Source organism: Pseudomonas sp. EA_65y_Pfl2_P78 (genome assembly GCF_963970495.1).
GTDB lineage: Bacteria > Pseudomonadota > Gammaproteobacteria > Pseudomonadales > Pseudomonadaceae > Aquipseudomonas > Aquipseudomonas baetica_A.
Genome location: NZ_CAXAON010000007.1, coordinates 114841 through 172511 on the forward strand (window position 1 = coordinate 114841; position 57671 = coordinate 172511).

Genomic DNA, 57671 nt, shown 5'->3' on the forward strand with positions numbered 1-57671 from the left:
ATGGTGTCGGCGGCGTTGTCGCCTTCGTTGTAGCAAGGGATCAGGATCGAGATCAGCGGCTCGCCGGCCAGTGGTGGCGGCAGCGTGTCGTCCTTCCAGGGCCAGTGGCGTTCCCAGTGCAGCCAGAAATACAGGCCACCGGCAATCCACAGCCCCGACATGAACAACGGGTAGAAGAACACGAAGTCCATCAGGAACTGCCCGGTGACGAGGAAAATCAGTCCCAGCGGCACGCCGAGAACAAGTGCCAGAACAAGCAGGGCTAACAGTCTATCCAGCATGTCATGGGTTCCATTTGTTGGAGAACGCGGGCCGGACGGTTTTCAGCTCCGGCAGGTTGTCGAGGAAGTTGTCCGGGTAGTAACCGAAACTGGTCGCGCCCTGACGTTTGAGACGGCTCATCCAGTCAGCCAATTGCTGGCTGTCGATGTCGGCCTGGTCCTTTTTCGTCCAGTCCCGTGCCTGCAATTCGAACACCGTGCGATCCAGTGCGCCGGGACGGGCCTTGACCGTGTCGACCAACGCTTCGAGCCACGGCCCGGATTGCGCCTGAGTCTGTTTTTCCATGAGTGGCATGGCCATCGGGGCCGTCCAGTCGTAGGTGGCGAGGAAGTCGTCGAGGTTCTGCGCGTACCACGCTTCGCTCTCGGGATTGAGCATCGGTTCGGCAAAGATGTTGCGCGCGGTCTTCACCTGCGGGCCGCGAATGGCGCGAACCTTGGCCGTCAGCTCGTTGGTGAAATCGATCAGGTAGCGGCTCTTGAAACGCGTCCAGCGCTGCATGGCCGCCGGATCATCACGCAGCGCTGCAATCGAGCCCGGCAAGCCGTTGGCCGCGTAGACTTTGAGCGCCGCCGGGCTGGCGTCTTCGAAGTCCGAGAGCACCGCGTCATCGTGATAGAGAATGCCGTCGACCGACGTCAAGCGCGCCACGTCCTCGTAGATTTCACCGATGATCCGTCGTACTTCAGGGTCGAACGGTGACAAGCGTTGATACTGATCCGGGTCCACCGAAGTGGTGCCGGTTTTCGGGTCCCAACGGGTCACGCGCGGCAGTTTTGAGTCCAGCCCAAAACTCAGCACCGGCATCCACGCGAAGACCTTCACATTCGCGCGGGTGCGCAGTTGCCAGGCAACGCGGTCGAAAATGTCCGCACGCATGGGCAGATGGCGGTTGGGGAAGTACAGCGAGTGCACCAGACCATCGCCCTTCGGGTCGCCGAACGCCTGCAGGAACACGGTATTGGCGCCCATATCGGCCATGCGCTGGATCAGCTTGCCGAGGTTGATTTCCTGCTGCGCCGGGTCCGGGTCGTAGACGTTGTCCAGATCCACATGCACCACCCGCATCACCGCATCGGACTGCACCCCGACGACGCTGTTGGCGAAATGTTCGCCATCCGGGTCAGAGGCGACCAAAAAGCGCGGGCTGCTCATCAGGTTATCTAGGCTGTCTAGGCCGTCGTCCAGGGTCAGGGCCATCTGATAGCCCTGTTCATCGACCACCGTCAGCGACGTGCCGTCTGCCGCACCGTAAGGCCAGACCCAGACACGCGGCTTATGACCGGTGACCTTGCGGATTTTTTCCGTGATGGCCGCTACGTCGGTGCGAATTCGCGCCTGAAATTCGGCCTCGGTTTCGTAGCGTTTGGTCTGAGGGTTATAGCCCCGGGTAGCCGCCGCAGGCTGCAAATTGCCTTGCGGGTTGGCCAGGATGCCTTTGTGGCTGGCATCGGTGTGGGCGGCGATTTCCACCAGCCCGGAGCGCGAGATTTCGCGCACCTGATCCCAGGTCAGAAAGTCGGAGCGAGCACGCGGCGTGCCGGCGAAATCCACCGGTTGATCGAGCGGTGTATCGAGCCAGGTGCCGACTGGCGCCAGCAGCGCATGCCAGTTGTAGGCGCGCAGCACTGGCAACACACGGGTGTAGAAACTGGCATAACCGTCGTCGAAGCTGAGCAGGATGGCCTTGGCTGGCAACTGCGGCCCACCCTTGCGTGCGGCCATGATCTGATCGACCGTAACCGGCTGGTAATTGTTTTCCCGCAGCCACGCGAGTTGCTCGATCAGGCGCTCGGTACGCACCGCCACCACGGCCTGATCGGGGTCGACATCCTCGACGTCGTGATAGGCGATACCGAGTACGTGATTTTTCGGCCACGGCTTTTCGCTGGCCGCCACCGGGCGCTCGGACGGCGGGGCGAACGCCGGGGCTTGCTGGGCACAGGCGCTGACCAGCAGCACCCCCAGCAGAAGGATGAAACGCGAAGTCAAAGGCATCTTCAAACTCTTCTAGAAGCGGAAAGTGAGGTCGACGAGCAGACGCAAATCGGATTCCCGGTCACCGTCGTAAGGCCGGTTGATCACACTCAACATGCCTCCCACCTCGAATACGTCGTTCCAGGCATAGCGCTGGCCATAACCGAGCAACGCCATGCCTCCAGTGCCCTGGTCGCGCTGGCTGTAAGTGCCTGCCCCGACCTGGAACTGCTGACTCCACGAGGTTTCGTAGCGGTGGTAGAGCACATGATTGACGTTCAGCAGCGGCATGACGCTGAAGTCCGCCTTCGGGTTGAAGTACGGCACGTCTGCGGAGTTGGAGTTGTGGCTGGTGCCGACCTCAAGACCGGCGTCGACCTGCACGTTCGGTGCGCTGTAGAGACCTTCACGCCCGGTCAGCAAGGCTTCGACCCGGTTGTTGCCATCGCTGAAGTGCGAAGGGCTGACGGACAGGCGCCACTCGCGACTTTCATTGGCACGCCAGCGAATGAAGCCGCTGCCGCCATTGGCGGTGATGTCGCTGTTCAAGGCCCGCAGCGGGGTTTGCGCCGACAGGTATTCGAGGCTGGCGCCATACTGCCAGTGGTCGTTGATATCGCGGGCAATCGCCAGTCGTGCGCCGAGTTTGTCGCCGAAACCATAAGCGTGATTGGAGACTTCAGCCTCCAGGCTCATGTCGCGGCTGCGCCGCTCCAGACCCACACGCTGGAAACGGTGATGACCGGTGCCTTCGGCGAAGTCGCCGGTGGCATAGCCGACCCCGGCAAACACGCGCCAGTCTTCATCGATCGGCAGGCTGTACAAGGTGCTTTCGATACCGAAATCCTTGCTGCCGGCAACCGCCCCGGTATCGCCGCTGTTGCCGCCGAAAGCCTTGCCACCATAGCTTTCGACACGCAACTGGGCCATGTCATGCACGTCGCGCTGGCGGGCCAGGCGCTGTGCTTGCCGGTTATCCGGAAAGCGCTCGATCACGTCGTCGGTCAGCGCATCCATTTGCCGCCATTGCTGCAACTCCATCGCGGTTTGGGCTTGAGCGATTTCCAGGCCCATATTGCGCGGCGCCATGGCCTCGGTTTCCTTGAGCAGGTTCTCGGCGCGGCGCGGCCAGTTACGGGCCAGGTACAAATCAGCCTGGGCCAGACGCAAACCGATGTTGCCCGGCGCCTGCCCGACCAGCACCTGCAAACGTTCTTCGCCGTGGGACAAATCGGAGCCGTAAGTGCCGGCCTGCGCCGCGAGTTGCTGGGCATCCATCCATTCGTCATTGGGGTTGCCGATGGGCAGACCTTTGAGCTCGATACGCGGGCGCTGAGACTTGGCTGCATCCTCGGCCACGTTTCGGGCCTCATCGGCGCGATCACTTTCGAGCAGCGAGTAATACAGCGCGGTCGTGTCTTCCAGGCGATCACCGACATCGGCGTCCGGTGCCGAAAGCACTTGGCGGTAGAGGTCAGTGGCGATTTCCGGTTCGCGTTGATCCAGATACGACGCTGCCACCCAGCGTTGAGCATAGGTCGGCACCTTCACGCCTTCGGCTTGCAGCTTTTCGTATTCAGCAATGACGTCAGCGGTACGCGCCCGCGCCTTGAGCGCGCCCATGCGGTCGATGCGCCAGCGGATCACGTCGTCGTGAGCCGTCGCGTCCGGTGTCCAGGTGGCGAGCAGTTTGTCGTAATCGGCCAACGCCCGGTCGGCGATCACATAGCGTTCTGTTTCGCTGCGGGTGGCCAACTCCGCCAGACGCACGCGCTCGGCGGCCAGATCGCCTTCGAGGCGGCGCAGGGTCACCGGATCGATCAGACCCGGACGCTGATGGGCCAGCCGCAGCGCCGGCTCCGGCAGACGTGCCTTTTGCAGCGCAACCACGTATTCGCGGGCGACTTCAGGTTTGTTGCCGGCGCGAATGAACGCCTGATCGTATTCGAACAGGGCGTCGTAAGGTTTGTTGGCGCGGGTCAGGGCATAGCCCAGGGCGAGGCGGCGTGACGGGTCGTCGGGTTTGGCGGCCACCAGCGCTTTGGCGCGCGAGACCGACTCATCGGGCTTGCCGGCGTCAGCCTGGGTCAAGGCCAGGCCCAGTTGCAGGTCGGCATTGTCCGGCTCCAGCGCCAGTGCCTTGTTATAGACCTGAGTGGCCTGATCCCAACGCTTGAGGTTGCGATAAGCGCGGGCGGTGGCGGTCAGCGCCTGAATCGGCAGTACCCGGTCGCGGCCCTGGGTTTCATAAACCTTGACCACTTCGGCGTCGAGCCCGGCCCAACCGGCAATTTGCAGGTGATCGCTGATCTGCCCGGTGGTTGCCAGACCCGGTGGCACCTGACGCAGCACGGTCAGCGCAGGCGTGTAATGCCCCGCACGAGCATCGAGAACCCGTTGATCGTACTCAGTGTCGGCAAGCGCCAGCGCCGGCCACAGCAACTGGCTACAGAGCGCGATTCGAATCCAGGGGCGTAGACCACGATGTAATACAGGACCATCAATACGCGGCATTCGTCAGCATCCTTACATGGCCAGCCGGGTCGTCATGCCCTTTTTGCCCAATTCGTAACGGAGACTGGGTGAAAAACACTCAGCCAAGCTCAGTCGGGCAGTTTTGCACGCAAGCATGGACCAGGATTCAGAACACAATAATTGTTCAGATTCACGGTAACGGCTTAGCCGGGATGCCGAAAAGCCAAACGCCAGACAGCAAAACGCCCGGCGTCTGCGCAATGCAGAGGCCGGGCGTTGCTATTTAGAGCGCAGTATTACTGCACTTGCGTGACGCCTGCGAACTTGCTCATCAGGAAGCCAACGAACTGCTCAACGGTCATCTTCTGGCCGTTGAATTCCACCTGATTGGCGGCGTAATGCAGCTTGGTCACGACGCTGGTGCCATCGACGGTCGCCAATTGCGAACCAACGGCCATGGCGGAGAACATGTCGGCGGTGCCGCTGGCCCCATCGACGATGGCTTTGGCGTCGGTCTGACCATCAAGCTGCGCCTGTACGCTGAGCAGATCGACCAGCATCGGCTTGGACACCGTGACATTGAGGTCGAGCAGCGCGATCAACTGTCTGGCCAGTTGATCCGGCGGCAGATCCATCGACTGCGGCTTGGTCAGGTCGATCACCAGATTGGCGCGGCTCTCACCGTTGGCGGTCTTGAGCGACAGGTTTTCCAGTGCCACTTGCGGGCCAGCGGCCAGCAATTTCTGCAAGTCGGCTTTGACCTGGGCCGATTCGGCTTCGGTCAGATTCAGCTCCGGTGCCGGCAGGCCAGCAGCGGCCGCTTCGGCCGCGGCTTTTTCGTACGGCTGCAATTTGGTCTGGTAGACCTGCATCAGCGACATCGTCGACGGGATGTCGAGGTTCTTCAGGCTCATGGCCATGCTGGCCGAACCGATTTTCTTGTCGTTGAGGGTGACTTCGCCGATCTGGTAGTCCGCACGGCCGGACGCATTGCTGCCGTTTTCCTCGGTGAGGTTCTTCATTTCGAAGTTCTTCACGCCGAGCACCGATTGCTTGGCGCCGAAGGTGGTTTTGCTGTTGGACAGTTCCAGGGTGTTGCTGCCGGTGTAGTAGCCGTAGCTGCTCTTGGTGAGGTTGCTGGCCAGGGTCAAACCGTTGAGTTCGATCTGCACCGGCGCCTGATCTTCGGCCACAGTGACCAGTTTCAGGCTGTCCATGTAACCGTCAGCCTTGACCTTCTGCGCTTGGGCGCTGGCGGAGATGTCCATGGTCAGGCCAGAAAATTTCAGGCTCGACTGCTCATCCAGAGCGATTTCCAGTGGCAACAGGTCGACGGTGCTGGTGGTGGATTCGTCGTAGCCGATGTTGGTCACGCCTTTGAGCGGTGCGGCGCCCTTGGTGGCGGCGAACCATTTTTCGGTGGCCGGACTCTTTTCGAGTTCGTAATTGCTGGTGGCCATGACCGGCAACCACTTCAGCGACACCAGACGCGAGAACGGCAGCGGGCCATGCTCGAGGTGATCGACAAACAGCAATTCAACCGGCGCATCGCCGAACATTTCACCTTCGGCTTTGAGGCGATAGTGCGCGGTGCTGGTGAAGGTGTGACGTTCCAGCGACACCAGTTCCAGCGACATCGTGCCGTTGGAGCCGGCCATGGCGGTTTGCAGCTCTTTGTTGGTATTGGTGACGGCGTTGTTCAACACGCCTTCGATCTTGGTCCCGGTGTACCAGGCCCCGCCTGCACTGATCGCGCCGATGGCAACAACAATTCCGAGTAGCACGCCTGCTGATTTATTCATGAATGACCTGATCGATTTCCGTGGCTGAAAGTGGGGTCGTCTTCCCTGAACCCGTGACCGGGTTGCGGCTCGACTCCGCTGAAATGAGGAGTGGAGATTAGCACTGGGGCGCATGATGGCCCAATGTTTAAAGGTTAAAGAGTGTCTATGGGGAGTGTGGACAGCTGACAAGCCGGGAGAGTTTCAGTGCTGCTCGGCCCGCCTTCGCGAGCACGCCCGCGCCCACAGGAGCGTGGTGCTGAGCACACATCTCCTGTGGGCGCGGGCTTGCTCGCGAAGAGGCCAGATCATTCAACGAAAGATCAGGAATACTGAACCTCGATCTCATCGAGTTGATGATCAAAGCTTTTGAGGCGTGCCGTCCAGGTATACACAAGCACTTCAAAGTCCCGATCGATCACCGCCCCGCCCGGCCCATCGGCGCGCGGGTCGCAGTAGTCGAGTTGATAGCGCTCGCGGGCCATGGCGGTGGCGACGTCGGACAGTTCACGGGCATTGTTCAGCCAGTGCCAGCCCTCGCTGTCGATCTGCTTGTCGAGTTCCAGACACTGCTTCTTCAGCGCTTCGAGGCTTTTTTCCAGCGGCGTGCCGGTGAGTTCGCCCATGACTTCGGCGAAGGTGCGGCCGGGCTGCCAGTAGCTGCCCCAGAAATACCGGTCGAACACGGTTTCGACCCGGCGCAGGGCGACTTTGGTGTCCCAGATCAGCACCAGCGTCTTGCCCTGTTCAAGCTGTCTTTTTTTGACTCGCTGAACCTGGACCGACGCCCACGCCACCACGACGATTGCCATGACCGCAATCAGCGCCACGGCGCTGTCGAGGAAAACCATGGCCTTGTCGATCTGGTGGGCCAGCATGATGCCGTAGAAATAGGTGGCCGAGAGCAGCACCAACGCTGCGAGGGCGCACCAGAAGCCGAGAGCGTAAGGGTTTTTCATTATTGGTTTCCCCTAGACCAGCGCTAGCGATGTGCGCTGAAGGGGCTCTTTGCTCGGGGCGCCCTTTCAACACTTCAAAGCATAGCTATGGCCTCAGGGTTTGCTCGGGCTTGAAGCTTGCGTTCGTCCGCTTTCCCAACCGCCGCCGAGGGCGAGGAACAAATCGATCTGGCTCATGGCGACTTGCGTGTTGGCAGCGGCCAGTTGCGCGGTGACATCGGTGTAGGTTCGGGTCGCTTGCAAGTCGGCGAGAAACGACTCGCGGCCGGCCTGGAAGAAGCGGTGTGTCTGGTCGGCGGCCCGTTTCGCCGACTGCGCGGCATCGGCCAGCGCATCACGGCGTTGCAGCACAGCGCTGTACTGCGCAAGGCCCGTCTGGGTTTCGCGGATGGCGTTGAGCACCACGCCATCGAAATGCGCCAGTGCGCCTTGCGCCGCCGCTTCGGCTTCGCGGATGCGCGCGCGGGCGCCGTTGGTCGGCACCTTCCAGCTCAACGACGGGCCGAAGCCCCAGCGGTTGGTCGAGGGATCACCCAAGTCGTCGATGATGCCGACAGTGCCGAGGGTCGCGCCGATGCTGATGTCCGGGTACAACTCGCCCGTGGCGACGCCGATCCCGGCCGTCGAAGCCGCCAGACGCCGTTCCGCCTGACGAATATCCGGGCGGCGCTTGAGCAGCGCTGCGCCATCGCCGACCGGCACCCGTTGGGCGATTTTCGGCAACTCGGCGCAGGTCGCGGTGCCGGCCGGCAACTGATCGACCGGTCTGGCCAGCAGCATCGACAGGCGAAACAGCCCGGCCTGACGCGCTGCTTCATAACGCGGCATTTCAGCGCGCAAGGATTTGAATTGGGTTTGCGAGCGGGTGACCTGGGTTTCATCACCACGCCCGGCATCGCGCAAGCGCTGCGTCAGCGTGGTGCTTTGCGATTGCAAGTCGAGGGAATGCTGGGCGATTTCTCGCTCTTCATTGGCCGCGCAAACCTGGGTATAGGCGCGAACCACGTCGGCCACCAATGTGATCCGTGCGGTGTCAGCAGCGGCTTGAGTCGCATCGGCATTGGCCTTCGCGCCTTCGATCCCGCGTTGCAGGGTGCCCCACAGGTCGAACTGATACGAAGCGCTGAGGCCTATGTCGGCGACGTTGGCCACTGGCACTTTCTCTGGCAGCAAAAATGCCTGACCGGATTCCTGCAAACGCTGTGCGCCCATCTTCACCCCGGCGCTCCAGCCACCCGCGGCCTCGGCCTCGTCGACTTGAGCGCGAGACCGCGCAAGGTTCGCTGCCGCCACGCGCAGATCCGTGTTGGAGGCCATGGCTTGCTGCACCAGTTGATCCAGGCGCGGATCCTTGTACAACCGCCACCAGTGCGCTGGCACCGGCGCCGACACCACGGGTTTGCCGGCCACCGCCAATTCACCCTGAAAATCCTTGCGCTGGACCGCCGCGTCCTCGGGCACCTGATAGTCCGGCCCGACCATCTGACAGGCCGAGAGCATCACGCCCAAGCCTGCGATCATCAGGGCCCTGTTCATGGCGCGGACTCCTGTTTTTGATCGTCGATGATCGAAACAGTGGCGGTACGCCCGGCGATCATGCGGAAGTCCGCCGGCACCTCATCAAAGGCAATACGTACGGGAATCCGCTGCGCCAGGCGCACCCAACTGAACGCCGGGTTGACGTTGGGCAGCAGGTTACTGCCGCTGGTGCGGTCACGGTCTTCGATGCCGGCGACGATGCTTTCGACATGCCCGCGCAGCCTGGCGCGGTCGCCGACCACGCGGATATCCACCGACTGGCCGACATGGATGCCGTCGAGTTTGGTCTCTTCGAAATAGCCGTCGATATGAAACGAGTTGCTGTCGACCACCGACAGCACCGGACGCCCGGCGGTAACGAATTCCTGAGCACGCGGCGCCCGGTCGTTGACGTAACCGTCCACCGGGCTGCGGATTACCGAGCGGTCGAGGTTGAGCTGGGCGCTGTCCACCGTCACCCGCGCTTCGGCCAGTGCCGACTGCGCACGGGCCACGCGAGACTGGCTTGCTTCCAGTTGCTCGGCCGGCACCAGGTTGCCCAGGCCACGATTACGCTTGGCTTCGCGTTGTGCTTGCGCGAGCGTTTCCTCGCGATCGGCGGCGGCCGCTTTGGCTTGGCGCAGGGCCAGTTTGAATCGATCCTGGTCGATGCTGAACAGCACCTGACCCCGTTTGATCAACTGGTTGTCTTTCACCTCGACCTGCTGGATCAGCCCGGAGACGTCCGGGGCAATCTGCACGATGTCGGCACGGATGTGGCCGTCACGGGTCCACGGCGCGAACATGTAATACATCACCATGCGCCAGACGAGGACAACGGCAAAAGTCACGATCAGCAGGGTCAGTACCACGCGACCGATGGTCAAAAACGGTTTTTTCATGTCATCAGGTATCGACTGAGTGAGTCCACGCCGTACAGCAGCACGGCGTAGAGGGCCACGTTGAACAATGCCCGGTGCCAGACCAGACGGTAAAAGTGCAGACGTGTCAGCACGCCATGCACCAGCAAAAACAGCACATACGTGATGCCCATCAACACCAGCAAGGTCGGCAGAAAGATGCCGCTGATGTCCAGATCACCAATCATAGGGGCGCTCCATCGGGCAACGGTTCTTCGGGCTCGGCGCTGGAAACGAATTCGACGCCGGGCAACAGCGCCAGACGCAGACCGCTCAAGGCGTGCAACAGGTGGAAACGGGTTTCTTCGTCGCCGTGGCCATTGAGTGCACGGCGCGTGCGGTCCATGGTCATCAGCAACGGACTCGGCGCCGGCAGGCGTTCGCCAGCCTTGAGGCAGGCGCGGAAGTACTCGCCGACCTCGACCACCACTTGCTGCAACAGCGCCTTCGGCACGCCGGTGACCCGTGGGGTGTAGGCGAGCAAATCGAGCAGGTTCAGACCCACGCGCACTTCACGCATGGCGATGCCGGTGTCCTGGCCGGTGAGGGCAAGACGCGGCAGGTGCTGCATCAGGCGATCGAGCAACTGCACGCCCAACTTGCGGTGTTCGGCAAGGTTGGCCGGCTCGGTCATGTCGACGATGTCTTTCCAACTGAAACGGGTCAGGCGCTTGGCCGCCAGCTCGGCGCCGAACGGGCGCGCCACCAGCGTCCAGATGAACGCGAACAACAGGCCCATCGGCCCCGCCAGGTTGGAATTCACGAAGGCGAAAAAGTCCGCATCGTAAGCGCCCTGAATGCTGATGAACGATGAGGTGTTGACCAGCGTCAGGAGCATGCCGAGGTAGAAACGCGGCTGCACCGTCAGGGTACCGATGCAGATGAACGGGATGGCAAACGCCAGGACCAGCATCGGGAAGTCATGCAGGTTGGGCAGAATCAGAAACAGATACAGACTGGCGAACAGCACCGACATGCCCGTCCAGAAAAAGAACCGGTAGATCTGCGGCGCCGGGTCGTCCATCGAGGCGAAGAAGCTGCACGCCACCGCCGCCAGAATCACTGCGCTGCCGCCGTCCGGCCAGCCCAGCAGAATCCACAGCAGCGAAGCGACGATGATCGCCAGAATGGTCGAGGCCACCGAATAGAGCATCAGACCGCGATCAAGAAACGGCGTCAGGCGACCGAGGCGCCAGTGGCGATACACCGCGCGCCAGCTGTCCTGACGCTCACACACAATCGCCGCCTGCAGACTGCGGCAGTCTTGCCACAGATCGATGAATTCACCGAGGCGATAGATCGCGTTGGAGAAGAGCAATTGTCTGCGATCCTCCAGCGCCTGCGTGCTCGGTTGCAGGGCCTGGAGCTGGTCTTTCAGGGCTTGCCAGCGTTGCAGATCGGCGTCCTGGTGAGCGAGCCAGTCACGGGTCGCCGCCAACAGCGGCGCGAACTGTTCTGCCAGTTCCGGGGTGCGCCGCTCGAGGGCGTAGAGCGAATCTTCGAGGGCGTCGATGACCGGCAACAGATGGATCATGCGCCCGCGCAGTTCCTTGGTGTTTCGCACGGTTTGCGGCAGCGAACCTTCATGGGGTAACTGGCCGATCATCAATTCCAGGCTGTTGAAATTGGCCACCATGGCCATGCGCAGGGCCGTGACTGCTTCAGGCTGCACGTCGCGGCTGAGAAACTTCAGGCTGTAGCTGGTCGCATCGATGAACCATTTACCGACGGCATCGTTGAACACCGGCGCCAAGCGGCGTGGCCAGAACATCGCGCCGACCACAGCGGCGACGGCAATGCCGAGGAAAATCTCTTCGGTACGTGCTTGTGCGACATCCCACACCGCCAGCGGGTTATCCACCACCGGCAAGGCAATCAGCGGCAAGGTGTAGCCGGCAAGCATCAGCGCGTAACTGTTGGCGGTGCGCAAATGCAGGGATAGAAACAGCAAAATACCCGTCCACAGCGCGATGACGACTACCAGCACATAAGGGCTCTGCACGAACATCGGCACGAAAAAAACCGCCGCCGCTGCGCCGAGAAAGGTACCGATTGCACGGTACAACGCCTTGGAGCTGGTCGGCCCGAGGAACGGGCTGGAGACGATGTACACCGTGGCCATCGCCCAATACGGACGCGGCATTTGCATGAGCAAGGCGATGTACAACGCGATCATCGACGCGGCAAAAGTACGAACCCCGTAGAACCAGTCGCGGGTCGGCGGAATGCCTGAGAAAAAACCGTTCAAGAATTGACCACCAGCGGCGGATTCGCCGCCTCAAAAGCCCTGAGTACCCGAAGCGTAGCTTCCAGATCGCTCTGATCAATCCCGTCGAGCACTTCGTGACGCAGGCGCACCAGTTCGACTTCCACCGCGTGCACCAGCTCACGACCGGTGTCGGTCAGGCTCAGGCATTTGGCGCGGCGATCCTGCACATCCTCGGTGCGGCGCACGTACCCCGATTGGCACAACTGATCGAGCAGACGCACCAGCGACGGGCTCTCCATCCCGGCCGCCTGCGCCACCTGCACCTGACGCACACCCTCACCCAAACGCCCGATCATCAATAAAGGGACGGCGCAGGCTTCGGAGATTCCATAGTTGACCAGCGTGGTCTGGCAGATCTTGCGCCAATGCCTGGCGGCCACCACCATGGCACTGCTGATGTTCATCTGGAGAGCGTCGAGGGTATCGGGCACGGGACAAGGCACACTGTTAGTTTGCTAACTATCAATATCGCATTGCGAGGGAAATTCAGTCAAGTTTTGAAACAAAGTGATTGTCAGCCGAAGAGAAACGACGAGGTGGGGACCTGTTAGCGTTTTTGGGCCTTCTCGTAAACTCTGCTGCGCTCACGCTGACCTAAAGCGACGACAACTCGCTCATTGATTACTTGATAAACCAAACGGTAACCCGACGTTTTGAGTTTGATTTTGTAACAGTCGGGCATCCCGTGGAGTGCATCAGCCGGGACTCTCGGCAGCGCCAATCTTTCGGCGAGCTTCTTTTTTCAATTGATCTCGGAGCGAATGATTTCTGCCAGTTCCAAATCATCAAGCCGTTCCATCATTGCTTCGTAAACATCGCCTGGCATCCATCCGGCAGGAAGTGATCACCCTTCGGTCAGGCCTACCGCCCCGTACGCAACAACACATTCAATTGATCAACCACCTCCGCCCAATCGGCATCGTCCAGAATTTCGTCGCGCAAAAAATCAGCCTGACTCTTGGTCCAGAAAAACGCGTCTGCCAGGTGCAATTCGGGTTTGAGCGGAGAATGGCTCGTGATGAATTGGTCGATGCGGACGGGGTCGTTGTCCAGGCCGAGTTGTTTGAACAGGGATGGCAGGCTATGGGTGGGGCTTTCCATGGGGGAACTCCTTGGGAACATGGTGTCTGGGCGATTATTCGCGAGCGGCATCCAAGGGGTCGCGGTCACCTGTGGGAGCGGGCTTGCGCGCGAAAGCGCCAACGCGAACGCCACAAAACCTGATGACTCAACTCCCGGCCTGATGCACCTCGGCGCTGCATTGGAACGGTTGTAGCGGTGTGTTTGAGTCTAGTTCGGCGAGTTGCAGGCGCAGGAAAATCCGCTCACTGGACACATCCGCACACTGATCAACATTCAACCAGTTCAAGGCTCAACTAGACTCAAAGAAGCACACCCATGACGCGCCCGGAGGGTCACGTGAACAGTCGATGTTGTGCGTTTCTCTGGTTACTGCTGTTGAGCGGCTCGGCGATCGCCGCCGATGTTCCACTGTCGTCGGTCAACCCGATCGGTCTCTGGCTGGTCACCCTCGGTATCGTTTTTCTGATCGCCGAAGCCGCACTGCCCAATTACGGCGTGATTGGTCTGGGCGGGATCATCATGTTCGTGATCGGCGCGCTGATGCTGGGCAACGCGGACTTGCCGGTGCCGATGATGATCGGTCTGGGTCTGGTCAGCGCTTTGCTGTTGCTTGCGCTGATCATCCGCGCCCTGAAAACCCGACCGCGCCACGCCGTCAGTGGCGATGCGGGCCTGGTCGGCAGTGTGACGGCAATAACCACGGTGCAGACTGAAGATGCCCATCACGGCTGGATACACCTGCAAGGTGAGCAATGGCAGGTGCACAGCGCGACACCGCTGCACAGCGGACAATCGGTACGCGTAGTGGGACGCAAGGGCTTACTGCTGAAAGTCGCCGCGGCTGACGCGGCTCGACACGGAGAGTGATCATGGGTCTGCAAATCGGTTTTTTCGCGCTGCTGTTATTGGTGATCGCCCTCGCCGCGTCGACGTTTCGCATCCTGCGCGAATACGAACGCGGCGTGGTGTTCCAGCTCGGGCGCTTCTGGCAAGTCAAAGGTCCGGGGCTGATCCTGCTGATTCCGGTGGTTCAGCAAATGGTTCGGGTCGACTTGCGCACCATCGTTCTCGATGTACCGCCGCAGGATGTGATTACCCGCGACAACGTTTCGGTGAAGGTCAATGCAGTGCTGTACTTTCGCGTGCTCGACCCACAAAAGGCGATCATTCAGGTCGAGAACTTCCTCTCCGCCACCAGCCAGTTGGCTCAGACCACCCTGCGTGCGGTACTGGGCAAGCATGAGCTGGATGAATTGCTGGCCGAGCGCGAGCAGTTGAACATCGACATCCAGCAAGTGCTCGACGCCCAGACTGACGTGTGGGGCATCAAGGTCGCCAACGTTGAGATCAAGCACGTCGACCTCAATGAGTCGATGGTGCGCGCCATCGCCAAACAGGCCGAAGCCGAACGGGAACGACGGGCCAAGGTGATTCACGCCGAAGGCGAGTTGCAGGCCTCGGAAAAACTCATGCAGGCCGCCGAAATGCTCGGCCGTCAGCCAGGGGCCATGCAGTTGCGTTATATGCAGACCTTGAGTTCGATTGCCGGCGACAAGAGTTCGACCATCGTCTTTCCGCTGCCGATCGAGTTACTCAAGGGGATGGCGGATTTGTCGGCCAAGTCCTGAGATGACGCAAGCGTTCCAGCGCTTCATAGGGCGCGTGCGCGAAATGTTGCACATGCCTGTGCAACAACGCCGAAGCCGCGCCGCGCTTTTCGTCGCTGTCGGCGACGAACGTCCGTGAGGGCTGCTTGGCATGTTGCGCCGTCGCCGCGAACGCCTGCTGAAGCTGCTCAGCGCTCAACTGAAAAAAACTTGCCAATCGCCCTGCCATCGCCCCGGGCAACTCGCTGTAATTGACGGGCAGCCCACCTGACACTTCGCATTGCGTCCTACCCGCCTCCAGCAATCGACCCAAGCGCCGGGCAATGAAATCCTCACGCCCCTCAAACGGCAAACCGTCCTCCAGCACGCAGTCGCCGAGCATGCCCGGCACCATGTGCATGCCCGGGCGGCGCAGGTGGGAAACGGCGATTTCCAACGGGTCGCGATACAGAAACAACCATGGTGTATCAGGAAAACAGTCTTGCAGGAGCGGCCACTCACCGATGTTCCACGCATCAAGCTTGATCACCAACCGCTGCTCCACGCCTCGACGACGCTGCCCGTAAGCCGAGAGCAATCCGCTGATAGCGGCTCGACGTTCAGACGCCGGCAGATCGCTGTGCAACAAGACGTCCAGCGGTGGTGGTTCCGAGACGACGATGTGATCATCGAGCCGGGCGAGCATCTGGCTGATCAGCGTCGAACCGCAGCGCGAGGCGTGCAAAATGAATGCGCTCGGCGCCACCCCCGGACTTTGCGCCTGCCAATCGGTCAGCGCCGACAGTGGCGTCTGTCGACGAAATGCCTGATTGAACGGCAGGCGCAATGCCTCCTCGACCGCGTCGCGAAAAAAGGGCTGATGCAGTGGCGTATCGCCGAACCAGCACCAATCCACCTGCCAACGCCCTGCGACCGGCCAGACACGCACCGGTAACCAGCCGTCCAGGTTCAGCCGCTCCATTGTTCGTTCCATTGCCGCCGTCCCTGGCGCATCGCCGCGCGCAGTTCCTCGCTAGAGAACGGCAAGCCCTGTTCGGCGGCCAGTTCGAGGGTTCGCGTGATGAACTGTTCAGGGTCGTTGAGTGCCCGCAAGGTTGAGGACAGCGAGGCATCCTCAGCGACCAGTCGCTGAAAACGCTGCAGCGCCGTGTCGGCCCATTGCGCTGGAGGCGTACTCGGCAGCCCTTCATCAATCATCCGTGCAAGCCAGGCGCCAGGCCGGCAATCGAGCACCAGATGAACCCGCGTCGAGGTATCGCGGTTAACCACCCGATGCGGTCGTGCCAGATCGAGAAACCAGCATTGCCCCGCCATCATCGGCACACGTTGACCGTCGAGCCAGAAATCCACATCGGGTGGACTGAGCAACGGAATGTGCAGGCGCACATCGGCGTCTGGCTCGGCGAGATCGTAGTCGCGGTGCTCATGAATTCGCCCACCGGGGCCCAACCGCAACAATCGCGCACTGACGATGTCCAGTTGCAAATCCCGCAGACCGTGGCGCCAGCGCTCATCCAGCAGCCAAGGCGCGCGCAGTAACGGTTGACCGCGTCCGGGCGACAATTCGGTCAGCGCATCGGCCGCCGAAATCAGCGCCACGCCGCTCCAGTCTCCCGAGAAATATTGCGTGTTGAAGTGACTGCGCCAGGCGTCTTCGGCAATCGCCGCCAGCGCTTGTAACAACAGTGGCAAATCCACCGGCACCGGCAGTCGCGCATACGCCGGACGGCTCATGTCTTGGGCAGCACCGAGCAATCGCCGAGCCAGGTCAACAGACGATCAAGGCAGGCCTCAACGGTCTGCGTACCCGTATCGAGCACCAACGAGGCCTGCAACGGTGGCTCATACGGTGCCGAGACCCCGGTAAACCCGGCCAACTCACCCCGTCGCGCCCGAGCGTAATGCCCTTTCGGATCACGCTGCTCGCACACTGCCAATGAGGCGCTGCACCAGACCTCGCGATAGTCCTCGCCCAAACGCTGGGCAAAGACTTCTCGCAGTTCGGCCAATGGCGCAATCATTGCCAGAATCACGATCTGACCATTTTCCACCAGCAAAGCGGCGAGCTCGCTGGCGCGGCGAATGTTTTCCTGGCGATCCGCGTCACTGAATCCCAAATCCCGATTGAGCCCGATACGCAAGCTATCGCCATCAAGCACCACCGTTTGCCAGCCACACCCGAACATCGTGGCGTGCAGCGCTTGAGCCAGCGTCGATTTGCCCGCCGCCGGCAAACCGGTCAGCAGAATGGCCGCACCGCGATGTCCATTGCGGACCTCGCGCTGCATACGGCTGATGCTGGCGCTTGGCGCCAGCACGTCATTGCGCGGAGGCATTCGCCACCACTGGCAACGAGATATCCCCCGCCGCCCACGCCGACTCACGATTGGCCAGTGCGTTGGCGATCGCCTGCACGTCCGTGGACTGCACTTGATCCGGTAACGGATCGAGCCCGGCACTGGCGAAGATCTGGCCGTAGGCATTGCGCAGGTCGGCGTAAGAAAGATCACGACGCAGGTCGGCTTGCAGGTTGTTCAGCTCACCCTGAATCAACTCCAGCTCACCAATGCCGGCGGCCTGATGACGATTGCGCAACTGGCCAACGATTTGCCCGTCAATGTCGGACAACTGCTGGCTGGTCTTGAACTGGCGCAACGCCTCTTGATAGTTGGCATTGGCCACATAGAGCTGCGCCAGCACTGCAATCGACATTGCCTGACGCCTTGCAGTGGCGACTTCTTCGCCGGCCTTGGCGACGTTGATCGCCGCCGGAGCAGAGATCACGTTGAACAGGTTCCAGGTGATTTTCACGCCGTAGTCGGCCCAGCCTTGCTCAACGAGGAACGAGTTGCTGTCGTAATGCCCGCCGGCCGAAAACTCCAGACCTGGCAGCAAGCGCAGCATGGCTTTGCGGGTTTCGGCGGCGCTGATGCGCGTCTGGTAATCCTGCTCGCGCAGTTCCGGACGGCTGGTCAAAGCCTCCTGTTCGAGTTTCGCCAGATCGACTTTGAGCTCGGGAACCTGATATCCATCATCAGTGGCCAGCGTAAGATTTGTGCCCAGCGGCAGATTGATCAGAGTGGCCAGTTCGGTTTTCGCCAGCGACAGCGCACGGCGCTGCTCCTCCAATTGCCGCGTGGCTTCGATGAGTGAGCGCTGATAACCCAAGGCCTGAACCGGGTCGCCAATGCGCTGCTCGCTCATGCTCTGGCTGTTTTTCCGGGCGGTGTCGACTCGCGCCATCAGGCTGTCGATCTGCTTTAGCAGACGTTCGGCGGCCATCGCTCGCCAGTACGCCGAGCGCACATCCTGGACGATGGTGTTGATCACTTTGCGCCGACGTTCCTGCACGATCAGGCGCTGATCACCCTGTTGTTTGGCGCTGATATAGCTGACACCGAAGTCGAGGACGTTCCAGACCATGGTCAGATCCGCCACTTCGCGGTCACGATCCTGCGAGGTCGACGGTTCCAGCGACTGGGTGCCGGTGCGCACGCTCTGGCTACTGGAAGCACTGACGTTGTTACGCCCCACATACCCGGCATCCAGCGCCATGCGCGGCAACATGTCGAAACTGGCGAGGTCGAGCTGCCGCTTGGCCAGCGCTTCCTCCATGATCTTCAAGCGGCCTTCAAGGTTGTACTTCACTGCGCGGGCCATGGCCTGATGCAGCGTCAGGGGGCCGCGCAGCGGTTCCTGATCCTTGTACATGTTTTGCAGGTCGGTTCTGGCCCGCTGCTCACTGACGCTGCGCTCAATCGGTTCGCTGGTGACTGCACACCCGCTGATCGCCAGCGCCAGCAGGCTGGCGCCGAACAACTTCTGACTTCTTTTCATCCGTGGATCGCCCCTAGGTCCCGCTCAGTGTTAAGTAGTTGTGTGTTGTCAGGCCGATATTTCGCTGATGCCGGCCTGTTGCAGAGCGGACGCCAGGTTGTCGACCCGGTGCTGCTCGCTGTCTTTGAGTTGCTGCAGTTGCTCAACCAGAGACGGGGCGCCAAACACGCCGCGCAGCCCTTGGGAAACATCGCCAGCCTTGATCGAATGGCTGCCGAAGGCATTCAGCGAATCACGCGCGGCCTCGCTGTTCTGATTGAACAGACTGGAGAGCGTGCTGGTGCCGAACACCCCGCCATCACCGCCGCCAAAGCCAAGGAAACCATGGCCGGCGCCGTCACCAACGTTGTCACTGCTGCTGAACACCTGGGCAAGGAAACTCGGGCTCAGGGCACCGTGGTTCATGAATATGTCGCCCAGGGGGCGGATGCCGTTGCCGATCACCCGTTGTTCGAACAACGGCGTAAAAGTCAGCGGTGAGCCAAGGTCGCCCGTCGGGGCGCTGAACACGATCGGTTGCAGCGCGGTGTAAGGCACATCGGGGAACGTCACCGGATCACTGCTGCGGAACTGTGGATTCGGCGAGACCACGAAGGTCGGCGTCGTAGCCGTGTTCACCACGTAGTTGCCGGACTGGCTCACACCGCTGCCGCTATTGCCCGCCAGGTCACTGACGCCGCCCCGGTTGACGGTAATCGCATTGCTGGCGCTGCTGACATTGGCGCTTGGCGTCAGGGTCGCAGTCCAGGTCTTGCCGCCGTCGTTGCTGCTCAGGTTGGACAAGGTGCCATTGGCGACACTGATATCAGAGAGATCAAAACCGCTGACCGCCTCATTGAAGGTGATCGTCACCTGCGAGGTCTGGCCAACACCCAGGTTCGGATTGGCGACCACCACCGTGGCGGTCGGCCGTTCGCTGTCCAGGGCATAGTTGTTCGACACCGCCACGGTGCTGCCGACGTTGCCCGCCAGATCCGTGACGTTGCTCGTGTCGAGCGCGATGAAATTGCTCGGGTCGGTCACATTGGCGGTTGGCGTGAACATGGCGGTCCAGGTTTTGCCGCCGTCATTGCTGCTCAGGTTGCTCAATTCGCCGTTGGTCACGCTCAGGTCGGACAGGTCGAAGTTGCTCACCGCCTCGCTGAAGGTGAACGTCACGGTGGTGGTCTGGCCGATACCCAGAGTCGGGTTGGCGACCACGATGCTCACCGTTGGCCGGGTCGCGTCGAGCACGTAATTATTGGAGATGGCGATGCTCGCACCGAGGTTGCCGGCCAGGTCCTGCACGCCGGCAGTGTCGATCACGATCAGGTTGGTCGCATCATTGACGTTGGCAGTCGGCGTCAGCGTGGCGATCCAGGTGATGCCGCCATCGCTGCTGCTCAGGTTCGACAGCGTGCCGTTGGCGACGCTGATGTCCGACAGGTCAAAGCCGCTCACCGCTTCACTGAAGGTGATCGTCACGGTGGTGGTTTCGCCGATGCCCAGGCGATTGTCGGCCACCACGATCGTGGCGGTGGGCAGTGCGGTGTCGATCGCGAAATTATTCGAGTCCGTGGTGCCCACGCCGCTGTTGCCCGATATATTGACCACACCGCTGTTGTCGAGGGTGATGACGTTGGTCGTGTCAGTGATATTGCCGGTGGGTGTGAACGTCGCCGTCCAGGTAATGCCGCCGTCAATGCTCACGACGTTGCTCAGGGCGCCATTGACGATGGTCAGATCAGCGTTACTGAAGTCTGCGACGGCCTCGCTGAAGGTAATGGTCACCGTCGAGGTTTCCCCGGCCTTGAGCGCGGTGTCTGCGACAACAATGGTTGCGGTCGGCACTTCGGTCAGCACCGCGTAATTGCCCGAGTTGGTGGAGCCGGTGCCGGCATTACCGGCCAGATCGCTGATGCCGGTATTGTTCAGGGTGATCAGGTTGGTGAAGTCGCTGACGCCAATGGTCGGGGTAAACGTAGCCGTCCAGGTGATACCGCCGTCGCTCGACGACACGTTGCTCAGCGTGCCATTGGCGACGCTCAGGTCGGAATTGTCGAAACCGGTCACCGCTTCGCTGAAGGTGATGGTCACGGTCGCTGTTTCACCGGGGCGCAGATCGTTGTCGCTCATGACGATCGTGGCGGTCGGACGCTGACTGTCGACGGCGTAGTTGTTCGAATCGGTGGTGCCGCTCCCGGCATTGCCTGCCCCGTCAACGACACCGGTGTTGTCCAGGGTGATCAGGTTGCTGGTGTCGGTGATGCCGGCCGCTGGGGTAAACGTCGCGGTATAAGTGATGTTGTCCGAGGTGCTCAGCCCGGAAAGTGTGCCGTTTTCGGCGGTCAGGTCAGCCAGGGTGAAACCGGTCACCGCCTCGCTGAAGGTGATGGTCACCGTGGTGGTCTGGCCAACGCCCAACGCCGTGTCCGCCACCACAATGGTCGCGGTCGGACGCTGGGTGTCGATGGCGTAATTATTCGAATCAGTGGTGCCGACCCCCACGTTGCCAGACCCGCTCTGCACCCCGGTATTGTCCAGGGTAATCAGGTTGGTCGCGTCGGTGATATTGGCGCTCGGGGTAAAGGTCGCCGTCCAGGTAATGCCGCCGTCGCTGCTGCTCACGGCGCTCAGCGTGCCGTTGGCGATGGTCAGGTCGGCATTACTGAAGCCCATCACGGCCTCGGAGAAGGTGATCGTCACCGTGGTGGTCTCGCCGATGCTCAGGCTGTTGTCGGCGACCACGATCGTGGCCGTCGGCACCATCGTATCGATCACGAAATTGCCGGAGTTGGTGACGCCGGTGCCGGCGTTACCGGCCAGGTCAGCGATGCCGGTGTTGTTCAGGCCTATAACGTTGCTCGTATCGTTGACCCCGAGTGTGGGCGTGTACGTCGCCGTCCAGGTGATGCCGCCATCGCTGCTGCTCACGGCGGTCAACGTGCCATTGGGAATGTTCAGATCGGCGTTGGTGAAGCCTGTCACGGCCTCGGAAAAGGTGATGGTCACCAGCGAGGTTTCACCGGCACTGAGGCTGGTATCGGCCAGCACGATGGTCGCGGTCGGGCGTAGCGTGTCGATGGCGTAGTTGTTCGAATCGGTGGTGCCGCTGCCGGCGTTACCGGCCAGGTCAGCGATGCCGGTGTTGTCCAGGGTCACCAGGTTGGTGGCGTCGGTGATATTGCTGGTCGGGGTGAACGTTGCCGTCCAGGTGACACCGCCATCGCTGCTGCTCACGGCCGTCAGCGTGCCATTGGCGATGGTCAGATCGGCATTGCTGAACCCGGTCACCGCTTCGGAGAAGGTGAAGGTCACCAACGATGTGTCGCCGATTTTCAAGGCAGTGTCGGCGAACACGACGGTGGCCGTCGGGCGCTGGTTGTCGATGGCGTAGTTGTTGGAGTCGGTGGTGCCGCTGCCGGCATTGCCGTTCGAGTCACTGACCCCGCTGTTGTCCAGGGTGATCAGGTTGGTGGCATCGGTAATGTTGGCGGTCGGCGTGAAGGTTGCCGTCCAGGTGATCCCCCCATCGCTGCTGCTCACGGCGCTCAGCGTGCCATTGGCGATGGTCAGGTCGGCATTACTGAAACCCGTCACGGCTTCAGAGAAGGTGATGGTCACCAACGAGGTTTCGCCGATTCTCAAGGCGTTGTCGGCGACGACGATGGTCGCGGTCGGACGCTGCGTGTCGATGGCGTAGTTGTTCGAATCGGTGGTGCCGCTGCCGGCATTGCCGGACAGATCGGAGATACCGGTGTTGTCCAGGGTGATCAGGTTGGTGGTATCGCTGACGTTATTGGTTGGCGTGAAGGTCGCCGTCCAGGTGATCCCGCCGTCGCTGCTGCTCAAACCGCTCACGCTGCCGTTGGCCACGGACAGATCGGCGGTGGTGAAACCGGTCACGGCCTCGCTGAACGTGATGGTGACCTGCGAGGTTTCCCCAGCCTTGAGCGCGGTGTCCGCGACGACAAGGGTGGCCGTCGGGCGCACAGTGTCGATGGCGTAGTTGTTGGAATCGGTCGTACCGCTGCCGGCGTTACCGGCCAGATCAGCGATCCCGGTGTTATCCAGCGTGACCACGTTAGTGGTGTCGGTGACACCGGCGCTCGGCGTAAACGTCGCCGTCCAGGTAATACCTCCGTCGCTGCTGCTCACGGCGGACAACGTACCGTTGGCGATGGTCAGGTCGGCGTTGGTGAAACCGCTGACCGCTTCAGTGAAGGTGATGGTCACCAGCGACGTTTCACCGATTTTCAGGGCCGTGTCAGCGACAACGACAGTGGCTGTCGGGCGCTGGGTATCGATCACATAGTTGCTGGAATTGGTGGTTCCGATACCCACGGTACCGTCAGAGACGGTCGCCACACCGGTGTTGTCCAGAGTGATGACGTTGGTGGTGTCGGTAATCCCGTTGGTCGGCGTGAAAGTCGCGGTCCAGGTGATTCCGCCATCGCTGCTGCTCACGGCCGTCAACGTGCCGTTGGCGATGGTCAGGTCGGCATTGGTGAAACCGGTGACTGCCGTGTTGAAGGTGATGGTCACCAGCGAGGTTTCGCCAATTTTCAGAGCGCTGTCCGCCAGTACGATGGTCGCGGTCGGTGGCTCGACGTAGTTGGGGTTGTACGTGCCGCCGGTACTGTAAACCGCAGCCGTGGAACTGGGCGAAGCGCCTGCCGAGCCGGTGTTTGAAGGACCGCCAACACCACTGGCCGCCGCGTTGCCGGTCATGGCGGCGACGTTGGCAGCGGTGATCAATACCGTACCGCCGTTGTTCCAGATGGCCCCGACGCCGCGGCCACCATCACCGCCGTTGGCAAGGTTGCCGCCGCTGCCACCCCCACCGCCGCCACCACCCGCCGCGAGGTTGTTGCTGATGACTGACGTGCCGATGACTTTCAAGGTGCCGGTCGAGGCGTTGTAAATACCGCCGGCCGCGCTGCCACCAACGCCGCCGACCGCGTTCCAGCCCGAACCACCACCGCCGCCACCAATGGACAGCGTGCCATTGGTCGCGGAGCCGCCGTTGCCGCCGTGACTGTAGCCGGAGGCGCCATTGCCGCCGACGCCGCCAATGTTGGTACCGCCGCGCCCGCCCATGTCGTTCTGGGTGTAGCCGCCGCCATAACCACCGGTATTGGCAGTGCCGGCCCCACCGGCATAGCTCAAGTTGCCTGGGCCTGTCGAACCGCCATGGCCACCGTTACCGCCACCGATCCCACCGCCGCCACCGCCGCCGCCGCCGGAGTATCCACCGGACACGCCACCACCACCGCCGCCACCGGAAGCGGCGTTGGCAGTCACCGTCACGTTATTGAGCGTAAGAATGCCGGCGTTGAAAATCCCGCCACCCATGGCGCCCGCCGCTGCCGCGCCACCGTTACCGCCGTTGCCGGCCACCAGTCCCTTGGTAATCACCAGCCCGTCCAGTGTCACGGTGCTGCCGGAAGTGACTTCCACCACACGGGTCTTGTATTGCCCATCGAGGGTCACGTCAGCCACGCCGTCGTTATTCAGATCGCCATCGACGGTGATGTTCTTGTTGATCAACAACTCGGAGTTGAGCTGCACGGTCATGCCGGCGTTGAACGTGACAATGTCGCCGTTTTGCGCAGACGCCAGTGCGGTACGCAACGAGCCGACACCCGAGTCGAGGTTGTTAGTCGCGGTCCAGGTGGCCAGGCCCCACTGATATTCGCTCATCGCCTTGGTCGACAGGACGTTGGCGCTTTCGATGGTGCCGGTGGCAATTTCCAGATCCCAGTCGCCGCCGACACCGGTGCGGTTGTTCGAAGCGGCCACATCCCGGCCGGTCAGTTGCGCCAGCGAGTCGACGAAACTCAAGCCGCGATCCCCCTCGGCGGTGTAGCAGCCGTAGATCAGGATGTCGCCGCCAACGTTCATGTCCTTGCCGATTTCGCCGAGGATCGCACTGCGTTGCGCGACGTTGTCGGCAGACAGATAACTGTTGCCCAGCCACAGATCGCCGGCGTTGCCGTGGGCAATGATCTGCACCGAGCTGACGCCTTGATGCTGATCGAGATAATCGGCGATCTGTTGCAAGCCGTCCTTGGTCGCGTCGAGTTTCACCACCTGAGTGCCGGGAGCAATGCCCTGGAGCAGGCTGTCGGCGTCCTTGACCCGGGAATCGACGAACACCACGCTCTGACCCGGCACGGCGACGGGGCTGGCGGCTGGTGTCGCATCGGCCTGACCGTGGGTGTCCTTGCTGGCCACCGGCTGATCGGCCGTCGGCGTTTTCGCTGCCTCCGCCGTGGCGTGGCTGTCAGCCTGGGCAGCGGTATCGGCCACCGTTGCCGCAACGGCACCGTCGAACAGCATGCGCGGCTCCAGCGACATGATCATCGGCGCGGCAAGCGTCTGCTGACATTCGGTTACTCGCGACTTCTGCTTGCTCCACCACATGCTGCTCACCCGGATTCGAACACAGTTATTGACGCATCAATGAAAAACGCCGCGATCAACTGATCGCGGCGTCGGACTTCATACGAATGACATTGGCAGCGCTGGCTGAGCCATCGAGCCAAAAAGACAAATCAGCGTATTGCTTGAACAGGTCCGGCGGCAGAATCGTGCGCCGAGACTCCAGAGCGACCTTGGGTTTGACCTTGTGCAGGCCGGCAACGCCTAGGGCTTGATCGAATTGCGGCGCGTCGTACGCCAGATGGTCAAAATCGTGTTCGAACCATGGCTCGCCGATAAAATCGTAGACCAGCCGCAGTACCCGCTCCGGGGCCTGGGTCAGCAAGTCGTAATCGATGATCAGCAGCGAGTCGGCGTGCTCGCCGTAATAGGCTTCCTTGAGCGCCGCCCAGGCAAAACCCACCAGCCGGTTACGCTGAGCCAGGGTTTCGCAGCGGCTGTAGACCGTGTTGCGCTCGACGGCGTCGCCGAACAGCTTGGTGTTTTCGTAAGGATTGGCGCGGTAGAGGCGTTCAAGGCTGTCCATCACCCACGCGACGTTGCGCACGCAAGCGATGATTTTGGCGTTGGGGAACAGGTCGTTGAGCGCGGGCAGCCGCGAGCTCCATTGACGGTTGGTGTCGAACACCACCGGTTTGTCGGTCTTGTCGGCGTAGTAGGAATCGAAAAGACCCCGCAGCAAACGGCGGCGCGTCTCGGTGTCGATCACCGCGCCGAACTCACTGCCGGCGCTGCATTGCTCCAGCACACTGGCAAACAGCGAGCCCACCGGGCTGGTCATACCGGCGTGAAACCGCGGATTCTGCAACAGGATCGCAGAAAGCAGGGTCGAGCCTGAGCGCGGCAAACCGGCGACAAAGTGGAACTGCTGCAATCCATTCACCGTAATCGGAAGTCCTTTTGTTCGACGAAGCGTAGTTCAAGAACAACCCTACGACTAGTAGTGTTTTGACATCATTCAAGAGCAAAAAGGACTAACCGGTTAAATTTTTATCGCGAATAAAAAGGTGAATCGATTAAGTCCGCGCAGGACTTATTCCACTGCCGGCTTCACGACGAATAATCGCGCTTGCGCCCCACCGGCGCGCACCTCGGCGCCGACTTGCCAAGTCGCCGGCAATGGCAGGAATTCTCCAGGTTCATCGAGCGTTCCCACCAGCCAGACCCGGCGATAGCCCGTCAGTTCGGCCAAGCTGTCGAGGTAGACGCCAGGGGTGACCAGCGTGCCAAAACCGTACTCGTTCGGCCGCGTCGAATGGCCGTCCGCGCGGGGTGGCGTGTAGAGACGCACTTGAGCGCCGGTTTGATCGTAATAGACGTAGCTCAGGTACCAGAGCATGTCGCTGATGACGATGCCGTCACCGGGCTGGAAGTGCTGATTGACGTAACTCACCATATGGTCGAGTTGATCATTGCTGTCGACCGTGGCGTTGTTGTTCACGCCAATCAGTTCGACCCCGACCAGCGACACCAGCACCGCCAGCGCCAGGCTCCGTACACGGCTGTACAAACGGTCGATGGCCAACGCCGCAAGCATCGGCAGGCCCAACGCAAACGCCGTCAGGTAGCGTTCGATGAACACCGGGGTGATGAACGACACCGCAAACACCAGCAACAGCGGCAGGCCGGTGTAGAGCGCCAGCAGCACACTGCCGCGCGACACGCTGCGGTCGCGGGCCAATGCCACCCCGGCCAGCACCAGCAAGGCCATTGGCATCGCGATGAAGACCAGCAGCGGCAGGTTTGCGCCATCATCCTGAATCAGCCAGGACCAGATCATCGCCGGCAACGAGGTCAGGCTCACGGGGTCTTCCCAGCCCACATCGCTAGCGGCCTTAAGCTGTTCCATGTGCTGCATCAGATTCAGCAGTTTGGGTAACCACGGCAGATAAAGTCCGGCAATGGCCAGGTTCGCCAGCCACCATGGCAGTTGTTGAATATGCCGGAATCGATAACCGCGTTGGGTACGAATCACGCCCAGATAAATCCAGTGACTCAACGCCGCCAACACCGCGAAGTAATGGGTGTAGAGCGCCGCGCTCATCAACAGCACGTAAAACACCCGATAACGCCTGCGTTGCGCATGTCTGATCCAGTAGACCAACGCCAGGCTCGCCGCAATGAGCAACAGCCCGAGCAGCGAATACATGCGCACTTCCTGGCTATAGCGCACCGCCGTGGGCAGCAACGCCAGCAGCACTCCGGCGATGATAGCGGCGCGGCGGGTGGCCAACCGATCCACCAGCCACACCCCTGCGCCCACCACAGCAATACCCAATAGCGCGCTGAGGCAACGGATCGCGAAAATCCCGTCACCGAACAGTTCGATCCAGCCATGCAGCAGCATGAAGTACAGCGGCGGATGCACATCGAACGCCGCATGGTTCCAGATCCCGCCCAGCGAATAACGCGCCAGCAGCAGGCTGGAACCTTCGTCGCCCCAGATCGCGGCGGCCGTCAAATCGTAAAAACGCACAATCGCGGCCAGCGCCATGATGGGCAGCAGCCATTGTTTTTTCGCCCAAAGGATCACTCGCCAGTTGCCGAACCAGGAGCCGGGTGTTGCCTGGGGGTCTTGCGTGTCGCCAACCGGCGTGACTCTGTTTAGCGTCATTGTTTCCTCTGGCCCGTGGCAAAACACTGCTAATGCAGATCCCCCGAAACCTGCCGGTCACTTTAGGTCAGCCACGCGACAGCCGTCGATGCCGGCGTACTGTTTCACGACATTCGGCAACCTCGCCGATCCGGGTCTACGCTGAGCCGTGGCGTAATCTGGCAAAGGAGGGGGAGGCATCACCGCAGCCTGAATCCTCGCGCGGCCCGCCGACCATCAATCAGAAGGGAGAGGACTTTATGGACGTTTACATGGGCACTGTTTTGACGTTTGCCTTCAACTATGCGCCCAGCGGCTGGGCCTTGTGCAACGGTCAGATGATGAGTGTTTCGCAATACAGCGCGCTGTTTGCGTTGCTGGGCACCAACTATGGCGGCAACGGTGTCCAGACGTTCGGACTGCCCAATCTGCAGAGCCGAATGCCGGTCTGCCAGGGCACCGGTCCCGGCCTGTCGACTCGCGTAATGGGTGAAATTTCCGGCACTGAAGCCGTCATACCGACCCTCAATAATCTGCCGAACCACACTCACTCACTGGCTGGCCTCACGGCCACCACCACCGTGCAACTGGCCAACCCGGCGAGCAACCCGTTGGGCGCCCCGACGGCCACCAACGCCTATATCGGTGCTTCGGGCACCGGGCCCGGTCTGGCGAATATCTTCTCGGACGCACAAGGCGCTTCGCCCGTCGCCCTCAAAGGTGCGCAGACCGCGATCAGCGGGACCATCACCCCCACGGGCAACGGCCAGTCGATGGCGATCATGAACCCGTATCTGGTGCTCAACTTCAGCATCGCGCTGCAAGGCATTTTCCCGTCCCGCAACTGACCGACTGCCGGGGGTGGCTACCCTCCCCCGGTTTCCTGACTGGCTGGAGCGAAACCATGTTGCAAACGGTTCAAAGCCAACATTTCCAGGCGCTGCTGGGCCGGATTGGCACCCTGCACCTGCCCGATGGCAGTGCACTGCAGATCCATATCGAACACCTCGAAGAGCAGCCCGCCGCAAAAATGCGCTACAGCGAGCGAATGCCATTCAGTGTCGAACTGAGAAGTCTGGAGCCGACTGAATTTGTCGACGGATTGTGTGCGCTGGAACTGCCGGAAATCGGGCGAGTGCAGGACATCTTCGTGTCCCGGGTGCCGCCGATGGGGCGGGATCCGCAGTTGGGCTATTTCCACATCACCTTCAACTGACTCAACAACAATCCCCCGGTGGGAGCGGGTTTGCTCGCGAAGAGCCCTATCAGTCAATAGAGAGGGTGACTGACACCGCGCAATCGCGAGCAAGCTTGCTCCCACAGGGGGGTTGTGGTTTCAGGCCCGTGAGTCGAGGCCGCCAAGGGTCCGGTTGACCGTCCATTTGCCGAGCACCAACCGCCACAAAAAATCGGAATAACCCTACACATAAAAGAGAATCACCCGGCATACAAGCTTGAGGTCGCTCGCCAAAGTCCCGCGTTTTGCAGAACGGGACACGGACGTGACCAGACTCATTAACCAACACGATACCCACGCCCAACAGGTACTCGACAGCCACCAAGCCATGGATACCTTTCGACAGGCTCTCAACCGCCCGGATGAACTGCCGGGTTTCGATGACATGCTCAATGCAATGGGCCTCAATCAATCCAACTACCTGCAGGGTGCCAACCAGCGAAAACTCGTCGAAGCCATTCGCAACGGCGACTGGGTCGTGGTGAAACCACGCGTTGTTGCCGATAGCGGCGGCGCCTCCTGGAACGCCTTCAAACCCAAACCCGAGCCACCACCGGCGCAGCATCTGGTGGAAGAGCACGCCTACATCCTGCCGCAACCGGCAGAGTCGGGTTTTCACATCGTCCAAAAACCCATGAGCCGCGAAGCGCTGGAGCGTGCGCTCTACGAAACCACGCCCAGCGATGCCCTGCGCCGCGAATTCCGCTCCCTAAACCGCCATCTCGGCGAACAGGTCAAACCGGGACAAATGGTCATCTTCAGCGACTCGCGCAACTACATGTGCCGACGCGAAGAAGCGCAGATGATGGCGGCGGCGGCGGAAAAAGTGAATGAGGCGCTGAAAGATCTAACGGATGAAGAGGCGTCGTTCATGGTTGAACACCATGAGCGGGTAATTGCACAGACTTGCCCACCCATTTGCATTCGACCGAACCGGTCATTTGCATCGGATTTGACCAGCACGATTCGTGGGCATGACCGGCAGAAATCGGCCAGAAGCGGACGATCAATTAGGAGTTGTAACAAAGAGTTGTCCGCCATTTAATGAGCGATCGAACATCAGGTTGATGAACCGCAAATGAGCAAACTGGGTTGCAAGTGTGGCCATGTGATTACCGATCAGACCGACAGCTTGCCCTACAAGGCGAGCTTGCTTCGCGACGAGGTGGAAAATAAATTTTGGGATGAGGTGCACCGAGAACTCAAACCTCTGGTCGAGGCGGCGGAGTCCGGAGACAAGACTTCAATCGACGATGCATTTGGCGAGTTTTCACCCATATTCGGCGCTGCTGACAAGCTGCAAGACCGGATATCCAGCCTTTACATTCAACGAATGTCGACTGCCTACGAGTGCCAGAACTGTGGGCGCCTTTGGGTGCAAAAAGATAACAGTGAACGATTTGTTTCCTATGTCCCAGAGGAAGGCGCATATGGCGCGATCCTGGCAGTGGCATCAGGAGTACCTGAAAATCTGGATTAGGCATGCGCGATTGGTCGGAAGCTGAGATTGCAATCGGTAGCAATCGACCCATACCAGACACTCAGCTTGCCTCTAGTCTCGACTATCCCTAGGGTGTTGCTCGTCACAAGATCGCGTTGGGCAATCAGGTCGCTTTGATTACATGTGTCTTTGTACTAGAGCGTTTCCGCGCTTAATCGCACCAGTGAGAGCGGTTAGCCGTCCGTCTCGCTCGGGTCACAAGTCGGCGGCAAACGATCGACCCGCAAAGCATCAACGACCAGCGAAAACGCCTGGGAGGGTTGTCGGCGGCTGGGGTAGTACAGGTGAAAGCCGTCGAAGGGTTCACACCAGTCCTCCAGTACCCGAACTAGTCGCCCTTCGGTTAGATGCGGGGCAAACTCATCCTCGGGCAGATAGGCTATACCCAGCCCACTCACCGCAGCATCGGCGATATGGGTGGTGGAGTTGAATACCAACTGGCCGTCTACACGTACCTTAAGCTTCTTGCCCCGGCGTTCGAATTCCCATGCATCCACGCCGTCATAGGTGGGAAAACGGATATCGATACAGCGGTGTGCTACTAGATCGCGAGGGTGTTTCGGGGAGGGATTTTTCGCGAAATAGCTTGGCGCGGCCACTACGGCCATTCGTAACGGCGGGCCAATGGGCACGGCAATCATGTCTTGGGCCACCGTGTCGCTGAAGCGCACGCCGGCATCGAAGCGGTCGGCGACGATATCGCAAAAGCCATAGTTGATATCGAATTCCAGCTTGATATCCGGGTACATCTGCAGCAACGGCGCCAACTTGGGAAGCAGGGTTGTCTTGATGACGTTGTCGCCGCAGGTAATGCGTACCGTCCCGGCCGGCTTATCGCGCAGCTCGGTCAAAGCTTCCACTTCGGCCTCGATTTCATCGAAGCGATGGCCCACCGCTTCCAGCAATCGCTCGCCCGCCGCCGTTAACGATACGCTGCGCGTGGTGCGGGTAAGCAAGCGAATTTTCAGCCGCGCTTCCAGTGCCGAAACCACCTGACTCACTGCCGATTGCGTCACCCCAAGCTGTACCGCCGCGCGGGTAAAGCTGCCCTCCCGCGCCACGGTTACGAAAGCCAGCAGATCGTTGAAATTGGATTTGGCCATAGCGAGCATGCTCGATTGATTGATTAGGCATGGTTATATCCGCATTAAGCATTCATTAGCTAATCAAAGTCTCTTTACTGCGTAACACTAACCGGCATCCCACCCGATCGGCATGGAGAAGGTTGAGCCTTGCGCTAACTGCCTGCATCGCCTTTAGCCTTCCCTAATAAGGATGCCCCATGAAAAGACTTCTCGTAATGCTCGGGTTTCTACTCAGTTCATTCACCGCATTAGGAGCCGATATGTCCAACGGTGCAGATAATTTCTTTAAAAGTGACAAGGTGACCGTACAAAAGGTCAGCTTCAAAAATCAGTACCAGCTCAATGTCGTGGGCAATCTTTTCATCCCCAAAGGGCTGGACAGCGCCACCCGCAGCCCGGCAATTATCGTTGGCCACCCTATGGGCGCGGTGAAGGAGCAAAGCTCAAATCTATATGCGCAAAAATTGGCGGAACAGGGCTTCGTTACCCTGGCCCTGGATTTGTCGTTTTGGGGCGAAAGCGAAGGCCAACCCCGTAACGCGGTACTGCCAGACATGTACGCCGAGGACTTCAGTGCCGCCGTGGATTACCTTGGCACGCGGCCCTTTATCGACCGCCAGCGCATAGGCGTGCTGGGCATTTGTGGCAGCGGCAGCTTTGTAATCAGTGCAGCCAAGATAGATCCGCGCATGAAAGCCATCGCCACTGTCAGCATGTATGACATGGGCGCCGCCAATCGAAACGGGCTTAAGCATTCGCAAACCCTTGAGGTGCGTAAGCAAGTTATCGCGGCGGCGGCCGAGCAGCGTTATGTGGAATTTACGGGCGGCAAGATCGAATACACCGGCGGCACGGTGCAAGCGCTGAATGCTGACACCCACCCCATCCAGCGCGAGTTTTTTGACTTCTACCGCACCCCGCGTGGCGAATTCACCCCGGCCAGTTCCACGCCGCAACAGACCACTCGGCCGACGCTGAGTAGCAATACCAAATTCATGAATTTCTACCCATTCGTCGATATCGAGAGCATTTCGCCTCGCCCGATGTTGTTTATTGCAGGTGAAAACGCCCACTCCCGCGAGTTCAGCGAAGAGGCTTTTCGCCTGGCAGGCGAACCTAAAGAGCTGGTCATTGTGCCCAACGCAGGCCATGTCGATCTGTACGACCGCGTCGACTTGATTCCTTTCACCAAGCTGACCCATTTCTTTCAGGACCACCTGAAATGACCGCTGAAGTCCATCTGAACGCCACCGTCTTGAGCGAGACATTTACGCGTACCGGTCATTGGGGAGGTGTCTATGCAATGACGCTGTGCGTATTCGCGCTGATCGCTTCGGAGTTCATGCCCGTTAGCCTGCTGACACCATTGGCAAACGACCTGCAGGTCAGCCAGGGCTTGGCCGGGCAGGGCCTTGCCATCTCTGGCGCGTTTGCGGTGTTGGCCAGCCTGTCGATCAGTTGGATCGCCGGCACGCTGAACAGAAAAACCCTACTGCTGGCTCTGACCGGTTTGATGGCTGTATCGGGCGCCATTGTGGCGCTTGCCCCGAACTACCTGATCTACATGGTTGGGCGAGCCCTGATCGGCGTCGTGATTGGCGGATTTTGGTCGATGTCGGCAGCCACTGCGATGCGTCTGGTGCCGGCTGCACAGGTGCCCAAGGCGCTGGCTGTTTTCAACAGCGGCAACGCCTTGGCTACGGTAGTGGCAGCGCCACTGGGCAGTTATTTGGGCTCGGTTGTGGGTTGGCGTGGTGCGTTTTTGTGCCTGGTTCCGGTGGCGCTAATTGCGCTGGTTTGGCAGTGGATAAGCCTGCCAAGCATGGCAGCGCAGAAGCGCTCGCCGGGTGCAGGCAATGTTTTCAAACTGCTGAAAAATCGCAAGGTGGCGCTGGGCATGGCGGCCGCCGGCTTGTTTTTTATGGGCCAATTTACGCTGTTCACCTACCTGCGCCCGTTTCTGGAAACAGTCACCCAGGTCAACGTGCCGATTCTTTCTCTGCTGCTATTGGTGATAGGCGTCGCTGGCTTTTGCGGAACAGCGCTGATCGGATCAGTGCTCAAGCGCAGCCTGTACGGCACCTTAAGTACCATCTCGCTGCTGATGGCGGTTATTGCTGTCGCGCTGATTCCTGCGGGCACTTGGCTTATCGCGGTAGCGGTATTGCTCGGCCTATGGGGCTTTATTGCGACAGCAGCGCCCGTGGGCTGGTGGAGCTGGATTGCGCACGCCTTGCCTGATCACGCCGAGGCGGGCGGCGGCCTGATGGTGGCGATTGTCCAATTGGCTATTGCCGTGGGCTCCACAGTCGGCGGTGTACTTTTTGACGCTCTCGGCTACCAGAGCACCTTTATCGCCAGCGCCACGATGCTGATGCTTGCCGCCTTGTTGACCTTTCTAACCTCTCGTTCGCCGGTGCCGCACACCCGGTGAATCCTCTATTCCAAGGAGCAAGGCCATGTTTTTCGATTATGTCCCTGGATGGAAGGGCCTCTGGTTCGCGGCCTTGATGCCATTTGCCCTATCGGCATTGCCCCTCGCAGCCGCGACAGATATCGCCGGCCCATCAACAGGGATGGAGAACTACACGATGTGGATGACCATAGGCCAACAGCGCTTCGCCATTACCCTTGAGGACAACCGGAGCACTCGGGAGCTTGCCGCCCGTTTGCCGCTCACCCTGGACATGAGCGATCTGAACGACAACGAAAAGCACGTCACCTTGCAGCGCCCGTTACCCACTCAAACTTATCGGCCTGGAACAATCCACAACGGTGATTTCCTCCTGTACGGCCCTGACACGTTAGTGGTCTTTTATAAATCCTTCAGTTCGTCTTACAGCTATACCCGTCTCGGTCGCATCGACAACCCAGCGGGCCTCTCGCAGGCTCTGGGTCGGCATGATGTTCGGGTGACGTTTTCAGCGGATTAGTTTCAGTCATCTTCCGCCCGGCCAGCTATGTCACGTGGTGCGCACCCCCTCTCGCACGTTGATCCAGGAGCTTCTTATGCCGTCCAAGCACACTAATTCAACCTTGGCCGCATTGGCGCTGCTCACCGCCAACTGCATCGAACCAACCTTCGCGGCCGAGCTGAGCCCTGCCAGCCAGAAAATCACACGTGCGGGTGAGCAGGCTTCGATGACAGGGCCTGCCGATTATTTCACTGGTCATGTGCGGATCGATCCATTGACGACTGCAACGGCCGAACTCAACACCTCAACGCTCTACGTCACCTTTGAACCTGGCGCTCGTTCGGCCTGGCACACGCATCCTGCAGGACAATATCTTGTCGTGACAGCGGGGGGCGGACGTACTCAGGAATGGGGAAAGGCAGTGCAGGAACTACGTCCCGGTGATGTGGTGTTTTGCCCGCCGGGGGTAAAGCACTGGCATGGCGCCGCGCCATCGACTGCCATGACGCACATAGCTATCACTGGCATGAAGAACGGCAACAACGTCCGTTGGATGGAGAAGGTCAGTGATGAACAGTACCCAACCAAGTAAATATCACTATGCCCGCTTAGGGCCGTTAGCCGGCCTGGTAGTGCTGGCCAGTGTTTTAGGTGCTCACGTATCGAGTGCCAGTACCACACACATTTCGGAGACGCAGACGGTGACTGAGCAAACCCTGACTGCAAAACAACTGGCTGTCGCCCCTATCGGCGCCACCATGGCCACCGGCGATATGCCCCGTTTGCGTGATGCGCTCAATCGCGGTCTCGATGCCGGTCTGACGATTAGTGAGAGCAAGGAAATCCTGGTTCAGCTCTATGCGTACGCCGGGTTCCCGCGCAGCCTCAATTCACTGTCGCAGCTGATGAGCGTTTTGCAAGAGCGCGAAGCAGGCGGAGTTCAAGACGAGCCGGGACGCGAACCAGGCCCCGTGCCGTCGGGGCACGCTTTGCTCGACCTGGGCACCGACAATCAAACCCGTCTGGTGGGTGCACCGGTCTCAGGACCGTTGTTTGAGTTCGCCCCTGCGATTGACCAGTTTCTGAAGGTTCACCTGTTCGGCGATATCTTCGCTCGAGACAACCTCGATTGGGCTACTCGCGAACTGGCCACTGTTGGGGCACTTGCCGCGATGCCAGGGTTAGCGTCGCAGTTGGCGTCGCACCTGAAGATCAGCATGAATGTTGGCCTCACGGCGCAGCAGTTGAACCAAGTGGCTAGCGACCTCAAACGCCACGGTGACCAAGAGGCGGCTGAGCGCATTGTTGTGACCTTGGAAAAAATCAGGGGCTGACGACGCCACCGATGGCGACAAGATATTGATGAGCTCAGCTAATAACGGCTATCGGAATCCGCGGATTCTGAATTTGCGGGCGAATGCTAAGTTCCTGAGGCACTGAGAACACCCTCCGAATACCTTCATCCAAAAGACTAACCCTCATGAAAGCAGGTGAGCCATGGAACTGCGAATAAACCAAAAAACCTACCAGGTCGATGCCGAGGCGGATACGCCGCTGCTATGGGTTATCCGCGATGACCTAGGGCTGACCGGTACCAAGTACGGCTGCGGTCTAGCGCAATGTGGCGCGTGCTCGGTACTGGTGGACGGCAACGTTGTACGCTCGTGCGTTACTCCGGTAGCCGGGGTGGTGGGCCGAGAGATCACCACGATCGAGGCGATAGAAACCGACGATATCGGAAAGCGTGTGGTCGCTGCGTGGGTTGAGCATCAGGTCGCCCAGTGCGGCTATTGCCAGTCTGGCCAGGTCATGGCCGCGACAGCCCTGCTCAAGCGCAACCCCAAGCCCAGTGATGTGCAGATCGCGGCGGCGATGGTCAATCTGTGTCGCTGCGGCACCTACAACGCCATCAATTCTGCCGTCCACGAGCTGGCAACCGACGTTGCAATCGTTGCGGCGCCAGCCGGGGAGACGACCTGATGAATAAGCATGGTGATACCGGCCTTGGTGAGCCGATCAATCTATCGCGACGTCGCTTTCTCGTGGCCTCTGCTGGCACGGCTGTTGGCGCGTTGGTGCTCGGTTTTGGCGTGCCGCTGGGTTCTGCACGTATGCAGGCGATGGCGGCCGAGCGCCAAGCGGCAGGCACCCAAGTTAGCGCTTTTCTTGAGATCCGCCCGGATAACACTATCCGACTGCTATGCCCCTTTATTGAGGGCGGTCAGGGCACCTATACCGCCATGGCACAAATAGTCGGCGAGGAACTGGATGCCGATCCATCGACCTTTGTAGTCGAAAGCGCGCCGCCCGGCGAAGCGTATGTGGTGATGGAAAATGGATTGCGCATTACCGGCGGTAGCATGTCGGTGCGCATGAGTTACCCGACCATGCGCCGGCTGGGAGCCCTTGCCCGCGCGATGTTGCTGCAGGCCGCAAGCGCACGTCTGAATGTGCCGGTGACTGAACTGACCACCGAGCCTGGCCACGTTTTGCATGTGGCTTCTGGACGTTTGCTGAGCTACGGCGAGCTGGCCAGCCTTGCGTTAGACCTGGCAGTGCCCGCTGTCGAGAGCGTCACGCTGCGCGACCCCAGCCAGTTTCGCTGGATCGGTAAGCCTGTACGCCGTCTGGACAGCTACGACAAGTCCACCGGCAAAGCGCTGTACACCATCGACATGCAGGTGGACGGCATGCTCCACGCCGCCGTGCAACATGCGCCACGCCTGGGCATGACGGTGGGCGAGTTGCGCAACGAAGCGCAGGTTAAGGCGATGAAGGGGGTGCATTCGGTGCATAGCTTGTCCGGCGCCGTGGCAGTCGTCGCCGAGCGCTGGTGGCACGCCAAACGTGCCGTCGAAGCCATACAGGTGCAATGGCAGGAGCCCGCTACCGATTCGCCTTTGCGGGTGATGCCCGCCGACTTCTCCACGGTGGCGTTCCGTGAGCGTCTGGCCAATGAGCCCGGGCCGGGGCGTGATGCCGAGGTGGAAGGCGACTTCTCCGGCACGCTAGCAAAGGCGCCTACGCACGTTGAAGCCAGCTACCACAACCAATACGTCAATCACGCGCAACTCGAACCCCCTTCAGCATTGGCCCGCTTTCATTCCGATGGTTCGCTGGAAATCTGGTTGCCCAATCAGGCTCAGGACTTTTTCTTGGCGGACATTGCGAAACGTACCGGCTTGGACCCTTCTAATATCACGCTACATACGCCGTTGCTCGGCGGCTTTTTCGGGCGGCACTTCCTGTACGAAACCGCCAACCCATACCCGCAGGCCATCGAATTGGCGAAGGCAGTCGGGCGCCCGATCAAGCTGATTTGGAGCCGAGAGGAAGAGTTTCTGCGCGACGTGCTGCGCCCTATGGCCGTCGTTAAGTTTCGCGCAGCGCTGGATGAAAAGGGCTTCCCCATCGCACTCGAGGCGGTGAGCGCCACCGAGGGGCCGACCGAGGGTCTTGCCGGCAAGCAAGGTGCAAAGCTCGACCCGTCGGCCGTTGAAGGCTTGACCGACAAGGCGTACGCGATTCCCAATCGGCGCATTGCCCAAATCTACGTCAAGGGCCCTGTCATGCTTGGCTACTGGCGCTCGGTGGGCAATTCGCTCAATGACTTCTTTTACGAGGCGTTTCTGGACGAACTGGCCGACAAGGGTGGCCATGACCCCTTTGAGCTTCGTCTGCACTTGTTGCAAGGCAACGCGCGGTTGACCCATCTGCTGCAGTCCGTCGCTGAAATGTCCGGTGGCTGGAAACGTGGGCCGTTCACCGCTGAAGATGGTTCACGACGCGCGCGGGGTGTGGCCATGGCCTCGCCCTTTGGTACGGAAACAGCGGTGGTCGCCGAGGTGTCGATTGAAAATGGCCAGATCAAGGTTCACGACATTTGGCAGGCGATAGATCCCGGTAGCATCGTCAACCCCGCCATTGTCGAAGCGCAGGTCAATGGCGCAGTGGCCCTTGGCCTGTCCCAGGCGTTGGTAGAAGAAGCGGTGTACGTCGACGGCAAACCGCGCGCACGTAACTATGATCTCTACCCGATCTTGCCGCCCGCCCGCATGGCAAGGGTGCACGTTAAAGTAATCGAGAGCGGCGCCAAAATGGGCGGCATCGGTGAGCCACCGCTGCCAGCTGTGGCGCCGGCAGTGGCCAATGCCGTGGCCAGGCTTACCGGCCAGCGCCTTCGCAGCATGCCGTTCTCCAGCTACACCTTTAGCCAATCAGCCTGACGGGAGACGTGTCCATGAGCAGACGGCATTACAAAAAAGTTGCCGGCACACTGGCATTGGTCGGTCTCGTCGCGTTGGTCCTGCTGGTTTGGTATGGCACCCGGATGCCGGCGTCGGCGCTCGACGCCGCAGGCAGTGTTGCCACAGGCGACGCGGCACTGGTGCAGCGCGGCGAGTATGTGGCCCGGTCTAGCGACTGCGTGGCTTGCCACAGCTTGCCGGAGGGTCCCCCATTCGCCGGAGGCCTGGCGATGGCTACGCCACTGGGGACCATTTACGCGACCAACATTACCCCCGACCGCGCGGCAGGTATCGGTCACTACAGCCTGGCTGACTTCGACCGTGCCGTTCGCCAAGGTGTTGCCCCTGAAGGGCGCCGGCTTTACCCCGCGATGCCTTACCCCTCGTACGCCAAGCTGACAGACGAGGATGTGCGGGCCTTGTACGCCTTCTTCATGCACGGCGTCAGCCCGGCAGCAAAACCCAACAAACCGAGCGAAATTCCCTGGCCGCTGAACATGCGCTGGCCCATCTCGCTGTGGAATAGCTTGTTCACTGAGGCTGCAACCTTCGTTGAACAATCCGCCAGAGACGCTCAGTGGAATCGCGGCGCGTACTTGGTCCAGGGCGCAGGCCACTGCGGCAGTTGCCATACGCCACGCGGCCCGGCTTTCAATGAAAAAGCGTTGAGTGATGCCGGTGACCAGTTCCTGGCCGGCGCACTGCTGGATGGCTGGTACGCCCCCAGCTTGCGCAACGACCCCAACACGGGGCTGGGGCGCTGGAGCGAAGCGGATATCGCGCAGTTCCTGAAAACCGGGCGCAATGAGCATGCGGTGGTTTTTGGTTCGATGACCGAGGCGTTCAATAATTCCACGCAATTCTTGAACGACGACGACCTAGCGGCTATCGCTCACTACCTCAAGTCCTTGCCGGGTGATCCACAGCGCGATGGCGCGCCATGGCAATACGAGGCGGCAGCTGCTTCGGAATTCGTCAGCGCCGGGGGACACCTTTACGAGACGCGCTGTGCCTCCTGTCATGGGCAGGATGGGAAGGGACAGGCGCCATGGATGCCGCCTCTGGCCGGGGCCACTTCAGCACTGACGTTGGCACCTGACTCAGCCATCAATATCAGCCTCAACGGATCAATGCGTGTGGTCACGGCCGGGGTTCCAGATGCGTACCGGATGCCTGCCTTTCGCGGACAACTCTCGGACGTAGAGATCGCGCAGGTGTTGTCTTTTGTCCGCACGACCTGGGGCAATCGGGGGGGCGAGGTTGATGCGCAGGCGGTCTCCCGACTGCGCGCGCATACCGACCCGGCCAGCGCCACGCCAATTATCTTGCACATGCGCTGACCCTGCGGAGGCTTGATGGAAAGCATTGACCTGCTAGTACTGCGTACCGCCCGCGATTGGCTTGCTGCGGGCGACCGCGTGCTGCTGGTAAGCGTGGCACGAACCTGGGGCTCATCACCACGGCCGGTTGGCTCGATGATGGCGCTGCGCAACGATGGGCGTGTAGTGGGCAGCGTCTCCGGCGGCTGCATCGAAGACGACCTTATCCACCGATACACCACAGCTTACGGCGCAGCAGGCTTACCGGAGCGGTTGCCCGATGTGGTTCGCTATGGCGTGAGCGCCGACGAGGCGCACCGTTTCGGCTTGCCTTGCGGAGGCACGCTCGAATTGGTTCTGGAATTCATGCCAGCCGTCGAGGCCATTGAGCAACTGCTAGCACTTCTCGACGCGAGGCAACTGGTGCGGCGCCAACTTGATCTGCGAACTGGAAAAGTAGATCTGCACAGCACAGCGACGCCCGATCAATTCACCTTTGATGGCCTACACATGAGCAACACACTTGGTCCAGGCTATCGGATGCTGCTGATCGGCGCGGGGGCGTTAGCTGAGTACGTTGCCGTGATGGCCCAGTTCAATGGCTTTCAGGTGACCATCTGCGATCCCCGGCCCCAATACATAGAAATGTGGAATGTTCAGGGCATCACTCGAATCCAGGACATGCCAGACGACGTGGTCAGAGCCTTTGCCCCCGACTTACGCACCTGCATCATCGCCCTTAGTCATGATCCAAAGCTTGACGACCTGGCATTGCTGGAGGCCCTGCAAGGTCCAGCCTTCTACATCGGCGCCATCGGCTCGCGACGCAACAGCCAGAACCGACGGAGTCGTTTGATCGAGCATTTTGGTGAGACCGAGGGATCGCTGAAACGTTTGAATGGACCGATCGGCATATACATCGGAAGCAAGACGCCGCCGGAGATCGCCGTCAGTGTGATGGCCGAAGTGCTAGCCGCCAAAAACGCAGTAACACTCCCAAGCGAATTCTCTATTTCCAAGGCCAAGGAAATCAGAGAGGTGGAGAGATGTACATAAGCCCGTGACGTTGCATGCCACTTGTCGCTTGAGTGCAGTGCATCAAGTGTCCCCACACTAACCGCCGAGCGAAATCTGTTTTCAGTGCAAAAAGGGAGGCTCCAGTTTGGGCCGCCCATGCTCAGCCATGTACAAAGTTGAAGGGGCTCGGAAAACTCGTATGTGTGCTGGTGGTTGGAGCGACAGTATCCGTATTAACTGGAACAGTGCTGACTGAGGGCGGAGAGTATTTGGGGTAAGAAATTCACGAGTATTGCGAATCATGGAGATGACACGCACTTTATTTACCTGGGCATGGGGGGCAGTAATTTTAATCGGCGTGATAGATGCCGCCATGATTGTCTACGTGGCTAACAAAAGACTCGCCCCCCCCCCGGAAGAACACTTTAAACGGTGGCTCTCCATATCCATGGATCACCCGATTTTAGAGAAGAGGTTTCACGCAAAAGTTGTTGAGCTCGCCACCATCAGCGTTTTGATTTCATCCAAGAAAAATCAGAGCATCGACCCTTCTTTAAAAGAAGGAAAGCATTCGGAGTATTTGCCTGAAACCAGCAAGTTGTACCTACTGATTCCCTGCTCGCGATCACAATCTGTCGGCCAACATTCGCCTGACTGACACACCGCAGTCGCGAGCAAGCCCGCTCCCACCGGGGGATTTGGATTTCAGGCCGCAGGGTCGAGGTTGTCGAGGGCTTGGTTGACGGTCAGTTCGCCGAGCATCACGACCTGCTGGATGCCCAGCAAGGTGTGGCGCTAGGGCGCGTCCAGCAAACCGGCGAAATCACTGAGCCTCACGCAAGGTTGTGTAGCCTGGGTCCGCGTCCGGGAATGTCGCTTGAACATTGCCGTTCAAGACCTGGCTCCTGCACGGGGTTTATTGGGGATACCAGACAAGTCTTTCGGCGGCCGGATTGCTTTCTTCCACGGCAAATCCCAGTGCCAGATAGTGCCGGCGTGCCTGGGGATTGCTGCGCCAGACCACCGTCGCCACCGGGCAGCGAATCTGCTGCGCGGCTTTCTGCACGCCTTGCAGCACGGCGCGGCCAAAACCCTGGCCACGCGCCGGCGGGATGAACGCCAGATACAACACGCGAATTTCGTTGGCGCCGAAATCGGTGCTCAAGGCACCGATGGCCGTGCCGAGTTTTTCCACCACGTAGTGCATGGCGTTGGGGTAGTTATCCCCCATGCCCTGCTCCTGCACCTGAAACTGCTGGGCGGCCAGTTGCTGCACCTGTTCCGGCTCGCCGTCGATCCACTGCAGATCCGGCCGCGCCGTTTGATACAGGCTTTGCAGAAATGGCCCGTCGGTTGCCCGCGAAGGCCGCACCACCAATCCCTCTGCTGCCACTGCTGTGTTATCCGTCATCGCCGCTCTCCGTTAAAAACCGCTTTCCCTGACCCCCAGCGCCGCCATCCGTCGCCATGCCACACCCAGCAACGACTCGCCGCGCCCCTGCAACACGACCACGCCGCGCAACGGTTGCGGCGGCGTCGGCGCGCTATCGAGCACACTCAAGCGCGCGCCATATTGCGCCTGCACCGGTTCAGCCCGTTGCTGTTGATCGCGGCGTACAGCAATCGGCCCGTGGTGATCGGACGTCAGCGCTTCCTGATCGACGTAGGCCACGCCGTTGGTGTCGATTTCATCCAGTTGCACCGCGAGCGCCGGGTGCATCGGGTCGTCGGCGATGAACCGGCCGCTGGCGCCGGGTTTGACCCGCCACAACTGCGCTTCGGCCAGATAACCGCGCAGGCGTGTGCCGTCCTCGACGACCCGGGCCAGTGCATCCTTGCTCGAAATCCAGCGCCCGACGCTCAGGTTCGGCAGCAAATCACGCACATATCCGGCGTGCGGGGCGCGCAGCAACAGGCGTTCACGTCGGGCGGTGAGCCCGCGGTATTCGGCCACTGCTTCGGCCAGTTTTTGTTCAACGACACCGGCGTCCGCCGCTGTTTCACTGCGGCCGGCCTGCCGGCGCATCAGCAACTGCTGGATCTGGATTTCCCGCCGCACGATGGCGCGCTTCGAATCGAGATCCGGGGATTCCAGCTCGATCAACACATCCCCTTGGGCCACCTTCTGACCGTCCTGCACTTTCACCGCTTTGACCCGCGCCGCGGTGGGTGCATACAGAGCGCTTGCACGTCCGGCCTGCAACATCGTCGGCAGTTCCACAGCGCTGCGCCAAGGCACCACCAGCACCAGCAACAACCCCAGCAATGCCAGACTGAAAAGCAACACGCGCGGGCCATGCGCCTGCTCGCGGCGGCTCCACCACTGGCGCCACTCACGCATGATCGGCAGAAAGATGAACCACACCAGTTCCACCAGCATCAGGAAGATCCCCAACACCTTGAAGAACAGGTGATAGACCGCCAACGCGATCCCGAAAAACAACGCCGCACGCCATAACCACGAGCCATACCCCCAGATCAGCAAACGCCGTTGCATTTTCGGCGACCAAGGCTCCGGCGCGGGTGCGCCATAACCGAACAAAAACTCGCGCAAGCGCCAGCGACACAAGGCAAACGCCCGGCCCTGAAGGTTGTCGACCTGCCACAAATCGCTGATCAGAAAGTAGCCGTCAAAACGCATGAAGGGATTGAGATTGACCACCAGCGTGGTGATCCAGGTGGCGCTGGCGAGCATGAACGCCGCCGTGCGTCCCGGGCCATCAGGCAAGAACGACCACGCCAGCAGCGCGATGCACGCCAACAGCAACTCAGCCATCACGCCACCGGCGCCAATCAACAACCGTGCGCGACGATCATTGACGCGCCAGGCATCGCTGACATCGGTGTAGAACATCGGCAGCAGCACCATGAACGCCACGCCCATGCTCTGCACCCGACACCCGGCGCGCTTGGCCATGAACGCGTGGCCGAACTCGTGACACAGCTTGGCAAAAAACAGCGCCACGCCGAACGCCAATGCGCCGCCGAGGCTGAACAGGTGCGGAAAGGTGCCGACAAACCGCTGCCAGTCCCGCGAGACCAGAAACACCCCAAGCGCCAACGTCGCCGGCAAACCGTAGCGCAACACACGTGGGCCGAAGCGTTCCAGCCACGGCCAGGCGCGATTGAGAAAGGCGTCAGGACGCCACAGCGGTATACGGAAAAACAGGTACTGATGCAGAAGGATTTGCCACAGGCTCTGTTTCTGCGCCAGGGCCTTGAGCCGGTAACTGGCGCGCTGTTGATCGTCGAGGGCACTGATCAAATCGTGCCCACGGAGAAACTCCAGCAATTGCTCAAGCTCGGTGCCGTCCAGCGGCAGGCCCGGCTCACGATTGGCCGCACGCAGGACCTGATCGGCATCGCCCAGCGACCAGTGGCGCAACAGGCGCATCGCCGCCGCGCCCAGTTTGAAATAACGCCCGCGCACCGGGTCGGCCAGGGTCCAGCGTGGCGAGCCGTCCAATGCTGGCGCTGCGGGCGACAGTTGCAGGTCGGCACGCAGGCTCGGCAGGTTCATTTACAGGCCCACGCTCTGGCGCAGACCGGCCAATGGGCGACGCAACAGGTACAGCGCCAGCGGCGCACGGTCACCGAATATTTTCGCCGTACCGCGCAGGCCGATGCGCGGCGGTGCATCGACGAAATTGGCGTCGAGCCGATACGCCAGTTGCCCGCCAGCGGTCGGTTGTGCCTCGTAGGCCGAGCGCTCCAGCGTCGCGTGGTGGCGCTTCAAGGGATCGCTGTCGAGAAACAACGCGATCTCGGCACCGGGCGCTAACGATATCGCGTCGCCCACCGCCAGTTCGATACGCAGTTCGGCCTGGTTCGGGTCGGCAATTTCCATCAGCCGTTCACCGGTCTGCACGGGTTTGCCGGTCAAGCGTTCGGCATCGGCAAACACCGCGATACCATCGCGTTCGGCACGCACTTCGCTGCGGTTGAGCAACTCGCGGGCGTAGTCGCGTTCGGCGCGTTTTTGCTCGACGCGCGCGGCCAGCAAGTCGATCCGCGAGTTGGACTCGGCATCGGTGAACGAGCGTTGGGAATTGGATTTGAGTTCGGCCTCGGCCACATCCAATGCCCGTTCGGCCACATCGGCCTGAGCCGTGAGGGTGGTGTTTTCGAAGCGCAGCAACAGTTCGCCGGTTTTCACCGTTTGATTGGGTTTGACCAGAAACTCGGCGATCACCCCGTCCAGCGGCGCCGCCACCACACGGCCGCCCAGCGGCACCACTTCGGCCGGTGCCAGCACCGATTGACGCACCGGAATCAACAACCCGAGCAACAGCGCCGCGACCAGTGCCACCTGACGTTTACGCGTCCAGCGCAACCGCCAGGGTTTGCGTGGCTGCAGCGCCAGCCAGGCGTGGCTGTAGGTGTCGCCCAGTTGCGAGAGCAAAACTTGTTCGGAAGGATTCCACGGCACATCGCGGGCCAGCCACAAACCGCCGAACACCTGTCCATCCCGATCAATCAACGGCAGCCAGAACACTTGTGCGGCGGACAAACTGCGCCAATCGGCCTGGATCGATTCGCCGAGCGACTGCGGCGCAATCACCCGCGCCTGCTGCAGCACATCCTGCTTGAACAACTGCGCCACGGCTTGCTCGACAAACGCCACGAACGGCGCATTGGGCTCCACCGCGCTGACGCCGGTCACCGCTTGCACCTTGCCTGCGATCAACAACGCGGCATGGCGAAAACCGAACAGCGACTGGCCGTCATTGACCAGGCTGTAGGCCAGTTGGGACGCGTCGCGGGCCGTGCGGGTCTGGCGTTCGAGGTCGAGAAACCGCGCAAAGACCTGCTCGGCACCGCCGCTGACCGGGGCGTTCAATTGAGCTCCGCAAAATGCGCCGTACCGCTCATGCCGGCCAGCAAGCCTTTGGCTTCGGGGAGAGAGGCGACCAGCAACAAGGTCTGACTGCCCTCATCGATTCGCGCGCCGAGGCGTTTGACCGTGGCCTCGAGCGGTTGACCGGTTTCATCGGGAACAAAGGAAAACGTCTGGCCAGGCTTGAGTTTGGCCATCCAGCGCGACGGGACCAACAGATGGATTTCCAGTGTGCGGTTATCGACCACATCCAGCAGCGGCGCGCCGGCCGACACGCTCTCATAGCGCTTGACCTTGCGCTCCACCACTTGCCCGTCAAATGGCGCAATCACGCTGCAGCGTTTGACCTGCACCTGATAAACCTGAGATTGCGCCTGGGTTTCGCTGACCTTGGCCTGCGCCCGCGCCACTTCGAAACGCCCGACGGAATTGAGCGCGGCCAATTGTTTGTTGTGCGCCAATTCTTCACCGGCGCCACGGCTGGCCGCTTGCGCAGCATTGAGTTGCGCCTGATAGGCCGAGCAATCGAACCGGGCCAGCACGTCGCCCTTCTTGAACGACTCGCCCTCACTGAACGGCAACTCGACAATCCGCCCGGACAGCTCACTGGCCAGAATCGCCTGATCCCGAGCGCGAAGCACACCCCGCGCCTCACTGCTCGCGGTACCCGCCCCGGCCGCTGGGCTATCGAGCAGCGGATCGTCTAGCCCGGGCGTTTGCGCCTGAACGGCACACGTTACAAAGGTCAATCCAAAAACCCAACCACGAAAACGCTGCATAACCGCTACTCCCTGACGGATGTGCGGAGTCTACGACAGCGAGGGTTAGCGTCAAGCGAAAGGCCAGCATTGCGCCTTTGTCTTTGGTTTAAGCAGATCGCAAGTGCTCAGGTCAGCCCATCGAAAATATAACCCTGATGGAATATTTCATAGCGCCCATATTCGCCTCCCATGAAGTGAGATATCGAATACACCGACCAGTTCGGCGACTGGTGGGAAGACCTGACTGAAAACGAGCAGAGTTGTGTGGCTGCAAGCGTCAAACTGCTGGGTCAATTCGGACCGGGTTTACGCTTTCCGCACAGTAATGCGATCAACGGAGCGCGGCACGGCCATTTACGAGAACTGCGAGTTCAACATGCCGGACGGCCGTATCGCATTCTTGATGCGTTTGATCCAAGACGTTGCGCAGTACTATTGATCGGTGGAGACAAAACCGGTCAGGACCGCTGGCATGAAGTCAATGTCCCGCTCGCCGATCAACCGATCGGCTGTACGCTGAGCATCTAGAAACATTGCGCAACTATATCCATGCGATGGGCGGCGAACTTGAAATCATCGCAACGTTTCCCGAAGGGCAAATCAACATCGAAAATTTCGCAGGTTGAGCACCCGAAGTCCGCTTCAACCTGTGACACCTTCTGCTGACGATCTACTCGGCAGCCTGCACATCACATCGAATTCGTCGATTTGATCCTTTTTTGCGACATCCTCAGCGTTGCGCCATCTTGTCGACCGGATACACCGACTCCCATCCCCCACCCAACGCCCGGTACAACCCGACCATCGCCAGCGACACCGCGGTCGAACTCTCCACCCACTGCTCCTGAGTCGCGAGCAACGCGCTCTGCACGGTAAGGACGTTGACGAAGTCGACCACGCCTTCGACGTATTGCCGTTGTGCGGTGCGCAGGGCGATCTGGTTCTGGCGCACGGCTTCGGCGAGGCGGCCTGCGCGGCGCTGGCTGGCGTTATAGGCGGTCAGTTCCAGCAACAGGCTGATCGCGTTGATCAGTTGCGATTGGCGCTGCTCCAGTGCCGGCAGCCGCGATTCGATGGCCGCGACTTGTGCGGCGGCTTCGGCGACTTCCAGATTGGCGTCGGCGGCTTCGGTTTCCCGGCGCACGCGGCCCCAGACATCCAGTTCCCATGAGGCGGATAAACCGGCGTCCCACAGGTTGAAGGCCGAATCGCCGTTATGTCCGGATGGGTCGCTCAGGCCCTTGGCACTGTTGCGTTCGCGCCCATAGCCAGCGGTGGCGGCGGTATTGGGGTAGCGGTCGGCGCCGATCACCCGGCGTGCGGCGCGACTTTGATGCAGCCGGCTGCTGGCCAGTTGCAGGTCGAGGTTACTGTGCACGGCGCGCTGGGTCAGGGCCAAGAGTTGCGGGTCGTGGAAGACTTCCCACCAGCGTTCGTTCAGGGGTTCGCTGACCGCTTGGCCGGGGGCTGATTTGGCGGGTTTGGCCCAATCGGCGATCTGCGTGGCTACCGGCTTTTGGAAGTCAGGGCCCACGGTGCAGGCGGTAAGGCCAGCGGCAATTACGACGGTGGATATCAGGCGCTGCAACTGGCCTCTTCGCGAGCAAGCCCGCTCCCACACTGGAATGCATTTCAATGTGGGAGCGGGCTTGCCCGCGATGAGGCCACTGAAGATCTAGCGCTCGTGCAACGCCTCAGCACGCGCCCGAATGATCGGTTTGAGCAGATAGCTCAACACCGACTTCTTGCCGGTGATGATATCCACCGACGCCACCATTCCGGGGATGATCAGCAACGGCTTCTCATCGGTGCCCAAGTGGCTGCGATCGGTGCGCAACTTGATCACGTAATACGTGGTTTTCTTGTCTTCGTCGGTAATGGTGTCTGCGCCAATCTGCTCAAGCTTGGCTTTGAGCCCACCATAAATGGTGTAGTCATACGCGGTGAATTTCACCGTCGCTTCCTGCCCTGGATGCAGGAACGCGATGTCTTGCGGGCGGATCTTGGCTTCGACCAGCAACGTGTCGTCCAACGGTACGATTTCCACCATGTCGCTGCCCGGCTGGATCACGCCGCCGATGGTGTTGACCAGTAACTTGTTGACGATGCCGCGCACCGGCGACGTGACCAGTGTCCGGCTGACGCGGTCTTCCAGCGCCTTGCCGGTGGCCTTGGCCTTGTTCAGGTCAGTGCGCGCTTCGTTGAGTTGAGTGAGCGCTTCGCTGCGGAACTTGCCGCGCGTCTCGTCGATCTTGCGCTGCACTTCCTTGATCGCCGATTCGGCGCGCGGGATCGCCAGCGTAGTGGCATCGAGCTGACCACGAGTTTCGACTTCGGCACGCTTGAGCCGCAGCACTTCAACCGGGGAAACCGCGCCCTGCGCCACCAGCGGCTCGGACATGTTGATTTCCTGACGCTGCAAACCGAGTTGCTGGCGGTACTGCGCCTGCTTGGAGGTGAACTCGCGCAGCTCTTGCTGACGCTGGATCAACTGCTCCTGCAAACCGCCGATCTCGTCGTGCAGCTGCTGGCGACGGCTGATGTACAGCGATTCTTCGCTTTTGGCCTGGCCCGGAACAGCTTTGAGCACGTCCTCGGGGAAGTTCAGCGGTCGGTCATCGACCTCGGCACTCAGACGCTCGACCCGCAGCACCATCGACAGCCTGTCGGCCTCGGTTTCGCCGACGTTGGAGGCAAATCGCGTGTCGTCCAGGCGAATCAGCGGCGCACCTGCCTCGACGATCTGGCCTTCCTTGACGTAGAGCTCAGTAACGATGCCGCCCTCAAGGTTCTGGATTTTCTGGATCTTCGAAGACGGAATAGCCTTGCCCTCGCCTTTGGTCACTTCGTCGATCACGGCGAAATTGGCCCAGAGCATGAGGAACACGAAAAAGCCGATGATCGCCCATATCGTCAGACGAACGACGCGCGGGGCGTCTTCGATCAGCGCTTTGTTGACCTCTGGCAGTGGCTGGCCCTGCAGCGAGGCAGAACCCTTGAAGTAGCGACGGATCGACTCCTTGATACCCGACTTAAGCAACACTGATCTGCCCCTTCTTCAACGCTTCCATCACGGCGGCTTTCGGGCCATCGGCGAGAATCTGTCCGCGGTCGACCACCAGCAGGCGATCCACCAGCGACAGCAGCGACGCCCGGTGCGTCACCAGCACCACGGTCTTGTTTTCGATCACCGCCGCGAGGCGTTGCTTGAGGCGTTCTTCGCCGGTGTTGTCCATGGCGCTGGTCGGTTCGTCCATCAGCAGAATCGGCGGATTGAGCAACAATGCCCGGGCCAGGGCGACATTCTGGCGCTGGCCGCCGGACAGGTTCTGCCCGCGCTCGCCCACTTGCAGCTCATAACCTTGCGGGTGCAAACGGGCGAATTCGTGGACGCCGGCCAGTTCGGCGGCCTGCAGGACGAGTTCGTCCTCTACATAACGCGCGCCGGATACCAGGTTGTCACGCAGGGTGCCGGCCAGCAGTTGAATGTCTTGCGGCACATAGCCGATGTTGTAGCGCAACTCGCTGACGTCGATCTGACGGATGTCCACACCGTCGACCAGCAACGCGCCGTCGTCCGGTTGATACAGGCCCACCAGCAGCTTGGCGAGGGAGCTTTTGCCAGAGCCGCTGCGACCGATGATGCCGATCTTCTCGCCGGGACGGATCACCAGGTTGATGTTCTTCAGCGCCGGGTTCTGTTGTTCCGGGTAGGTGAAGTTGAGCTGGCGGCATTCGATGGCACCTTGCAGAACCTTGCGGCTCAGCGGGCGCTCTTCGAAATTGCGTTCCTGCGGCAGCTCCATCATCTGGTCGACCGAGGTCATGGTCACTCGCGCTTGCTGGTAGCGCGTCAGCAGGCCGGACAGCGACGCCAGCGGGCTCAGTGCGCGACCGCTGAGCATGTAGCACGCAATCAGACCGCCCATGCTGAGGTTGCCGGCGATGATCTGGTACACGCCGAAGACGATCATGATCACCCCGGCCAGTTGCTGGATCAGCAGGGTGATGTTCATCGCCAGGCCGGAAAGCATTTTCACCCGCAGTTCGAGGCGGCTGAGGGTGCCAATGGTCTGTTCCCACTGGTATTGGCGTTCGCTTTCGGCGTTGTTGACCTTGACCGCGTCTAGGCCGGCGAGGGTTTCGATCAGGCTCGACTGACGCTCGGCGCCGAGGGCCATGGTGCGTTCCATGGTGGCCACCAGCGGCTTCTGCAACGCGTAGCCGATGGCCAGGGCAATCGGGAACGCCAGCACCGGAATCCACACCAGATGCCCGCCAAGAATGGCGATGACAATGAAGATCAGGATGGTGAACGGCAGATCGATCAGGCTGGTCAGGGTCAGCGAGGCCAGGAAGTCACGCAGGCTCTGAAACTCATGGATGTTCTGCGCGAAGCTGCCGACCCGCGCCGGCCGATGCTTCATGGCCATGCCGACGATGCGCTCGAACAGCGTCGCAGAGATGATCAGGTCGGTTTTCTTGCCGGCCAGATCCAGACACAGGCTGCGCAGGCTCTTGAGAATCAGATCGAACATGTAGGCGCCGGTGATACCCAGTGCGAGCACCCACAGGGTGGCCTCAGCCTGGTTCGGCACCACGCGGTCGTAGACGTTCATCACGAACAGCGGCGCGGCCATGGCGATGATATTGATCAGGAAACTGGCGGCAATGGCGTCGGCATACAGCCAGCGCGAACGCTTGAGGGTGTCACGGAACCACGAGCGTGCACGCGGGATCAGCGTGCCGTGGTTGACGTCGAATTTATGTTGGGGTTGGGCGAAGAAGACTTTGCCGGTGTAATCGTCGGCGAGCAGTTCACGACTGACCACGGACTCGCCACCATCGCTTTCGCTGAGCAGCACCCGCGCTTCATTTTCACCTTGCCAGCCGAGCATGACGGCACTGCGGCCATCCTTGAGCAACAACAACGCCGGCATGGCGATCGCCGGAATCTCTTCCAGTTTGCGCTGCAGCACTCGACCCTGCAGGCCGGCGCGAGCCGCCGCGCGAGGCAGCAACTCGACACTCAAACGTTGTTTGGGCAGCGGCAGGCCGGTGGTCAGCATCGCCGCGCTGGCAGGTTTCTGGTGCAGCATGCAAAGGGCGAGCAGACCATCCAGCAACGGATCGTCGTGCAACGCGCGTGGATCATGACTGAGATGAACTCGACTGACTTCTGATTCCACGCTCGACACTCTTTGACTGTTTAAAAGGGATAACTCAATTCATCCCAGGTAACTGCACCTTGGGCTTCACGTCGTTTTGCACAACGGATGCCAACGGTGCGACCACTCCCTGGCTTCTGAGCAACTCGCCCATGGTCGCCTTGATTCGGTATTGAGTAAATAACTGAATGTTTTTGATTTCAGCCAGACGCCGCGAAGCGGTGAACAACTCGTTTTCGCTGTCGAGCAAGTCAAGCAGCGTGCGCTCGCCGAGGCTGAACTGACGCTGGTAAGCGGTACGCACCGCCATGCTGTGATCGACGTACTGCTGAGCGATCGGCACCTGAGCATTGGCGTTGTTGAGGGCGTTCCAGGCCAGGCCCAGTTCTTCATTCAATTGACGCAAGGCGTTGTTGCGGATGTCCAGCGCCTGGTTCGACAGGTACGACTTGGATTCCAGGTCAGCCTTGTTGCTGCCACCCGAATACAGGTTGAAGCGCATGCGCAGCATGGCCTGCCATTCGTTGTTGTGACCGTTCTGGCCGTCGAGGTCGTTGTCGGCGGTGCGGCCCAACTCGGCGTCGAAGCGTGGGTAGAAGGTCGACTTGGCGGCTTCGTACTGTTTCTCGGCAGCCGCAATATCGGACTCGGCCGAGCGCAGGATCGGGCTGTTTTCCAGCATCTGCGTGCGGGCTTCATTGAGGTTGGCCGGCATCATCGCCATGAACGGCGCCGGACGCTCCAACTGATCGGGCATCTGGCCGACAGCGCTGAGGAAGTTGGTTTCAGAGTCGGCGAGGTTGGTTTGCTCGGTGATCAGGTTGTTGCGGGCCTGAGCCATCCGCGCCTCGGCTTGATCAAGATCGGCACCGCTGCCGACACCGCGCTGGGTGCGCAGTTGAATCTGGTCATAGATGCGCTGATGGCTCTTGAGGTTTTCCTCGGCCAGACGCACGAATTCGCGGCGGGTCAGCACGTCCAGATACACCTGGGCCACCGTCAGCGCGGTGCGCTCGGACGTGCCAAGCAACGAGTAGGCGCGCGAGTTGACGGTGGCTTGTTGACGCCCGACTTCGCTGGACGTCGCGAAACCGTCGAAGACCATTTGCGAGAGACGTAAACTTGACTCGCTGCGGTTCAGGGTTTCCCAGTGATTGCCACCACCGTTGGCTCGCGTGGTCACGCTGTCGGTGCCTTCACGACCATAACCGCCGAGCAGATCGACCTTCGGCAGGTATCCACCTTTGGCTGCCTTTAATTGATAATCCGCGGCCAAACGACTGTTGACCCCGGCCTGGATTTCCGGATGGACATCCAGCGCCTGTTGCATGGCTTGCGGTAGCGATTGTGCTTGTACGAACGATGCGGCGAGGGCGAACGGTAGGGCCTTGAGCAGATGCAAACGCATGATAAAGATTTCCCAGAACTTCTTGTCTTGAATCACAGCAAAACGTGGTGCTGCGTCGGATGATTGGCAACCGGAATGACCGTATGTCGGAAAGTTCAAAATAGGAACTGGATCACACGCTGAAGGACAGGTCGCCGCGGAAATATCAATGTGACATTAGTGGGGCGATTGTTTAGGATGGCACCCAGAAGGTCAATAGTTTGGCATAAAGTTAATCGCGAAAGAATATAGCCAAATTATTGACAAAATCATGCGTCAAACTTGTTTCGCAAATTTTTAAAGTACGTCCAGACTGAAATGGCGCAGACGCCATCAGGTCTATGGAAGTCAACTGAACGTGACACCCCGGAGAGTCTTCAATGAGCAGTGTTGTTGCCATCGTCAAAAGCATTGTCGGTCAGGTTTTCGTGGTGTCGCCGGAAGGCGTACGCCGCGTACTCGTTGAAGGCGACCGCCTGTTTGTCGGCGACCAGATCGACACCGGCCTCTCCGGCGCCGTGTCGCTTGAACTGGCTGATGGCCGCACCCTCGATCTGGGTCGCGACACGCAATGGAGCGCCAGCGCGCCCGACTCCAGCACTGACCTGGCCGAAGCCACCGCACAGGCCGCGCCGTCGGTAGAAGAACTGCAACAAGCCATCGCCGCCGGTGTCGACCCGACCACCGCGCTGGAAGCCACCGCAGCCGGCGCCACTGCCGCGGGTACGGGCGGTGCCGCCGGTGGTGGTCACAGCTTCGTGCTGCTTGATGCCACGGCCGGCAGCGTTGACCCGACCATTGGTTTCCCGACAGCGGGCATCGATTCGGCTGCGCAAGCGGCTCAGAACATCACCGGCGGCCAGACCACCGACACCACCAACAACGCTCTGCGTGAATCGACCCTGAGCCTCAGCGCCACGCCGACCATCACCGAAGCCGGCGGCGTGCTGGTGTACACCGCGACCCTGACTCAGGCGCCGCTGACGGACCTGACCATCACCCTGTCCAACGGCGCAGTGATCGTGATCCCGGCCGGCTCGACCACTGGCACCGTCAACGTGCCGCTGGCGCCGAACGACACCGTTTATAACGACCCGACCCAGATCGACGTGACCGTCACCGGCACCACTGGCGGTAACGGCATCACCGTGACCCCGCCGACCACCCCGGCCACCACCCAGGTCACCGACACCATCGACACCACCACCGTCACCCTGACGGCGGGATCGAGCGTCACCGAGGGCGGTCAGATCACCTACACCGCGACCCTGACCAATCCGGCGCAAACCCCGGTGACCGTCACCCTGTCGAACGGGTCGACCATCACCATTGGCGCGGGCCAGACGACCGGCACCGTCAACGTGCCGACCCCGGCCAACGACGTGTACAACAACGGCAGCACCGTCACCACGACCATCACCGGTGCCACGGGCGGCAACTTCGAAAACCTGGTGCCGAACCCGACACCGGCGGTGACCACCATCACCGATTCGATCGACACCACCGGCCTGACCCTGACCGCGACCGGTACCGTGGTCGAGGGTGGCCAGATCACCTACACCGCGACCCTGACCAACCCGGCGCAAACCCCGGTGACCGTCACCCTGTCGAACGGCTCGACCATCACCATTGGCGCGGGCCAGACGACCGGCACCGTCAACGTGCCGACCGCGCCAAACGACGTCTACAACAATGGCACCACCGTCAGCACCACAATTACCGGCGCTACCGGTGGCAACTTTGAAAACCTGGTGCCGAACACCACGCCAGCGACCACCACCGTCACCGATTCGATCGACACCACCAGCGTGAGCCTCACCGCGACCGGCACCGTCGTCGAGGGTGGCCAGATCACCTACACCGCGACCCTGACCAACCCGGCGCAAACCCCGGTGACCATCACCCTGTCGAACGGGTCGACCATCACCATTGAGGCCGGCAAAACGACCGGCACCGTAGACGTGCCGACCCCGCCAAACGACGTCTACAACAATGGCAGCACCGTCAGCACCACAATTACCGGCGCTACCGGTGGCAACTTTGAAAACCTGGTGCCGAACACCACGCCAGCGACTACCACCGTCACCGATTCGATCGACACCACCAGCGTGAGCCTCACCGCGACCGGCACCGTCGTCGAGGGTGGCCAGATCACCTACACCGCGACCCTGACCAACCCGGCGCAAACCCCGGTGACCGTCACCCTGTCGAACGGCTCGACCATCACCATTGAGGCCGGCAAAACGACCGGCACCGTAGACGTGCCGACCGCGCCAAACGACGTCTACAACAATGGCAGCACCGTCAGCACCACAATTACCGGCGCTACCGGTGGCAACTTTGAAAACCTGGTGCCGAACACCACGCCAGCGACCACCACCATTACCGACTCGATCGATACCACCAATCTGTCGCTGAGTGCCACTGGCTCGGTGGCCGAGGGTGGTTCGATCGTTTACACCGCGACCCTGACCAACGCTGCACAAACCCCGGTCACCGTGACCCTGAGCAACGGCTCGGTGATCACCATCGACGCGGGCAAAACCACGGGCACCGTGACCGTTCCGGCGCCAGCCGATGACGTCTATAAAGACGCCGGCAAAGTTGAAGCAACCATTTCGACTGCTACTGGTGGCAACTTCGAGAACCTGGTGCCGAGCACTGTCCCGGCCGTGACTGAAGTGACCGACACCATCGACACGTCGACCGTCAAACTGACGGCCGATGCTTCAGTGGCTGAAGGCGGCACCGTTACTTACACCGCCACTGTGGGTGCGCCGGTGACTGGTTCGCCAGTCGTGGTGACTCTGGCCAACGGTCAGAACATCACCATCGAAGTCGGCAAAACCACTGGCACCGTGACCACCACCGCGCCGAACGATGCGCTGGCCGGTAACGCACCGCTGACCAACTCGATCACGGGGGTTTCTGGCGGCAACTACGAAGACCTCGTAGCCGACAAGACCCCGGTTTCGACCACCGTCACCGACGTCGTCGACACCACCAATCTGACGCTGAGCGCCACCGACTCGGTCGCCGAGGGCGGTTCGATTGTCTATACCGCCACCCTGACCAACGCTGCTGGCTCGCCAGTGACTGTGACCCTGTCGAACGGCGCAGTGATCACCATCGAGGCTGGCAAAACCACCGGCACTGTGACTGTTCCAGCGCCTGCCGATGACGTTTACAAAGATGCCGGCAAAGTCGAAGCAACCATTTCGACTGCCACAGGCGGCAACTTCGAGAACCTGGTGCCGAGCACTGTTCCGGCCGTGACCAGCGTCACTGACACCATCGACACCACCACCGTCAAACTCACCGCCTCCGAGTCGGCGGCTGAAGGTGGCACCGTCACCTACACCGCGACCGTGGGCGCCCCGGTCACGGGTTCGCCAGTCGTGGTAACTCTGGCCAACGGCCAGAACATCACCATCGAAGTCGGCAAAACCACCGGCACCGTGACCACCATTGCGCCAAACGATGCGCTGACCGGTCATGCGCCACTGACCAATGCAATCACTGACGTAACCGGCGGCAACTACGAAAATCTCGTGGCCGACAAAACCCCGGTCAGCACCACGGTGACTGACACCATCGACACCACCAATCTGTCGCTGACTGCGACCGGCACGGTGGCCGAGGGCGGCTCAATCGTCTACACCGCCACCCTGACCAACGCCGCTGGCTCGCCAGTGACTGTGACCCTGTCGAACGGCGCAGTGATCACCATCGAAGCCGGCAAAACCACGGGCACCGTCACCGTTCCGGCTCCAGCCGATGACGTTTACAAAGATGCCGGCAAAGTCGAAGCAACCATTTCGACTGCCACAGGCGGCAACTTCGAAAACCTGGTGCCGAGCACTGTTCCAGCGGTTACCGAAGTCTCTGACACCATCGACACCACCACCGTCAAACTCACCGCCACCGAGTCGGCTGCTGAAGGTGGCACCGTCACTTACACCGCCACCGTGGGTGCTCCGGTGACTGGTTCGCCTGTCGTGGTGACTCTGGCCAACGGTCAAAACATCACCATCGAGGTGGGTAAAACCACCGGCACTGTGACTACCACAGCACCAAACGATGCATTGGTCGGCCAGGCTCCGCTGACCAACTCGATCACTGACGTGAGCGGTGGCAACTACGAAAATCTCGTGGCCGACAAAACACCGGTTTCGACCACCGTCACCGACGTCGTCGACACCACCAATCTGACGCTGAGCGCCACCGACTCGGTCGCCGAGGGCGGTTCGATTGTCTATACCGCCACCCTGACCAACGCTGCTGGCTCGCCAGTCACCGTGACCCTGTCGAACGGCGCAGTGATCACCATCGAAGCTGGCAAAACCACCGGTACAGTCACCGTTCCGGCTCCAGCCGATGACGTTTACAAAGATGCCGGCAAAGTCGAAGCAACCATTTCGACTGCCACCGGCGGCAACTTCGAAAACCTGGTGCCGAGCACTGTTCCGGCCG

Annotated in this window: 44 protein-coding genes and 4 pseudogenes (2 of these 48 only partly in view); 19 read left to right on the top strand and 29 right to left on the bottom strand. The window is 60.7% G+C overall.

Annotated elements, in window-relative coordinates; all coding sequences use genetic code 11:
- From pgaC to AACY02_RS09010, 12 genes and pseudogenes are all read right to left on the bottom strand, one after another.
- Positions 1-281, bottom strand: partial view of a poly-beta-1,6-N-acetyl-D-glucosamine synthase gene (gene pgaC / locus AACY02_RS08955; protein ID WP_339431624.1) — the beginning only. It extends 1075 nt beyond the left edge of the window; 281 of the gene's 1356 nt are visible here — the first part of the coding sequence; its start codon is at positions 279-281; its stop codon lies off the left edge, out of view.
- Between the two features lies 1 nt (position 282).
- Positions 283-2280, bottom strand: coding sequence for a poly-beta-1,6-N-acetyl-D-glucosamine N-deacetylase PgaB (gene pgaB / locus AACY02_RS08960; protein ID WP_339431625.1), 1998 nt, complete (start codon positions 2278-2280; stop codon positions 283-285).
- Positions 2281-2292: 12 nt separating this feature from the next.
- Complete coding sequence (pgaA, locus tag AACY02_RS08965) at positions 2293-4773, bottom strand: poly-beta-1,6 N-acetyl-D-glucosamine export porin PgaA (RefSeq protein ID WP_339431626.1); 2481 nt, start codon at positions 4771-4773, stop codon at positions 2293-2295.
- A gap of 257 nt (positions 4774-5030) precedes the next feature.
- Positions 5031-6536, bottom strand: coding sequence for a YdgA family protein (locus AACY02_RS08970; RefSeq protein WP_339431627.1), 1506 nt, complete (start codon positions 6534-6536; stop codon positions 5031-5033).
- A 302-nt stretch (positions 6537-6838) separates the two neighbouring features.
- A complete protein-coding gene (locus AACY02_RS08975; RefSeq protein ID WP_221730958.1) occupies positions 6839-7474 on the bottom strand; it encodes an NADH:ubiquinone oxidoreductase subunit N in 636 nt (211 codons plus the stop codon).
- 93 nt (positions 7475-7567) lie between these two features.
- Positions 7568-9010, bottom strand: coding sequence for an efflux transporter outer membrane subunit (locus tag AACY02_RS08980; RefSeq protein ID WP_339431628.1), 1443 nt, complete (start codon positions 9008-9010; stop codon positions 7568-7570).
- The gene (locus tag AACY02_RS08985) at positions 9007-9894 is read right to left on the bottom strand and encodes an HlyD family secretion protein (protein WP_339431629.1); all 888 of its coding nucleotides are present in this window, start codon (positions 9892-9894) and stop codon (positions 9007-9009) included. The genes AACY02_RS08980 and AACY02_RS08985 overlap by 4 nt, the downstream gene beginning before the upstream one ends.
- Positions 9891-10100, bottom strand: coding sequence for a DUF1656 domain-containing protein (locus tag AACY02_RS08990; protein ID WP_027611129.1), 210 nt, complete (start codon positions 10098-10100; stop codon positions 9891-9893). The genes AACY02_RS08985 and AACY02_RS08990 overlap by 4 nt, the downstream gene beginning before the upstream one ends.
- On the bottom strand, positions 10097-12160 hold the full coding sequence (locus tag AACY02_RS08995; protein ID WP_339431630.1) for an FUSC family protein: 2064 nt from the start codon (positions 12158-12160) through the stop codon (positions 10097-10099). Before AACY02_RS08995 ends, AACY02_RS08990 begins: the two co-directional genes overlap by 4 nt.
- On the bottom strand, positions 12157-12585 hold the full coding sequence (locus tag AACY02_RS09000; protein ID WP_339431666.1) for a MarR family winged helix-turn-helix transcriptional regulator: 429 nt from the start codon (positions 12583-12585) through the stop codon (positions 12157-12159). Before AACY02_RS09000 ends, AACY02_RS08995 begins: the two co-directional genes overlap by 4 nt.
- Positions 12586-12728: 143 nt before the next feature.
- Positions 12729-12945, bottom strand: a pseudogene (locus tag AACY02_RS09005) (type II toxin-antitoxin system RelE family toxin); the annotation flags it as partial.
- Positions 12946-13042: 97 nt separating this feature from the next.
- Positions 13043-13282 (bottom strand): DUF2789 domain-containing protein, encoded by a 240-nt coding sequence (locus AACY02_RS09010; protein ID WP_339431631.1) that lies wholly within the window; start codon positions 13280-13282, stop codon positions 13043-13045.
- 318 nt (positions 13283-13600) lie between these two features.
- Here AACY02_RS09010 and AACY02_RS09015 point away from each other — a divergent pair, with 318 nt between their 5' ends.
- Positions 13601-14131 (top strand): NfeD family protein, encoded by a 531-nt coding sequence (locus AACY02_RS09015; protein WP_339431632.1) that lies wholly within the window; start codon positions 13601-13603, stop codon positions 14129-14131.
- Between the two features lie 2 nt (positions 14132-14133).
- On the top strand, positions 14134-14892 hold the full coding sequence (locus AACY02_RS09020) for a slipin family protein (protein WP_339431633.1): 759 nt from the start codon (positions 14134-14136) through the stop codon (positions 14890-14892).
- On the opposite strand, the gene AACY02_RS09025 is transcribed toward AACY02_RS09020, so the two are convergent.
- From AACY02_RS09025 to AACY02_RS09055, 7 genes are all read right to left on the bottom strand, one after another.
- Positions 14858-15832 (bottom strand): sulfotransferase family protein, encoded by a 975-nt coding sequence (locus AACY02_RS09025; protein ID WP_339431667.1) that lies wholly within the window; start codon positions 15830-15832, stop codon positions 14858-14860. The two genes, AACY02_RS09020 and AACY02_RS09025, sit on opposite strands and share 35 nt — an antisense overlap.
- A complete protein-coding gene (locus AACY02_RS09030; RefSeq protein ID WP_339431634.1) occupies positions 15820-16605 on the bottom strand; it encodes an aspartyl/asparaginyl beta-hydroxylase domain-containing protein in 786 nt (261 codons plus the stop codon). Before AACY02_RS09030 ends, AACY02_RS09025 begins: the two co-directional genes overlap by 13 nt.
- Entirely contained in the window at positions 16602-17207 is a 606-nt protein-coding gene (gene cysC / locus AACY02_RS09035; RefSeq protein ID WP_339431635.1) for an adenylyl-sulfate kinase, read from the bottom strand. The genes AACY02_RS09030 and cysC overlap by 4 nt, the downstream gene beginning before the upstream one ends.
- On the bottom strand, positions 17191-18708 hold the full coding sequence (locus AACY02_RS09040; RefSeq protein WP_339431636.1) for a TolC family protein: 1518 nt from the start codon (positions 18706-18708) through the stop codon (positions 17191-17193). The genes cysC and AACY02_RS09040 overlap by 17 nt, the downstream gene beginning before the upstream one ends.
- 48 nt (positions 18709-18756) lie before the next feature.
- Positions 18757-25113 carry an Ig-like domain-containing protein gene (locus AACY02_RS09045; protein ID WP_339431637.1) on the bottom strand — a complete coding sequence of 2119 codons (6357 nt, stop codon included), beginning with the start codon at positions 25111-25113 and terminating at the stop codon, positions 18757-18759.
- A 55-nt stretch (positions 25114-25168) separates the two neighbouring features.
- The gene (locus tag AACY02_RS09050) at positions 25169-26014 is read right to left on the bottom strand and encodes a sulfotransferase family protein (protein WP_339431638.1); all 846 of its coding nucleotides are present in this window, start codon (positions 26012-26014) and stop codon (positions 25169-25171) included.
- Positions 26015-26164: 150 nt separating this feature from the next.
- Positions 26165-27745 carry a glycosyltransferase family 39 protein gene (locus AACY02_RS09055; RefSeq protein WP_339431639.1) on the bottom strand — a complete coding sequence of 527 codons (1581 nt, stop codon included), beginning with the start codon at positions 27743-27745 and terminating at the stop codon, positions 26165-26167.
- A gap of 239 nt (positions 27746-27984) precedes the next feature.
- Here AACY02_RS09055 and AACY02_RS09060 point away from each other — a divergent pair, with 239 nt between their 5' ends.
- From AACY02_RS09060 to AACY02_RS09075, 4 genes are all read left to right on the top strand, one after another.
- On the top strand, positions 27985-28572 hold the full coding sequence (locus tag AACY02_RS09060) for a phage tail protein (protein WP_339431640.1): 588 nt from the start codon (positions 27985-27987) through the stop codon (positions 28570-28572).
- A gap of 56 nt (positions 28573-28628) precedes the next feature.
- Complete coding sequence (locus AACY02_RS09065) at positions 28629-28940, top strand: DUF6916 family protein (RefSeq protein ID WP_339431641.1); 312 nt, start codon at positions 28629-28631, stop codon at positions 28938-28940.
- Between the two features lie 286 nt (positions 28941-29226).
- Positions 29227-30006, top strand: a complete 780-nt coding sequence (locus tag AACY02_RS09070; RefSeq protein WP_339431642.1) for a hypothetical protein — start codon at positions 29227-29229, stop codon at positions 30004-30006.
- 33 nt (positions 30007-30039) lie between these two features.
- Positions 30040-30441: a hypothetical protein gene (locus AACY02_RS09075; RefSeq protein ID WP_339431643.1), complete on the top strand. Its 402-nt coding sequence runs from the start codon at positions 30040-30042 to the stop codon at positions 30439-30441.
- A gap of 194 nt (positions 30442-30635) precedes the next feature.
- Here AACY02_RS09075 and AACY02_RS09080 read toward each other — a convergent pair whose 3' ends face one another.
- Positions 30636-31565 carry a LysR family transcriptional regulator gene (locus AACY02_RS09080; RefSeq protein WP_339431644.1) on the bottom strand — a complete coding sequence of 310 codons (930 nt, stop codon included), beginning with the start codon at positions 31563-31565 and terminating at the stop codon, positions 30636-30638.
- Positions 31566-31744: 179 nt separating this feature from the next.
- On the opposite strand from AACY02_RS09080, the gene AACY02_RS09085 reads away from it, so the two are divergent.
- From AACY02_RS09085 to AACY02_RS09130, 10 genes are all read left to right on the top strand, one after another.
- The gene (locus AACY02_RS09085) at positions 31745-32773 is read left to right on the top strand and encodes an alpha/beta hydrolase (protein ID WP_339431645.1); all 1029 of its coding nucleotides are present in this window, start codon (positions 31745-31747) and stop codon (positions 32771-32773) included.
- Complete coding sequence (locus AACY02_RS09090) at positions 32770-33981, top strand: MFS transporter (protein WP_339431646.1); 1212 nt, start codon at positions 32770-32772, stop codon at positions 33979-33981. The genes AACY02_RS09085 and AACY02_RS09090 overlap by 4 nt, the downstream gene beginning before the upstream one ends.
- A gap of 25 nt (positions 33982-34006) precedes the next feature.
- Positions 34007-34480 (top strand): cyclophilin-like fold protein, encoded by a 474-nt coding sequence (locus AACY02_RS09095; RefSeq protein WP_339431647.1) that lies wholly within the window; start codon positions 34007-34009, stop codon positions 34478-34480.
- Positions 34481-34556: 76 nt separating this feature from the next.
- Positions 34557-35054, top strand: a complete 498-nt coding sequence (locus AACY02_RS09100; protein WP_339431648.1) for a (R)-mandelonitrile lyase — start codon at positions 34557-34559, stop codon at positions 35052-35054.
- Positions 35032-35796 carry a carboxymuconolactone decarboxylase family protein gene (locus tag AACY02_RS09105; protein ID WP_339431668.1) on the top strand — a complete coding sequence of 255 codons (765 nt, stop codon included), beginning with the start codon at positions 35032-35034 and terminating at the stop codon, positions 35794-35796. Before AACY02_RS09100 ends, AACY02_RS09105 begins: the two co-directional genes overlap by 23 nt.
- Before the next feature lie 163 nt (positions 35797-35959).
- Positions 35960-36442 (top strand): (2Fe-2S)-binding protein, encoded by a 483-nt coding sequence (locus AACY02_RS09110; RefSeq protein WP_339431649.1) that lies wholly within the window; start codon positions 35960-35962, stop codon positions 36440-36442.
- On the top strand, positions 36442-38688 hold the full coding sequence (locus AACY02_RS09115; RefSeq protein ID WP_339431650.1) for a xanthine dehydrogenase family protein molybdopterin-binding subunit: 2247 nt from the start codon (positions 36442-36444) through the stop codon (positions 38686-38688). The genes AACY02_RS09110 and AACY02_RS09115 overlap by 1 nt, the downstream gene beginning before the upstream one ends.
- 14 nt (positions 38689-38702) lie before the next feature.
- Positions 38703-40049, top strand: coding sequence for a c-type cytochrome (locus AACY02_RS09120; RefSeq protein ID WP_339431651.1), 1347 nt, complete (start codon positions 38703-38705; stop codon positions 40047-40049).
- Positions 40050-40064: 15 nt separating this feature from the next.
- Entirely contained in the window at positions 40065-41084 is a 1020-nt protein-coding gene (locus tag AACY02_RS09125; RefSeq protein ID WP_339431652.1) for an XdhC family protein, read from the top strand.
- A 262-nt stretch (positions 41085-41346) separates the two neighbouring features.
- On the top strand, positions 41347-41703 hold the full coding sequence (locus tag AACY02_RS09130; protein WP_339431653.1) for a hypothetical protein: 357 nt from the start codon (positions 41347-41349) through the stop codon (positions 41701-41703).
- Positions 41704-41750: 47 nt separating this feature from the next.
- Here the strand turns inward: AACY02_RS09130 and AACY02_RS25970 are convergent.
- The 5 genes and pseudogenes from AACY02_RS25970 to AACY02_RS09150 all read right to left on the bottom strand — a co-directional run.
- A pseudogene (locus AACY02_RS25970) lies at positions 41751-41882 on the bottom strand (DUF6124 family protein); the annotation flags it as partial.
- A gap of 79 nt (positions 41883-41961) precedes the next feature.
- Positions 41962-42456, bottom strand: a complete 495-nt coding sequence (locus AACY02_RS09135) for a GNAT family N-acetyltransferase (RefSeq protein WP_339431654.1) — start codon at positions 42454-42456, stop codon at positions 41962-41964.
- Positions 42457-42468: 12 nt separating this feature from the next.
- Positions 42469-44565: a biotin/lipoyl-binding protein gene (locus tag AACY02_RS09140; protein WP_339431655.1), complete on the bottom strand. Its 2097-nt coding sequence runs from the start codon at positions 44563-44565 to the stop codon at positions 42469-42471.
- Positions 44566-45885 (bottom strand): efflux RND transporter periplasmic adaptor subunit, encoded by a 1320-nt coding sequence (locus tag AACY02_RS09145; protein WP_339431656.1) that lies wholly within the window; start codon positions 45883-45885, stop codon positions 44566-44568.
- Positions 45882-46661: an efflux RND transporter periplasmic adaptor subunit gene (locus AACY02_RS09150; protein WP_339431657.1), complete on the bottom strand. Its 780-nt coding sequence runs from the start codon at positions 46659-46661 to the stop codon at positions 45882-45884. The genes AACY02_RS09145 and AACY02_RS09150 overlap by 4 nt, the downstream gene beginning before the upstream one ends.
- A gap of 183 nt (positions 46662-46844) precedes the next feature.
- On the opposite strand from AACY02_RS09150, the pseudogene AACY02_RS09155 reads away from it, so the two are divergent.
- Positions 46845-47179, top strand: a pseudogene (locus AACY02_RS09155) (type II toxin-antitoxin system RelE/ParE family toxin); the annotation flags it as partial.
- Positions 47165-47269: pseudogene (locus AACY02_RS09160) on the top strand (transcriptional regulator); the annotation flags it as partial. The pseudogenes AACY02_RS09155 and AACY02_RS09160, both read left to right, overlap by 15 nt.
- A 104-nt stretch (positions 47270-47373) precedes the next feature.
- Here AACY02_RS09160 and AACY02_RS09165 read toward each other — a convergent pair.
- Genes AACY02_RS09165 through AACY02_RS09180 form a run of 4 tightly spaced genes read right to left on the bottom strand, consistent with a single transcriptional unit; the run spans position 47374 to position 53219 of the window.
- Positions 47374-48270 (bottom strand): TolC family protein, encoded by an 897-nt coding sequence (locus AACY02_RS09165; protein ID WP_445261938.1) that lies wholly within the window; start codon positions 48268-48270, stop codon positions 47374-47376.
- 48 nt (positions 48271-48318) lie between these two features.
- A complete protein-coding gene (locus AACY02_RS09170; RefSeq protein WP_339431659.1) occupies positions 48319-49686 on the bottom strand; it encodes an HlyD family type I secretion periplasmic adaptor subunit in 1368 nt (455 codons plus the stop codon).
- Positions 49676-51832: a type I secretion system permease/ATPase gene (locus AACY02_RS09175; protein ID WP_339431660.1), complete on the bottom strand. Its 2157-nt coding sequence runs from the start codon at positions 51830-51832 to the stop codon at positions 49676-49678. Before AACY02_RS09175 ends, AACY02_RS09170 begins: the two co-directional genes overlap by 11 nt.
- 34 nt (positions 51833-51866) lie before the next feature.
- Entirely contained in the window at positions 51867-53219 is a 1353-nt protein-coding gene (locus tag AACY02_RS09180; RefSeq protein ID WP_339431661.1) for a TolC family outer membrane protein, read from the bottom strand.
- A 359-nt stretch (positions 53220-53578) separates the two neighbouring features.
- Here AACY02_RS09180 and AACY02_RS09185 point away from each other — a divergent pair.
- Positions 53579-57671 carry part of the coding region annotated (locus AACY02_RS09185; RefSeq protein ID WP_339431662.1) for a retention module-containing protein on the top strand (this coding region is incomplete at its 3' end). Its footprint extends 5556 nt past the window's final position, so 4093 of the 9649 annotated nt are shown.

What these genes read in the sequence shown, in the direction of transcription:
- pgaB (WP_339431625.1), bottom strand. Translation starts at nt 2,280, where the DNA reads ATGCCTTTGACTTCGCGTTTCATCCTTCTGCTGGGGGTGCTGCTGGTC.
- pgaA (WP_339431626.1), bottom strand. Translation starts at nt 4,773, where the DNA reads ATGCCGCGTATTGATGGTCCTGTATTACATCGTGGTCTACGCCCCTGG.
- AACY02_RS08970 (WP_339431627.1), bottom strand. Translation starts at nt 6,536, where the DNA reads ATGAATAAATCAGCAGGCGTGCTACTCGGAATTGTTGTTGCCATCGGC.
- AACY02_RS08975 (WP_221730958.1), bottom strand. Translation starts at nt 7,474, where the DNA reads ATGAAAAACCCTTACGCTCTCGGCTTCTGGTGCGCCCTCGCAGCGTTG.
- AACY02_RS08980 (WP_339431628.1), bottom strand. Translation starts at nt 9,010, where the DNA reads ATGAACAGGGCCCTGATGATCGCAGGCTTGGGCGTGATGCTCTCGGCC.
- AACY02_RS08985 (WP_339431629.1), bottom strand. Translation starts at nt 9,894, where the DNA reads ATGAAAAAACCGTTTTTGACCATCGGTCGCGTGGTACTGACCCTGCTG.
- AACY02_RS08990 (WP_027611129.1), bottom strand. Translation starts at nt 10,100, where the DNA reads ATGATTGGTGATCTGGACATCAGCGGCATCTTTCTGCCGACCTTGCTG.
- AACY02_RS09000 (WP_339431666.1), bottom strand. Translation starts at nt 12,585, where the DNA reads ATGAACATCAGCAGTGCCATGGTGGTGGCCGCCAGGCATTGGCGCAAG.
- AACY02_RS09010 (WP_339431631.1), bottom strand. Translation starts at nt 13,282, where the DNA reads ATGGAAAGCCCCACCCATAGCCTGCCATCCCTGTTCAAACAACTCGGC.
- AACY02_RS09020 (WP_339431633.1), top strand. Translation starts at nt 14,134, where the DNA reads ATGGGTCTGCAAATCGGTTTTTTCGCGCTGCTGTTATTGGTGATCGCC.
- AACY02_RS09025 (WP_339431667.1), bottom strand. Translation starts at nt 15,832, where the DNA reads ATGGAGCGGCTGAACCTGGACGGCTGGTTACCGGTGCGTGTCTGGCCG.
- AACY02_RS09030 (WP_339431634.1), bottom strand. Translation starts at nt 16,605, where the DNA reads ATGAGCCGTCCGGCGTATGCGCGACTGCCGGTGCCGGTGGATTTGCCA.
- cysC (WP_339431635.1), bottom strand. Translation starts at nt 17,207, where the DNA reads ATGCCTCCGCGCAATGACGTGCTGGCGCCAAGCGCCAGCATCAGCCGT.
- AACY02_RS09040 (WP_339431636.1), bottom strand. Translation starts at nt 18,708, where the DNA reads ATGAAAAGAAGTCAGAAGTTGTTCGGCGCCAGCCTGCTGGCGCTGGCG.
- AACY02_RS09045 (WP_339431637.1), bottom strand. Translation starts at nt 25,113, where the DNA reads ATGTGGTGGAGCAAGCAGAAGTCGCGAGTAACCGAATGTCAGCAGACG.
- AACY02_RS09055 (WP_339431639.1), bottom strand. Translation starts at nt 27,745, where the DNA reads ATGACGCTAAACAGAGTCACGCCGGTTGGCGACACGCAAGACCCCCAG.
- AACY02_RS09060 (WP_339431640.1), top strand. Translation starts at nt 27,985, where the DNA reads ATGGACGTTTACATGGGCACTGTTTTGACGTTTGCCTTCAACTATGCG.
- AACY02_RS09065 (WP_339431641.1), top strand. Translation starts at nt 28,629, where the DNA reads ATGTTGCAAACGGTTCAAAGCCAACATTTCCAGGCGCTGCTGGGCCGG.
- AACY02_RS09075 (WP_339431643.1), top strand. Translation starts at nt 30,040, where the DNA reads ATGAGCAAACTGGGTTGCAAGTGTGGCCATGTGATTACCGATCAGACC.
- AACY02_RS09080 (WP_339431644.1), bottom strand. Translation starts at nt 31,565, where the DNA reads ATGGCCAAATCCAATTTCAACGATCTGCTGGCTTTCGTAACCGTGGCG.
- AACY02_RS09085 (WP_339431645.1), top strand. Translation starts at nt 31,745, where the DNA reads ATGAAAAGACTTCTCGTAATGCTCGGGTTTCTACTCAGTTCATTCACC.
- AACY02_RS09090 (WP_339431646.1), top strand. Translation starts at nt 32,770, where the DNA reads ATGACCGCTGAAGTCCATCTGAACGCCACCGTCTTGAGCGAGACATTT.
- AACY02_RS09095 (WP_339431647.1), top strand. Translation starts at nt 34,007, where the DNA reads ATGTTTTTCGATTATGTCCCTGGATGGAAGGGCCTCTGGTTCGCGGCC.
- AACY02_RS09100 (WP_339431648.1), top strand. Translation starts at nt 34,557, where the DNA reads ATGCCGTCCAAGCACACTAATTCAACCTTGGCCGCATTGGCGCTGCTC.
- AACY02_RS09105 (WP_339431668.1), top strand. Translation starts at nt 35,032, where the DNA reads ATGAACAGTACCCAACCAAGTAAATATCACTATGCCCGCTTAGGGCCG.
- AACY02_RS09110 (WP_339431649.1), top strand. Translation starts at nt 35,960, where the DNA reads ATGGAACTGCGAATAAACCAAAAAACCTACCAGGTCGATGCCGAGGCG.
- AACY02_RS09115 (WP_339431650.1), top strand. Translation starts at nt 36,442, where the DNA reads ATGAATAAGCATGGTGATACCGGCCTTGGTGAGCCGATCAATCTATCG.
- AACY02_RS09120 (WP_339431651.1), top strand. Translation starts at nt 38,703, where the DNA reads ATGAGCAGACGGCATTACAAAAAAGTTGCCGGCACACTGGCATTGGTC.
- AACY02_RS09125 (WP_339431652.1), top strand. Translation starts at nt 40,065, where the DNA reads ATGGAAAGCATTGACCTGCTAGTACTGCGTACCGCCCGCGATTGGCTT.
- AACY02_RS09130 (WP_339431653.1), top strand. Translation starts at nt 41,347, where the DNA reads ATGGAGATGACACGCACTTTATTTACCTGGGCATGGGGGGCAGTAATT.
- AACY02_RS09135 (WP_339431654.1), bottom strand. Translation starts at nt 42,456, where the DNA reads ATGACGGATAACACAGCAGTGGCAGCAGAGGGATTGGTGGTGCGGCCT.
- AACY02_RS09140 (WP_339431655.1), bottom strand. Translation starts at nt 44,565, where the DNA reads ATGAACCTGCCGAGCCTGCGTGCCGACCTGCAACTGTCGCCCGCAGCG.
- AACY02_RS09150 (WP_339431657.1), bottom strand. Translation starts at nt 46,661, where the DNA reads ATGCAGCGTTTTCGTGGTTGGGTTTTTGGATTGACCTTTGTAACGTGT.
- AACY02_RS09180 (WP_339431661.1), bottom strand. Translation starts at nt 53,219, where the DNA reads ATGCGTTTGCATCTGCTCAAGGCCCTACCGTTCGCCCTCGCCGCATCG.